This is a genomic window from Weizmannia sp. FSL K6-3076, from assembly GCF_038007245.1.
Classification (GTDB): Bacteria; Bacillota; Bacilli; order Bacillales; family Bacillaceae_C; genus Weizmannia; species Weizmannia faecalis.
Window position 1 is genome coordinate 230,686 of the sequence record NZ_JBBOWU010000001.1, and the last position, 57,671, is coordinate 288,356.

Sequence of the window (57,671 nt, forward strand, 5' to 3'; positions counted from 1 at the left end):
CGGATGGAGTTTGATGATGGTTACGCCTTTTCCGCTGCCGCAAAGGCATGTCCATGAAGGCAGCTTAAGCCCCTTTACAAGATAAACGCCTTCCGGTACGATCACTTTCACGCGGCCGTTTCCCAGTGCTTTTTGGAATGCCGCTGTGCAGTCGGTTTTTCCATCGCCGGCAGCCCCGAAATCTGCCACATTGACTGTACGGGATGCCACAGACAGCAGCCGGCTGTATTCTTGATCCAATATCGTTTTCCATTCCGGGTAGACAAGGCCGTTCTGATCTGCAAGGGTTTTATACGGTTCAACCGGATATCTCCGGTTCAGCAGCAGCCGTGAAAGGGAAAACGGTTTGTGAAATTCCGGCTGGCAGTATTTTTGAAAAAGCGCTTCATTTTCCTGGATTAGGGTACCCGGCTGGACTGCCCTGCGTGAAAGCTGGCGCAGCAGCATGCCGTTTGTCCGGGGGTCATGATGCTTATCCAAATGAATCATTTTTTCACCCCGCTTTGCCTTCATTCAGTCTCTGTCATTGGATATATGTAGTTTACCCCCGCAGGTTGGAAAACGCACTGAAAAAGGAAGACTCTTTTCTAAATCATTGTTGTTGGCATAAAAAAAGATTGGATTTTATGTTAAAATCGAAGAAAAGGAAGGTGGAAGTCAATGAGCCTGCCAAAATGTTCTGATTGTAACCATCCATTTAAGTGGATTTATATCTTTAAGAGGTTATGGAAGTTTGACCAAACCATAGAATGTCCAAATTGTAAAGCCAAGTTATATCCAAGTTTGAAGTTTCGAAATAAAGTTGGATATTTTTCCCTGCTTTGCTTTTTCATCTCATTTGGACTAATGATATTGGGCATTCCAAAAATTGCATTCATAACACTAATCATCATTATTTGGGCTTGTTTGATTCTTATGATGCCTTATGTTTATTCGTTTGATCATAAAGAAAGGCCTCTATGGTAAAAGGGAACGAATAGTTGTCGCCCTTTTAAATGGCTTCAAAAATCCAGGTGATGATGAAACGCGGAGCTGAGCCGGTACGCCGCAAGTTTAAAGGTGAATTGATGAACCGATTTGGTACAGAGCAAGATTTGAAAAAAACACATGCAAGTAAAGATTGGAAACCATTTCATCAAATGAGAAAGAAAAAGGTGGCCCAAAACTACATGTAACACTTTTCGTGAAAATGGGCCTTATTTTCTTTATCAGAATTTTTCGTTGACGAATAGCATAAGAAGGTATACAATAAACTTCAAGCTTATATGTTGTTATTTTCTTATCAAGAGAGGTGGAGGGAAGGGCCCTGTGAAGCCTCGGCAGCAGGTCCGAAAACGGGTACTGTGCCAATTCCTGCAGGTGGTGGCCTGAAAGATAAGAAGATTTCCCGGGAATGGATATCTTCTTACTTCAGGGTAAGAAGATTTTTGTCGTTTAATCCTTAGTAATCGAATAAGAAAGAAGGGAATAGAGTGGAGCAAACGCGGCTCACATATGAACAGTTTACGTCGGATCCGTTTGCAGCGTTCGTGCCGGAAGATAAAACAAAGGGTGCATTGGAAATTTTGCAGTGGGCATATGGCACGTACGGTAAATCAGTGGTATATGCGTGCAGCTTCGGCGCAGAAGGAATGGTGCTGATTGATCTCATTTCGAAAGTCAGAGAAGATGCGGATATCGTATTTTTGGATACGGACCTGCACTTTCCGCAGACTTACGAATTGATTGAAAAAGTAAAAAAGAAATATCCGGCTTTAAATATCCAAATGAAAAAACCGTCGCTTACGCTTGATGAACAGGCGGCGCAATACGGATCTGCCCTTTGGAAAAGGGATCCGGACCAATGCTGCTATATCCGGAAAATCAAGCCGCTTGAAGAAACGCTGCAGGGAGCTGTGGCCTGGATATCCGGCTTACGGCGGGAGCAATCGCCGACAAGGGCAAAAACGAATTTTGTCAATAAAGATGAAAGGTTCCATTCGATTAAAATTTGCCCGCTGATTCATTGGACATGGGATGATGTTTGGAACTATATCCGGTCTAACAATCTTCCATATAACGAATTGCACGACCAGGGATATCCGAGCATCGGCTGCTTCCCGTGCACACGTGCTGTCGGAAACAGCGACTCAAGAGCAGGAAGATGGGCGGGCTTTAATAAAACCGAATGCGGGCTGCATACGGTTCAGAAAAAATAAGGCTGCTATATAAAATGACATAGGTAATAAGAGTAAGCATCAGTCTGCATGACAAGATTTCGTTCATTTTACAAAATTCCTAGATTTGGTAAGAATGCGGCAAAAATTTATATACAAATCGGTTTTATGAAAAAACCAGGGAAAAAATTGCACTTGGAAGCTGATTCAGCGTATAGAGAAGATAAAATCGCATTTTCGAAGATGGATTCTTTTATATTTTGAGATGGAGCTTGCTGATAAATTGGGTACAAACGCAGAATTGGACCCGTTCAGCAAGCTCTAGCGGCAAAAGCAGCCAGCTTTTTCAGGTGCCCGCTTGTAGCCAATCCAGACTAGGATTGTTCAAGTGCTCGCATCAACCAAAACAACGAGTCCGATTAAGTTTAAAGCAGGTGAAGAAATGAGAAAAGTATATTTAGTCGGGGCAGGACCCGGCGATCCGGAGCTGATTACAGTGAAAGGATTGCGCCTGATCCGGGAAGCGGATGTCATTTTATATGACCGGCTGGTGAATCCGGACCTGTTAAAAGAGGCAAGGCCGGATGCAGAACTTGTCTACTGCGGGAAAAAACCGGATGCCCATACGATGACGCAGGATATGATCAACCACCTGCTTGTGAAATTTGCTAACCAAGGAAAAACGGTTGTCCGTTTAAAGGGCGGTGATCCGTTTATATTCGGTAGAGGCGGGGAGGAAGCGGAAGTCCTGGTGCAAAAACATATTCCGTTTGAAATCGTGCCGGGAATTACAGCCGGTTCCGCTGTGCCCGCCTATGCCGGCATTCCGCTCACCCACCGCGGGCTCAGTACATCCGTTGCTTTTATCGCGGGCGTCACGAAAAAAGGCGAAGATCTTGATGCGTATTGGTCCAAATATGCGGGAATTGATACACTTTGCATTTATATGGGCGTGAAAAATCTGCCACTCATCTGTGCGCAACTGATAAAGCACGGCAAATCACCGGACATGCCGGCTGCACTAATCCGCTGGGGCACGACTGAAAAACAGGAAACCGCGGTCAGCACGCTTGGAAATTTAAGTGAAAAGGCGGCTGGGCTGCGCAACCCATCGCTTTTGATCATCGGAGAAGTGGTAAAACTGCGCGAAGAGTTAAAATGGTTTGAACAGCTTTCTGCTGCTCCGGCCTGTACCGGGTGAACGGGTATGAAACAAGGCGTTTTATATGTCAGCCATGGCAGCCGTGTGCCTGAAACCGCCCGGGAAGCAACAGCGACGATCCGGCAAGCAATGGCGCAGGTGGATGCGGATCTCCAGGAAATTTGCTATCTGGAAATTGCGGAACCGGATATTGCGGCAGGGATTGATGCGCTTGTCCGGGGCGGCGCAGGGCGCATTGCTGTTGTGCCGGTATTGCTGCTGAGTGCCGGGCATTATTATGAGGATATCCCGCGCGCGATCCGGGAAGCGAAACAGCGTTATCCGCATATTGTGTTTACGTACGGCCGCCCGCTCGGTGTCGGGGACCGGATCATCGAAATTTTGGCAGAAAATATTTTGGAAACCGGCATGCCTCCGGGTGCCTGGATTCTGCTTGTTGGACGCGGCAGCCGCAACCCGGAAACACTGTGCGATTTTGCAAAAATTGCTGCCGGGTTGCGTGCGCAATTGGGGACAGAACAGATCAAAACGGCTTATTTGGCAGTGCTTGAGCCTCGTTTTGATGATGCGCTGAAGGAGCTGACCGCAACCGGGCACCCGGTAGTTGTGGCCCCTTATCTTTGGTTTACCGGCGTGCTCGTCCGGTCGCTGGAAAAGAAAGTGGGCATGCTGCAGCGGGAAGGATATGATATCCGGCTGGCACGGTATCTCGGCTGCCATCCGGATATGGCGGACGCATTGGCCGTTCGGGCAAAAGAAGCGTTGGGCGCAGAGGATTTTATTTGAGATCACGGGATTTTTACCCAGTCAAGCCTGCGGTGTTTTCTATTGTGCACCCCGGACTTTTTGGGGCGATGCAGTTTAAAAGGTGCCGGGGTGCAGCGTTCATTGCGCGTACCGGCACTTTTTTGGGTCCGATGCAGTTTGAAAAATGCCCGCGGCCCGGCGTTTTCCATTGCGCGTGCCGGCACTTACCCGATTCCGGCTTTCCAGGAAACGCTGGAATGGGAGCATGCCAAGCAGGGAGAACGGCGGGCTTTTTGCAATGGATAAACTGGAAAGGAGATCAGGAATGGTTTGGGTACCGGTTATGGTCGATTTAGACGGGAAGCAGGCTGTTGTTATCGGCGGTGGAAAAGTTGCGGCACGCAGATTCCGGCTTTTGCAGGAAGCGGGGGCATACGTTACCGTCGTGAGCCCGCACCTGAACGATGAATTGCAGGCTATGGCTCAACAACGCGCATTCATTTGGAAACAGAAAACATTCGAACCAGAAGACATCCGGCAGGCCGATGTGGTTATTGCAGCGACAAATGATCCGGAGACAAACAGCCGGATTGTTGCCCATGCCCCGGCCAAAGCCCTCGTGAACGATGCCGGCCATGCGGGAAATGGCAACCTTGCTTTTCCGGCGTTTTTCCAAAAGGGCAGGCTTTCCATCAGTGTTTCTACAGCCGGGGCAAGCCCGAAACTGGCTTCCAAAATTGCAAATGAATTATCCGAACATTATGATACGAACTACGCCCAATATGTGGATTTTTTATATGAGTGCCGCCAGCTTCTGAAGCGGCCGCAGTTTTCTCCATCGGAAAGAAGCGAATGGCTGGAGAAGCTGCTTGGAGAAGCATACCGCAAGCCTGAAAAGCAGCAGGAAACCTTATCTTTCTTTCACAGCCGCATACAAGGGACTGCCCGTTGAAAAACGAATGAAGCTGCAGCTTTGGGAAGTCAGCCGGTGTGCCCGGCGAAAAACTTGGCAAGCCTGTTTGCAACCCGGAATGGCTTCCGTTACAATGGGGTTAAAAATTTTCACAAAAAGGAGTGTCGCCATATGTCATTGGAAGATGTCAAAGCCTATTTTAAGCAGTGGGATCGGGAAGAAGATGTTCTCGTCCTGTCGTCATCAAGCGCGACGGTTGAACTTGCAGCTGAGGCGCTGAACACGGAACCGGAACGGATTGCAAAAACGCTTGCGTTCAGGGGTACCGGTGAGGAAGAAGCCCTTCTTGTTGTCACCGCGGGAGATGCGAAAATCGACAATAAAAAATTCCGGCAAACATTCGGCGGGAAAGCGCGGATGCTGTCACCGGAAGAAACGCTTGAGCATACCGGCCATGCTGTCGGCGGCGTCTGCCCGTTCGGTTTGAAAAAAGATTTGCCGGTCTATATGGACGTCTCACTCAAACGGTTCACGACCGTATTTCCGGCATGCGGGAGCGGCAACTCGGCAATTGAATTGACCTGCGAAGAATTGTATACATACGGGAAGGCCGAAAAATGGGTGGACGTCTGCAAGGGCTGGAAAACGGTGGAAGATTACCAGCAAGTAGCTGGGACTGGTGTCTTATCGGATCCGCAATAATCTACGTGTCGCTTCAGACTTGCCTTTGAGATGGAAAGAGGCCCCGGGTACGCGCCGGAAAATGCTTGATATATAATTAGGGCTTCCTGAATAAGCAAAATTCCTAGATTTGGCAAGGATGCTGACAGCTTTGGCATAAATTTAATGCGAGGCCTTCGTTTTTGCTTGCTTTCTTAATGTAGACGCGCCTTATGTGAAGGAAGGCCATCTTTTTTTCGTGCTTTCTTAACGTAGACGGGCTCTATGTTAAGAAAGGCCGTCAATTTTTCGTACTTCCTTAACGTAGACGCCCTCTATGTGAAGAAAGACCTTCAATTTTCCGTGCTTCCTTAACATAGACGGGCTCTATGTGAAGAAAGGTCATCTTTTTTTCGTGCTTCCTTAACGTAGACGGGCTCTATGTTAAGAAAGGCCGTCAATTTTTCATGCTATCTTAACGTAGACGCGCCCTATGTGAAGGAAGGCCGTCTTTTTTCGTGCTATCTTAACGTAGACGCGTTCTATGTGAAGAAAGACCTTCAATTTTCCGTGCTTCCTTAACGTAGACGTACTCTATGTGAATAAAGCTTGATAGCGGATTCAATATATAGAGAAGACAGAATCGCATTTTCAAAGATGAATTTTTCTAGAGATTACTAACAAATTGGGCACAAACGCAGAATTGGATTTGTTCGGCAAGTCCTAACTTAAGTTCATATGATATAGACAAAAACGGCGGGACACACGATCGTGTTTTCCCGCCGTTTTTATGGGTTCATATAAGCTGCTTTGATTTAGTCATGGTATTTTTCAGCAATGGCGTTAGCGGCAACAATGGCATTGTACACATCATCAGGCGTAACCGGGAATGGTTCGTTGCCCATTGTGTCATCCTCGGCACAGGCATCTTCCGCCACTTTCCGCCATTCGGCTTCCACAAATTCTTCAACGCCGAGGTCCTTCAGTGTCAGCGGCAGGCCAACTGCTTTGATAAAGCGGATTACCGTTTCAAGCTCTTCTTTTGGCGCGTTTTCAAGAACGAGCTGTGCGAGCAGGCCGAATGTCACTTTTTCGCCGTGCTGTGCACGATGGAGGGCAGGGACAGCGGTCATGCCGTTATGGATGGCGTGTGCTGCGGCAAGGCCGCCGGATTCCGCCCCGACACCGCTCAAATAGATGGTCGCTTCAATGGTATCCTGCACTGCACGGGTTGGCACTTTGTTTTTCACGGCTTCCACTGCTTTTACGCCGTTTTCGAGAATCGTTTCGTAGCAAGTGCGGGCAATGGCCAGGCCGGTGAGGGATGGCTTCATTAAAACAAGGTTGTCGCCGTTTGCCGCGTAGCAGGCGCGCGCTTCAAAATAAGTGGCAAGCGCGTCCCCGATCCCGGCGGCGAAAAAGCGGACCGGTGCTGCAGCTAAAATTTCCGTGTCTGCGAGCACGACATCCGGATTGCTCGGCAGGAACAAGTAACGGTCAAAAGCGCCGTCTTCTTTGTAAAGAACGGCAAGGGCCGTGCACGGTGCGTCAGTGGAGGCAATCGTCGGAAAAATGACAACCGGAAGTTTTTCATAATAAGCGGTTGCTTTTGCGGTATCAAGCGTTTTTCCGCCGCCGATGCCGACAATGACATTGGCGCCTGCTTCACGTGCAAGCCGGCGGTTACGGTCTACTTCTTCCTGGGTGGTTTGATAATTGAACTGTTCGAAAGTTGCTTTCCCGCCGCCTTCCCGGACAGATTTTCCGGCTTCTTCTTTTGCGCGGCCGAGGATGAATTCGTCGCAAATCACATAGGCATTGTCGCCCAAATCTTTTATGTACGCATATAAATTGGCAAGCAGGCCGTTCCCTACGATAAACTTTTTCGGCGATGTAACGGATTTTACAGGAATTTTCATAACATGTACTGCCTCCTAAACATTTTTTTCTTTCTACACTCTCATTATATTAAAAATGTAAGCGGAAACCAAGGTAAAAGATGTGAAAAATAAGATCATCCCATGTTATAAAAAAACAAATAAATATGATGATTGAAAACGCGTTCAAAAACTTTTATAATATTGTTATACAACAGTGCTGGTTTTTAAACAGCAAGGGGAAACAGGGAGAAAATGAAAATGGGAGGGGAGTCCATGAACGTGCCGTTGGTGTTGACGGAATTTCTGGATCGCGCGGTGCTTTTGTACGGCGGGAAAACAGCGGTGTATTGCGGGGACCGGGCGTTTACATACCGGGAGCTGAACGGCAGGGTGAACCGGCTGTCGTACGGGTTAAAAAATCTTGGCATTGAAAAAGGGGATCGGGTGGCCTATCTCGCGCCGAATACAGTGGAAATGCTGGAAGGCTTTTACGGGGTTTTCCAGCTGGGGGCGGTGATGGTGCCGCTGAATATCCGGCTGACCCCGGAAGACTACCGGTTTATTTTAAATCACAGCGGATCGAAAGTATTGTTTGTGGACCAGGAGATGTACCATTTGATCGAGCCGGTAAAGGATGAGCTTGAAACGGTGGAGCAAATTATTATCCACTATAAAGAGGATGACTGTGCTGAAATTGATTATGACCGTTGGCTGGACAGATTTCCGCCTGAGCCGTTTCCGCGTGCCGGCCTCGATGAAAACGATGTGTGCAGCCTGCTTTATACGAGCGGGACAACCGGAAATCCTAAAGGCGTGATGCTTACCCACCGCAATAATTATTTGCATGCATTAAGCGCCATGTACCATTTGCGCGTTACGGACCGCGATGTCTATCTGCATGTGCTCCCGATGTTCCATGTAAACGGATGGGGCTCGCCGTTTTACTATACAGCAAACGGGGCGACCCATGTCTGCCTCCGCAAACCGTCGGCGGAAGCCATTTTCACGGAAATCATCAGGCATAATGTGACGGTGGTGCATATGGCGCCAACTGTGCTGAACAGCCTGTTGCAGTACAACGCGGAACACCATCCCGCTATTGAACAGGACGTGCGTGTTGTCATCGCCGGAGCTGCACCGCCGCCCGCATTTGTGGAACGCGTGGAAAAAGAACTCGGCTGGGAATTCATCCAGGTGTACGGCATGACGGAGTCAACACCGCTCACCCTTGTATCTGTCATTCGTTCGCAGCTTGGCGGGCTGGACCGTGATACACAATTGCGGTTGCGGGCGAAAGCCGGGTTTCCGATGATCGGAAGCGATGTCCGGGTTTTACGGGAAAATGACGAAGAAGTGGCCCATGACGGGAAAGAAATCGGCGAGGTCACGGTAAGAGGCCATGGTGTTATGCTCGGATACTGGAAAAACCCGGAAGAAACGATGAAAACGATCCGGAACGGGCGGCTCTATACAGGGGATATGGCGACCGTTGATGAATACGGCTATATCGATATCGTCGACCGTAAAAAAGACATTATTATCAGTGGCGGAGAGAATATATCCTCTATAGAAGTGGAAGGAGTGCTGTATGAGCATCCGGCTGTCCTTGAAGCAGCGGTGATTGCTGTTCCACATGAAAAATGGGGGGAGACCCCGCATGCGTTTGTCGTCCGGAAAGCAGATGCGGCCGCAACAGAAGAAGACATCATCCGTTTTTCAAGGGAAAGGCTTGCCCATTTCAAAGCCGTGACGGGTGTGACATTTGTGGATGAGTTGCCGAAAACGGCATCTGGCAAAATCCAGAAAGTCCGCCTGCGCAATGAATACTGGGAAAAGCTCGGGAAAACAGAGCGGTTTGTAAATTAGGGCTTGCTGAACGAATCCGATTCTGCGTTTGTCCCAATTGATCAGCAAGCTCAGAAGAATCTATCTACGACAATGCGTGATTCTGTCTTCTCTAATACGTTGAATCAGCTTTCGAGTGCAAGCTTTTCCCTCGATTTTTTATAAAACGCTTGCATTTAAATTTTGAATAAAGTTGTCAGCCTCCTTTCCAATTTAGAAATTTTGCTTACTCAGCAAGCCCTAATGAACATGTCTGAAACAGATCCGGCAAAACGCAAGGCCGCCGAAAAGCACAGGACAACGCGTTACATTTCGGCGTAAAACAGAGGAAAACATTTCACATCCATGCCCCTTGCTTCAGCGATGAGGCGGGGGGCGTTGGAGGAATCGCCATAAACGATTTCAGCAGCTGCAGACGGCAAATTTTAACCGAATTGCCCTTTCTTATCCTTTGACTGATGGTTTCTTTTGGACAGAAATACAGTATAATAGGATAAAAGACCTATATCAAAGGGGCAAATCCATTGAAAAATGGAGACGCAAAACTACAGGGGCTACCGGTTTTCTAACCATGCCAGCCAGTTGCTAATGCGCAGTGAAAAGCCGAAGTTTGGCCTTTGTTTTCGTTTGCAAGTTCCCCGGAGATTGATCAGAAAGGCGGGGCGGAAATGGGCAGGAAAATCGAGACATTGGAAGATTTTAAAAGAATCCTTTATCTTTGGATCAGCCCGCTTTTGATCGCTGCCCTTGCGATTTACAATTTGGTCCCTCACACAGGCACCCGTACAGCTTTATTTTATCTCGCCACGACGCGGATCCTGATTGCCTGGAACGCTCTGTTTCTCATCTGCATGGTTTTCAAGCGTTATTTCCGCTTGTTTGACTATGTGAATCTCGTGATCCTCACGGTTTATTATCTTGCCATCGTGATGGACTGTGTTTTTCAATACATGGTTCCGGGAAAAGAGGGAGCCATCGGAATTTCGATCATTTGGAGCCCGCTTCTATTTCTCTATATTTTTATCACGTTGAAAAAGCGGAACGGGATCATTTATTCGCTCGCTTTGTTCGTGACTACGCTTCTGATCGGAATGCCGCGGTTCCGCCATTTTTCCTTTGACTATAAAATATCCATGCTGATCTTTTACCTTGCCAATCTCGTCTATATCGCCATCTTTTGCATTTCTCATTATCTCTTAAAAGTATTTAGAGAATTGGAAGAGGAAAAGAAAAAGGCTTATTCGGACATGTTGACCGGGATTGCCAACCGACGCCAGGTGCAGGCATGGCTGGATGCTGCGGTTAAACACGCGGACAAAACCGGCACATCATTTTCCGTGATTTTTTTCGATATCGACTATTTTAAACAGGTGAATGACCAGTTCGGGCACCAGACAGGAGATGAGGTGCTGAAGGAATTTGTCCGTCTTTCCTCCCGGGTGATTTCAGCGAATGATTACATCGGACGCTGGGGCGGTGAAGAATTCATCATCATTACAAAGGATGAATTGCCCCAGGCAGAGGAACTGGCGGAATATTTGAAAGCAAGCATTAGCCGCCATTCATTTGGGCATGCGGGAAAGCTGTCCGCAAGTTTCGGTGTGACTGCATATACACCGGGGGATACAGCAGAAACCATTGTAAGGCGGGTGGACGAAGGGCTGTACAAGTCGAAGGGTCAGGGCAGAAACCGGATTACGGTGCTGTAAGGCAGGGAAAAGGCGGATTTTCTTCATTGCATGTGGCGAACATTTAGCTGGCGGGTTTGCAATCAAAAAACCGTATGACAGCGGTAGTCCATTTAATTAACAGACTTGCTGCTCATAAACTGGGGTATGCGATTTGGCATGGAGAGTGCCTATAACCGCGGACGAACCTCAAAATTTGCAAAATCACTACGCGAGGCAGGGCATACGTTTGCGGCGGCACACTTCCGCTTGCGGAGCCTAAGCGGGGACTGCCATTTAGAAGTTCGCCGGTTTGCCCTGCCAGATGCTTTTTATACGGCGTATATATAATTTTCCATAAATGCATAAACCTGCTCGGCATCCGGTGGCTGTATGTTCAGCCGTTTTTCACAGGCTTCCAAATACGGCTTGAGCGTGCTGTCGCTTTTTGCCTCCTCGAGCGTAAGGCTGCCCTGTACGAGGCGGATTGCCGCTTCTTTTACCGTGTTATCATCCGTTTGAAACAAAAGATATGCCAAGCAACTGTACCGATCCATTGTTCTGCCTCCCGGAACCTTTTTATTCCCTTTTCGATAAAAGCGGCAAAAATTCCTGCAAATTTGCAAAAAAAGAAACAAAAAAGCAAGACCGGTGCGACAGGCCTTGCCTTATGATGCTATTTTAATCCGATATATTTTTTGGCGTTTCCATCCGGGGTGCGAGGCGCATCCTTTCTGGGAGCAACGAAATGGCAATTGCAGCCAGAATCAGGGCGCCGCCGAGAAAGAAGCGGCCGTTCAGGTTTTCATGGAGCAAAAGCCAGCCGAGAAAAGAGCCGGTGACAGGCTGCAAAAACATAAACAGTGACCCGCTGCCGGCCTCTACCATTTCAAGCCCTTTGTTCCACAAGAAGAAAGCGCCGGCTGTAGAGATGACGCCGAGATACAAAATACCTGCCATCCCCCAAAAACCGCCCGATGATACAGGCCAGGCCATCATGGCTTCGCGGGCGGCAAAAGGCGTTGTAAACAGCAGCCCGAACAAAATGGCATATGTTGTAATGGTTAACGAATCCATTTTCCAGGAAGCCACTTTTACATAAACGGACAGAAGTGCCCATGTAATCATCGCTCCAGCCAGAATCAGGCTGCCCCAAAAATAGGTTTGCACGTGAATGTCCCAGCCGATCACGATGACAACGCCCGCGGATGCGGTAATCAGCGCCAGTATTTTGCGCGCGGTCAATTTTTCTTTTAAAATGAAGCGCGCGAATATCACGATAAAAACCGGAGAAGCGGATGTAATGATCGCGCCGGTATGGGCGTCCGCTTTTTGCGTCCCGATAAACTGCATGGCAACGGATGCAAAATAGCCGATAAACCCGATCCAGGCGAGCAGCAGCCAGTCTTTTTTTGTAAGGCTTACCTTTTCCTTTTTCTTTCTGCCGGCATGCAATATCGCGTACAGTGCGGCAAAACCGATCATATACCGCAGCCATAAAAGCGTAAGCGGCGGTACGAAGTTTAAGACATATTTACTGACCACATACATCCCGCCCCAGATGCCGGATGCAAGTGCGAGGCAAAGTGCACCTGCCCATTTGTTTTTCACAGTCATCAACCTCCGTCTTTATTTTTTATCTAACAGCCAGACGGGGGTTTTGAAGCGGCTGTTCGTCCCCCGCATCAGGAACGAACAGGCTGGTCATTTTCAAACAGATCAAGATACAGACGCACAAACAGCACCTCCCACTATAATATTCTTAATTTTAACATATTTCCTCCCACGCAGCGAATAAAATAAATAAAATCATGAAAAAGGGGAAGTTGGACGTGATTGTAAAACAGCGGGAATATCCCGCACAAATCCGGGCGGGAGAGGCGTTGCTGGGGAGGCTGCCCAAAAGGCATCCGCTGTATGGGCAGATTGCGGAGGATGTAAAAAAGTGGAGGGCGAAATATAAAAGGGAGAAGCGGGCAGACCGTTTTTTGGAGATTCTTCCGTCCGACCAATTCCATGTTTACCATGCACTGCCCATTGCAAATACATGCCTGGACGGGTTAATTCTCACACGGAATCTTGTTTTGATTATAGGCTACACCCATTTATCCGGCGCGATTTTTCCGGATCCGGCTTTTGCCCAGCTTATCCAGCAAAAAGGCGGGAAGGAAAAAGGCTGGCCGGAACCGTTTGCGTGCCTGCAAAAACAAAGAGAAATCTTGTGTACATGGGCCCGTATGCGGCATTTACCCGAATTGCCGCTGGAGTATTTGCTTGTCCTTTGCCATGAGGGGGCCGAGTTGAAAATGCCTGTTGCCAATTCAGCAGACGAATTGAGGATCTGCCCAGCAAGCCAGGCTGTTTATAAAGTGACAAAGATGCTGGAAACATACAGCCAGCTGGTCCTGGACGGCAAGCATTTTAAAAAATGGCACAAGCATTTGCTGGAATGCCGCGAAAATCCGGGGATCTGTCCGTGGCCGGTTGACCAAAGCGAAATGTATACGGGGGTCGGGTGCCCGCTGTGCCGCCGTTTTGAAATGGATTTTAACAATGGCGCATGGCACTGCCAGGTTTGCGGGCATGCCAGTAAAGATGCGCACCGTAAAGCGATAGAAGAGTTCTATTTGCTTTTTGGCCGGGATGCGCCAGATGAAGCGCTTTGTTCCTTTTTGCGCGTGGATGCACTAACAGCGGCACAAATCGTGCGCGAGGCAGCGCATTAGTCCGTAAACTGTGATGCCAGCCGGAGGACCGGCACTTTGCTTGAAGCCCGCCGGAAAAAGATCTTCATCCGGTTACGGGGGAACAGAATAATTATTGGCTGCCCCGATAAAATACTATCTAGGAATTTTGGTTTCTGAATCATAAACTAAGAAGCATTGGCCTGGCGTACAAGTAGCCCAAATCTATACGTTTCCCCACTGCCCATTTGGCGGCTGTATAGAAAACCGGCGGGTGCATAAGCTATTGAAAAAACGGTAACGCTGATTTCGAGGATCAAACATGATTGGGTATGTTGTTTCCCTCATTGTTTTTAATCTGGCTGTTTTTTGTGCCAATAAGCGGCTTTCCCCCGGGCAGATCGTACAGATTTGGACGTTTACCATAGCTTCCCACCTGGTTTTTGATGTATATATCGATTACAAGTAGCATGGCTACTGGTATTTTACAAAAGGGGTGGACTGGGAGAATCTCCCGGGTATGATTTGTTTGCTTCCGCCTGTGAATATTTTGTATCTTAACTGGTTTCCGTTTGGAAAAAGATGGCCAAAAAAGATACTTTATATTGCTGTTTGGGAAGTGCTGATGCTGGGGTATGAGTGGATCACCCTGCTGCCGGCACCATGGGGCTATTTTCATTACGGATGGTGGGATTTCACCATTTCGGCGCTTGTAAATCCGTTCCTCCTGCTCATTGTGGCCGGGTTTTACAAATGGGTTGTCTGGCTGGAAAACAAAAAAACTGTACCTGCTGAGCAGCAGCTACAGTGAAACAGTCCGGTTTTTCTGCCGGAGATAATCGGTATGGTCATGGATGGCGGGGTCTTCTGTCTGGATGGTCGTATGGCGGATGCCGTATTTTTGTTCGAGCATCTGATTTACAGCTAAAATGACGCGCATCGGTTCAGATGAATGCTTGACAAAGACATGGGCGGTCAGCGAACAATGGTCGGAAGTAATGTTCCAAAGATGCATGTCATGGACGTCTTCAATGCCCTCAATTTGATACATATCTGTGCGGATCTGCTCTAAATCAAACCCTTCCGGCACGGTGTCCATCAGGATCAAATAGGAAGCCCGGACGATTTTGGCGCCGCCGTAAAAAATGACGCCGCCGATTGCGATGCTGATGAGCGGATCAAAGAAATTCATTCCCGTAAAATAAATGAGCAGGGCGGAAACAATCACGCCGGCCGAATTCAATAAGTCCCCGATAAAATGCCATAACGCGCTTTTGACATTTAAGTTTTCTTCTTCTTTTGTGCTCCGGTGCAACACAATGGTGAGGATAATATTCACAACAAGCCCGGTCACGGCAATGAGAAACATCCACTTAAAATCAATGGGTTGCGGATGGACGAGGCGCTTGATCCCTTCAATGAAAATGCCGATTGAAATGCCCGCAAGCGCAAGCCCGTTCAGGAACGATGCGATGATTTCAAAGCGCAAATAGCCAAATGTATATTTGCGGTTTGGCGGGCGTGTCGCCATGAACAAAGCAAGCATGCTGAAGAGGAGCGCAATGACATCTGAAGCCATATGTGCCGAGTCGGAAAGCAAAGCAAGCGAATGCGAAATCAGACCACCAGCAATTTCAACAAACATGAAAAACAAGGTTAGGACGAGCGTTGCCCATAATGCTTTTTTTGATGCGGACTGGACTTTGACATGGGGAAGGTGGTGATAATCATATTCCGGCATCATCGCACACCTCTTCCTAAATAAACTTATTTTCACCTGTATTGTAGCACGAAGAAACGAAAAAGAATAGCGTTTATTCTCAATTAATATAAATTTTTTTGAATAATTGAGAATGGGAATCAATATGGATTAGGGGTTATTGCTGTAAACAAAAAGAAATAGAATCATTTATAATGCTTATTATATGATAAAAAATCAAATAGGAGCCTGCCCTAAAAGAGAAAAACCGCCAGAATCCTTTTCCCCGGCGGTTTTTGTGTGAAAGGCACGGCCTGAAAAAGTTTAACACGATTTCCCTTTACTCGACGGTTAAGCTCTTCGCCAGGTTGCGTGGGCGGTCAACGTCATAGCCGCGCACGATGCCGGCATAATAAGCAAGCAGCTGCAGCGGGATGGCGGCCAGGACCGGCATGAGAAAGGGGTGTGCTTCCGGAATGTAGAGCACTTCGTCCACGACGGCGCTCACTTCGTCATCTCCCGTGGTCGTAATCCCGACGACATATGCATCACGTGCCTTTACTTCTTTAATATTGTTTATGGCCTTGTCGCGCAAATGTTCCTGGGTGGCAAGGGCAATGACCGGAACACCCGGCGTGATCAAAGCCATTGTGCCGTGTTTCATTTCTCCTGCCGCGTAGGCATCCGCATGGAGATAGGCGACTTCCTGGAGTTTGAGCGCCCCTTCAAGCGCCAGGACATAATCGAGCCCGCGGCCAATCAGGAATAGATGCTCCTGGTCGTTTGTGACCTGTGCAAACTGGTCGATGGCATCCTGCGTCATCACCAGGCATTTTTCCACGTCATCAGCGAGTGAATGAAGGGCATCGAGCAAGGCAGGGATTTGGCCTTCGCCGGAACCGTGCAGTTTTTTTGCCAGAACAATCGAAAGCAGGACGAGCGCCGTAATCTGGGTTGTATAGGCTTTTGTTGCAGCAACCGCCAGTTCCGGGCCTGCATGCGTATAAATCACGCAATCCGATTTCCGCGCCAGCGTGCTCTTCCGGTAATTGCTGATCGCGATCACCGCCGCTCCTGACTTTTTCGCTTCTTTCAAGGCGGAAATGGTATCAGCCGTTTCTCCTGATTGGCTGATGGCAATGACGAGCGTTTTTTCGTCCAACCGCCCGTGCTCACATCTGAATTCAGATGCAATCGCGGCTTCAACCGGTATATCAAGCATGGTTTCGAGAATCTTTTTGCCGATCATGCCGGCGTGATGGGAGGTGCCGCTTGCGACAATGATGATCCTCTCCGGATCTGTAAGCTTGCGCTTTGCGAAAAAATCGTCCACTTCCGGAATGACGACACCGCTTTCTGTCAGCCGGTCTTTTAACGTGCGCTTGATTGCTTCCGGCTGCTCCATGATTTCTTTTAACATGTAGTGACCGTAATCCTGCAGGTTGAGTTCGTCTTGGTTCCAGCGCACGGATGTTTTTTCCGGCAAAATTTTTTCCCCGGAAAGTGTCTTAATTTCCACATTGGTCTGAGTCAAAATGGCCATTTCGCCGTTTTTAATTGGATAAATTTCTTTTGTATACGAAAGCAGCGCCGGGATATCCGAGGAGAGATACGCTTCCCCGCTGCCAAAGCCGATAATGAGCGGATTATCATAAGAAATGGCGATAATCTGGTTCGGGTGATCTTTTGCCATGATCGCAAGCGCAAACGCACCTTTTAATTGCGGAATGACGATCCGCACGGTTTCTTCAAAATTGCCGGTATCATAATGCGCGAGAAGATATGGAATGACTTCTGTGTCGGTGTCCGTTTGTAAACGATGCCCCTGTGCGATAAGGAATTTTTTTAATTGCTGGTAGTTTTCAATAATTCCGTTATGAACAACGTAGAAACGTGCTTCTTCATCACATAACGGATGGGAATTTTCAACGGTCGGCATTCCGTGTGATGCCCACCTTGTGTGGCCGATCCCAAGGCATCCGGCGGGAATCGGTTCGAGCTGGAGGGAAGCTTCCAGATCTTCGACGCGCCCTTTTTCTTTGCGGACGCCGATGGTTTTCATATCGGAGACGGCAATGCCTGCTGAATCATAGCCCCGGTAATCCAGTTTTTTCAGGCAATCGAGCAGAACCGGCTGTGCCGAATGTCTGCCAATGTACCCAACGATTCCACTCATCTTCTTCACCTCAACGTATCGCTTTCCTTCTATCACGTGTATTCCTATCTTCATGCTAACATGAACCGAGCGGGGAATAAAGCGATTGTGCTGCAGGCAGCAATGCCAGAATTTCCAAAGTATACCAGGAGGGATATTCGAGCACACGGACAAAAAGCGCAACCCGATCGGATTGCGCCTTTTGCCTCATCCAAATCTGATATTCAGATGACGTCCAGTACGGACTTATCCAAACCTGGCCTCAGATAAGTCCGGGGCTTCAAATAGTAGGCGGACACGAACCTTCACCGAAAGTATATCGGTTCCGGACGGTTGTCCCACTTGCCCGCTGGACAAATGCAGTGCCAAATACGGAAGATGAAGTTGCTGTCAAGTCTTTCATCAAAAACTTTACCAGTCCCTTCTTTTAAGATGTATTGGCCTTGCACTGCTCCTATTCCCGGCAGGCACGAAATAAAACAAACCAAAATATGGAAATCATGCTCTTTTCCGCTGCTCCGCCGCAGCCGGGATGATCGAAATATTCCCATATTTCGTAACCGACAGCTCCCCGCATCTGCCATAGTTTCCGAGTTTCGCATGCGGATCGGCATGAAGGCGGAGTTTTTTCAGCAAAGTGCCGGCTTTGACCTCAAGAAAAAGATCCACCGTCTGCTGTAATGCAAGCCAGTCCGCTAAAAGCGCAATATCAACGGCAGCAACAAAGCGCATCCTTCTTTGCGGCAACAGCCGGATCACAGCCGGAATCCGCCGCTCCTCCTTTGTGGTGCGGTTTTGCAAAATCACCGTGATGCCCGCTTCCTGCTTTGAGCGCGGCGGCAAATAGCCGATCTGGCCGAACCCTTTTAAAGAAAGGGCGCGGTTGCATAAGTCGCCGGCAAGCAGTTCCGCTTTTTCCGGTTGTAACCCAGGCGGCACGCGGACAGCGTCAGGAAGCAGATGGTCGAAATCATGCTTTCCTTTAAAGGCGCGGAAATCAAAGCAGCCGTCCGGCATTACCGGCAAATACCCGCGCGAAACGCTTGCTGTTGCCGCAAATTCAAATGGCATTCCGTTGCGCAGGAAGAAATAGCGCGCCCGCACCAGCTCCGGTTCCGGCACATAGTAAACGGGAAGTATGACGCTGACTTTCACAAAACATCCTCCTTATCATTTCCAGTATATGCAAATCGTTGCGCTTTTATTGCAAATAAGATCAATTTTCGATAGAATGGACGGGGAATCACGATACGGTGAAAGTAATCCTGTGATCGCTCTGTTTGTGGATAGCCTCACAACCAGGAGCGGTTATTTTTTGGCACGGATTTAAAAATGGGATTCTCTCGTTTCATCACCTGTAGAAACGGGAATGGGCACAACTACCTTTCCACATCCGGCTCGCAAAAGACGGATGCTGCCCATAAGAGGTGAAGGCACGAACCCAATTTTATCAGTACCGGTATAAGCTAAATTTCCAACGGCCGGTTTTCTTTGGAACTTTCGTGAATCCGGCCCATATTTTTATGTATATGCTCAAGGCCCAAACCATTGTCATCCCGCGGCCTGTTGCGATAAAATAGGCATTGTCGAAAAGTGGCGATGCTCGATGGAATACGATTTGCCAGCGATCCATTCACCGCTGGATAACATAGATTTTTTTCTGTATGGCACCGTTTAAGGAGCCGGCACAATGAAGGACTTTTTTGAAAAAATTTTCCCGAAAACCGCGCATCGGTCTGGCAAGGGAAAGCGAGGGGTAAACATGATGAAAATTCCCGGCAATACAGCAACCGGGACGGCACACGGAAAATTAATTTTAGCGGGGGAACATGCTGTTGTTTACGGACAACCGGCGATCGCGCTTCCATTCGATCATGTGAAAATTGAAACGGCAGTTATCCAAAAACAAGGCCCGCTCTCCATTGACTGCCGGTTTTACAAAGGGGCACTGGATAAAGCGCCGGAAAGGCTTCACGGAATCAGAGCATGTGTCAAAGAAATCCTCCGTACGTTAAAAAAGCCGGCCGAAAATTTGGCGATTAAACTGGAGTCGACCATTCCGATCGGGCGCGGGCTTGGCTCGAGTGCCGCTGTTGCCGTTGCCATTGTCCGCGGGCTGTATGCTTTTTTTGAAAAACAATTAACGAAAATGGAACTCGAACGGTTTGTCCAAATTGCTGAGAATTTTGCCCACGGGAATCCGAGTGGCATCGATATGATGGCGGTCATCAGCAATGATCCGATCTGGTTTGAAAAAGGGAAGGCGGCCCGGCCGCTTCCGTTTTCGCTTCCGTTTTATCTGGTGGTCGCCGATTCCGGGCGCGTGCATAATACGGCAATGGCGGTCGGGAGCATCCGTGAAAAAAGCGGTTCTGACCCGAAAACGGTGGAGTCCGCCATCAACCGTTTAGGCGAAATCGTGCACGAAGCGGGAAGGGCATTGATTGAAAAAGACGGACTGCATCTCGGCCGATTATTTAATGAAGCACATGCACAACTTTCCGTTTTGGGTGTCAGCGACGAAGGGCTTAACGCATTATGCGCTGCAGCACGCTCAGCCGGCGCACTCGGTGCCAAACTGACCGGTGCGGGCCGGGGTGGTTGCATTATTTCGCTCGCCGAAAGCAGGAAAAAGGCTTTAGCAGTTGCGCAAGCCCTGCAAAATGCAGGCGCCGCCCAAGTATGGCAATTTTCGCTGGAAGGATGACCGTTATTCCGCAATCATGCAGCACAGCCCCGAAAACAGGAGATGCTTCATGTAAAAGAGGCTCCCTGTTTTTGCTTGTAGCGGGCAGCTCTTTTGGTCCTGGCTTCAAAGCCGAGCGGATCATGAGAAGAGATTTTCCGTTGAAGCGGCTGGATAAGGAGACCCGAAGCTGCTAAGGATGGGGAATCGCAGGCAGTTGCCCCTTGCAAGAAAATGGTTTGCGGCATTTTCCTTTGGAGATAGTTGGTCAGGGCAGCCTTTTTGTCCGGCAGCGAGAATAGCATTGACAGGGAAGTACCTTTTCAAAGCAAGAAGGCATTTTTACTGGAAGGACGATGAAAGATGGAGGCAACAGCGAGGGCCCATACGAATATTGCCCTGATCAAATACTGGGGGAAACGGGACGAAAAGCTTTTTCTCCCGATGAACAGCAGCCTGTCCATTACGCTGGACAGGTTTTATACGACAACAAAGGTGGCTTTTGATTCCGCTTTAAAGGCGGACGTGTTTTTTCTGAACGGAAAACCGGCCATTGATGCGGAAACGACGAAAATTTCCCGCTTTATGGATAAGATCAGGGCCTTTGCGGGAGAAAAAAGATATGCCTATATAGAATCACAAAACGAAGTGCCGATCGCTGCCGGGCTAGCCTCTTCCGCATCCGGTATGGCGGCGCTTGCAGCTGCGGCTGTTAAAGCGCTCGGCATTGAGGTGGATGGGCGTACGCTGTCAATCTTGGCGCGCCAAGGTTCCGGGTCCGCCTGCCGCAGTATCTACGGCGGTTTCGTCGAGTGGCAAAAAGGTGAAAAAGCGGATGGCTCCGATTCACACGCGGTTCCGCTTCTCAGCGAAGACGATTGGGATCTCAGTATTTTATCCTGCCTGGTGGAATCAAAGCAGAAAAAAGTTTCGAGCAGGGAAGGGATGAAACGGACTGTCAGCACGTCGCCGTTTTATAAAGCCTGGCTCGAAACTGTGGAAACAGATTTGGCCGCCGCAAAATCCGCGATTGCAGCGCGCGATTTTACGATGCTTGGGCGCGTGCTTGAAGCAAATGCGTTAAAAATGCATGCGACAACGATCAGCGCCAACCCGCCTTTTTTATACTGGCAAAGTGCAACGCTCGATGTCATGCAGGAAGTGGCGCTTTTGCGCGAACGCGGGATTGAAGCTTATTTTACAATTGACGCCGGCCCGAATGTGAAAGTGCTGTGCGAACGAAAAGATGAAGAGACGGTATATCATGCGCTTTCTGCCATCCCGTCCGTCCGCGAAGTGCTGGTTTGCCATCCAGGTCCGGGCATTCAATACGGCCCGTTTTAATGCTTTTCGAAACGCTGGAACCCCGGCAGGAAGGCGCCAAAACATCCAGATGATGCACTTTTTAAAAAATGCCGTTTTTCCTTCTGCAGCCGTTGCTGAAAAAACCATTTAGGCGTCACTGGCTGTTTCGCGCTATTTAACGGCACCATGCCCGTAACGGGTTCTGGGCTGATTCCTTTTAATATGAGCATGGAAGTGCCATGGAACTTGTTTTGACGCGGGAAATGCAACCCCCGTCCGCTAGTTGGTCAGGGGGACATGGTCGAAAAAAGCGGCGTGCAGCAGGCATTGGATGTGATGCTTGCAGATTTGACGGGTACACCGACCTAAAAAGGATTGAAAGAGATGAACGGGATGCAATTTCAAGTAAAGGCGCCGGGTAAACTGATGATTGCCGGCGAATATGCGGTCATTGAACCCGGTTGCCCTGCTATGGTTGCCGCGGTAGACCGATACATCACAATAGAGGTAAAAGAAAGCACAGAAAACCTTTTTTCTTTGCCGCAGATTGGCATTCCGCATGCCGCGTGGCGTGTGGAGAACGGGGAAGTCCGCTTTGACCGCGATGACCCGAAACTCCGGTTTATCCAAAATGCGCTCGCCGTTTTTAACCAGCTGCTTATGGAAAAATCGATTCCGCTCCGCCCGCTTCACATTACGGTAACGAGTGAACTGGATGATCCCACAACAAGGCAAAAATACGGGCTCGGTTCCAGTGCTGCGATTCTTTCTGCCGTTCTTACCGCCCTTTTGCACGCCCATGAAGGGTTGCCGGAAACGAAGGAAGCCATTTTTAAACTGGCCGCTGTGGCCCATTTGAAAACACAGGGCAACGGGTCCGGCGCGGATCTTGCCGCTTCCGTGTACGGCGGCATGTTGAAATATGCCGCATTCAGGCCAGATTGGATTTTTTCCCGGTTGGAAGCGGGCTGCACAGTTTCGGAATTACTGGCAGAAAAATGGCCGTATTTGTCCATTTCTAAATTGGTACTGCCGCCGGACCTCATTTTTTGCGTGGGTTGGACCGGAAAAGCGGTGGCAACCGGGCCAATGGTGGAGCGCATTGGCAAATTGCGAGAGGCGGCAACGGAAACATACACGGCATTTTTACGAGAAAGTACCGCCGCAGTGGATAAATTGGCGGAAAGTTTCATGCAGCAAGATACGGCTGGCGTATTTGAGCACATCCGGCAAAACCGGCGTGCTTTGCAGAAACTTGAAGCAGCAGCCCATACCACCATTGAAACGGCGCCATTGAAGCAACTGGCAGACATTGCCGGCCGTTTCGGCGCCGGCAAATCATCGGGCTCGGGTGGCGGAGACTGCGGCATTGCCTTTGTAGCAGGGAAGGAAAAAGCTGCCGCCTTGAAAGCAGCATGGGAAGCTTCAGGCATTATCCCGCTTGCGCTTCATATTTCAGAACAAGGTGTGTCCATTATGGAGTAAAAATCCGCAAAAAAATGCGGATTTTTTGCTTTTCTGTGGAAACAACGGAAGTTCTACCCCAAGTACGCTGCATCCCACTTTTCTCAATCATTTGCTTCTCCATACTCCTTTTGAAATAATAGAAAAAAACGAAAGGAGATGGATTGGATGAAAGTTCTTGTTGCAGGCGCAAACGGAAAGATCGGAAAAATGCTTGTGGATCTTTTACAAAAAAGTGACCGCCATATCCCACGTGCCATGGTGCGGAAAGAAGAACAGGCTCAATTTTTCAGGCAAAAAGGGGTAGATGCGGTCATATCCGATTTGGAAGGCACTGTCGATGAGCTGGCGGAAGCGGCGAATGGATGCGATTGCATTGTGTTTACCGCTGGTTCCGGCGGGCACACGGGCGCAGACAAAACGCTGCTTGTCGATTTGGACGGCGCAGTGAAAACGATGGAGGCGGCAGAAAAAGCAGGTATCAGCCGTTTTGTTATCGTGAGTGCGCTCCAGGCCCACCACCGCGAAAACTGGAGCGAGGCCATCAAGCCGTATTATGTTGCCAAGCATTATGCAGACCGCGTGCTCCAGTCGACCAAGCTGAACTACACGATCATTCGGCCGGGCGGCTTGCTGAACGAACCCGGCACCGGAAAAGTCGAAGCGTCGGAAAACTTAAAACGCGGCACCATTCCGCGTGAAGACGTCGCACGCACCATTCTCGCAAGCCTCGACGAACCGAAAACATACCGGAAAGCATTCGACCTCATTTCGGGAGATACACCGATTGAGGAAGAGTTGAAACGCTTATAGAAATGGGCAAATCAAAAAAATGCAATTTGCTAAAACCCCCTCCCTCCTGCTTCATAGAAGAAGGGGGTTTCATAAAGGTTCGGCTTGCTGGATGCATGCATTCAGCAAGTCCTGCTTCAATATTTGCCATGCAGGATGAAGCGCAGTAGCATCCATTTGTTATCAATGATTTATATGAAGGTGGTGTTTCTAGTTGGGAGAGCAAAATCATATTCCAAAAAGAAAATTTGCTTGGGCAGACAAATGGATCAAGATGACTGGCGAGCGAGCAAGAATTGATGCAAAAGTAAATAACACTTATATTGTGTACGAGAAAAACGGCAAGTTGGTAAAGGAATATCCTAATGGAGATATAGTCCCATTAAAGCATAATGGTGAGTCATAATGCATAAGCATAGCCCCATGTTTTATGTATTTGCGGGGAATAATGGAAGCGGAAAAAGTACAATAAGAAACTTAATTATTGACAAAATTGGTATTGATATTAACATTGATCCGGATGCTACAGCAAGAAAAATTGATCCGGATAACCCTGAATCAAAAAGGGTAACAGCGGGAAAAGAAGTTATAAAATCAATAAATGAATACATTCAAGAAGGTAAGGATTTTTCTATCGAGACAACGCTTGCTGGTGGAAATGTCATTAGACAAATGGAGAAAGCAAAAGCGATGGGTTATAAAATTACCATGTTTTACGTAGCTCTAAATAATGTGAATCAGAATATTGAACGGGTTGCAATGAGAGTTAAAAATGGTGGGCATGACATCCCAACTGAGGATATCCTCAGACGAAATAAAACGTCTTTTGAACATCTACATAACTATGCCACTATGGCTGATAATCTTGTGTTAATCGACAATAGTCTATATAACGGGGAAATTGTTTTGGAAGTAAATGATGGTCAGATTACTTTTGAAAAGAGTAATTTGCCAAAATGGGCTCTTCCTGTCTGGGAACGATTTAAATGACATTAACTATAACCTGAATCCGTGACGAAAATCTAACAAACATCGGTAATAGGTAGTTTTCCCAAGTGTGGATTTCTAGATGTAACTGATTATTCATAAAATATATCTTTGTAACTTTGGTAGGTAAATTTTTTCCTATTTCATTTATTTTAGGCACGAAACATAAACCTGCAAATTTCCATTTTTTTGCAAGTTTTCTGGTTTGTTTCGGCTTTTCTTCTTATCGCTTATTACCCTGGTTGTCTAGTAAAAGGCATCGTATAAGCGAGCAAAAGTCGGCAACCATTTGTTGGTCGCCGTCACTTTTAATTTCCATTGCCGACCTTGGTAAACAAGCTTTGAAGCCAGTGTAATCATATTCTGGATGACAGTTCGGATTCTTCTTCGTGTTGCTTTCTTTTTCAATGGTGCATCTTGTTTTTTCAAGCTTTCTTGTCCGATCAAACGAAGTAAATTATACGCAAATACACCAAAATGGAGCACAAGGCCATTCGTTTCATATTTGCCCGATGGCAACCGTTCCAGATCCAGTTCTGATTTAATTTCACTGTGAAACTGTTCGCATGTGCCATGGTCATGATAGAGAGAGATCACCACATGAGGCGGCACTTCAAGATCTGTCCAGTAGGTTTCAAATTCATATTCGGGAATCAAAAAAATCTGGCCGTCTCTTGAGATGGTTCTTTCGATCACTTTAAAGACTTTTCGGATGGTTCGTATCTGGTCTTTTAATTGAATGGTTTCGGGGATGGATCCAAGGTAAACCTTCTTTCCTTCCCGTTCTTCACAGCAGATCCCATATTTTTGGGCAATATGAAGCCAGTCTTCTGCTTTTTCCTTACGAGGATTGCGTTTGATAACAAAGCTTGCATGTTCTTCCAAGAAAATGATGAGATTATCCCGGCTGTCATTTCCGGAATCAAGCCTGAAAAGCAATGGCTGATCCGTTAATCTCCTGGCAGATTGGATGGTTTCCTTGATAAAATTCGGCGTACCTTTTTGGCAGTGGTCATTTCCCTTTCGCATCTCAACATGCAGGCAGTAGCCTTCCTGCCCAATGTAACCGAACATAGGTGCATAACCGTCGCAGCCTTTATAGGTTCTTTCCACTCCTTCTTTTTTTGTTTTGGAGTTATCAAAAGGGGAGACATCCAGATCAACCGGGATATACGGCTTGTCTTTGGCGTAAACTGGGCTAATTTCCGCATTTGTATTGCGGATCAGATTCAGCGATTCTTCATGCAAGATCGCTTTCCATTTTTCCGTCAAGGCAGCTTGGTCCAGTCGCTGCCTTAAAGTCGGGCTGGAAGGAACCCTTTGGATATCCAAAGCCAGTGCAAAAAAGGCATCTTCGCGGAAGGTTTCAATATTGTCATAATCACTTTTTCCTTGGCAAAGCAGGCCAATATAGGATTTGGCTACATCAGCATTGGAACAGACGGGATTTCTGGAAATATCAGGGAGTCGATAGGCATTTAACCTGGAAGCTAAATTCGTTAGATTTAGTAAATTTCCTACTATCGCTAAACCGCTTTGGGCAACAATTCGTTCTTTCGTGGCTTCTATCACTAACTTTTTCATTAGATCACCTGAATGTGGAATGAGTTAAATTTAATGGATATGCTTATTATACTAGATTTCATGCGAATGGGTTAACGTTAAGTGAAAATTTCGTCACGGATTCAGGTAAAATAGAAAGCACACCCTAAAAAGGCGCACGAATCCAATTACCCACAAGCGCTTTTTAAAATACTTTCCTGAATGTTGAAAGGCTAAGAAACAAAGCTCCTCACTTTTCAGCCTGGTTTTCTTTGATCATGCCTAAGGACAGGGCTAACATGACACGGAGTGCCAGCCCACAACCAGCTTCATTTTCATTAGTGGATTTCGACGGTATAACGGTTGATTTCCTAAAAGCCCAGCTCAAGTACGGGATGAACGAAGTGGAAAGTACTTATACTTACTTTGATGCCATGTTATAAACAGTTCAATCCCTCCAGTTGATAAAGGCTCCCGCCTCTTATATTCAAACGCCCAATTCGGATTGGTTCAAGCAGTCTATCTATACTACCGGATCAAGGTCTTCGTATAAATAAACATTTGTCAAAGGTAGTTTCGACAAAATCATATTTATGGATCATTGAATGCGTTGTCACCCCAACCTATAATAAAGATAAAGGAACTCCTTTTAAAATGAATTTGTGTAAACGTAAACAAACGGCGCGCTGAATGTTGAATTTCTAACCTTTAAATAGGATTTATAACGAAAGTTTTTGATAAATATGCAATTGTGGGAGGTATTATAATGAGCGAAGGCAAAAGTATTAAAGTAGCCGTCCAAAAGCTGGGAAACTCTCTTAGCACGATGGTATTGCCAAATATCGGGGCATTCATTGCCTGGGGTCTTATTACAGCTATATTTCTTTATCCTAGTGGGTGGATTCCTAATAAAACCCTAAATGAGTTGATCAGCCCGACCGTTACTTATCTTCTTCCGATTTTAATCGGCTATTCAGGTGGTAAATTGATTTATGAACACCGTGGCGGTGTTGTAGGTGCGATTGCAACAATGGGTGTTATTATTGGGACAGACATTCCAATGTTCTTGGGCGCGATGATTATGGGGCCGCTTGGAGGCTGGATCATCAAAAAATTTGATAAGATGATCGAAGGCAAAGTTAAAGCCGGTTTTGAAATGTTAATTGATAACTTTTCAGCTGGTATACTTGGAGGAGCTCTAGCTGTTCTTGCTTTCTTAGGAGTCGGTCCTCTCGTTGATGAAATTTCGAAAGCGTTGGCAGCAGGCGTTGAGTGGTTGATCCATACCGGTATTCTGCCACTTGTCAGCATTTTTATCGAACCTGCTAAAATTCTTTTCCTAAACAATGCAATAAACCATGGGGTATTGACTCCACTTGGAATTGAACAAGTAAAAGAGACTGGAAAATCGATCCTGTTCTTACTGGAAGCAAATCCTGGTCCAGGGATGGGCGTACTACTGGCTTATTGCTTATTTGGTAAAGGCACGGCAAAACGTTCTGCGCCTGGTGCAGCTATTATCCACTTCTTTGGCGGGATTCATGAAATATACTTTCCTTATATCTTAATGAAACCGTTGCTATTTTTCTCTGTTATTTTGGGTGGTGCAAGTGGTGTCCTGACTTTGGTAACTTTACACGGCGGTTTGGTTGCGCCTGCATCTCCTGGATCCATTATTTCGATTCTGGCGGTTACACCGCATGCATTAGGGAATTATATCGCTAATATTGCAGATGTACTTGTTGCGATGGTTGTTTCCTTTGTAGTATCTTTCTTCATTTTGAAAACGGATAAGAGCACAGATGAAGATTTGGAAAAAGCAACTGAAAAAATGGAAAGCATGAAAGGTAAAAAAAGCCGAGCTGCTTCCTTATTATCAAATAATCAAGGTGAATTGAATCCAAGTGAAGTAAAGAAGATTGTATTTGCTTGTGATGCAGGTATGGGTTCAAGCGCAATGGGGGCTTCTCTCTTAAGAAAAATGGTTAAAAAAGAAGGGCTTCCGATTACAGTTACCAATACTGCAATCCGCAATCTACCGAAAGATATGCAAATTGTAATCACTCAAAGAGAATTAACAAGCCGTGCGAAACAACAAGCGCCAAATGCTTACCATGTTTCTGTGGACAATTTCCTCGACAATTCACAATATGAGCGTCTGATTGAACAACTGAAAGGTAATGGTGGCAATGTCACGCAGCAGGATCAAACCCAAGTGCCGGAAGTTGAGGAAAATTCAAATAATGAAATTTTGCCTCCAAAAAATGTATTTTTAAATCAATCGTTTAAAAACAAAGAAGAAGCAATACGTTTTGCCGGACGTGTCTTGGTAGATAATGGATATGTAACGGAATCATATATTGATGCGATGATTCAACGTGAACAACTTACATCTACTTATATCGGTAATGAGATTGCTATTCCGCATGGGACAGATGAAGCAAAAGAGGCAATTTTGAAATCTGGGATTACAGTTATCCAAGTTCCGGAGGGAATTGATTTTGATGGGAATACGGTCCGCATGGTCATAGGCATTGCCGGAAAGAATGGTGAGCATTTAGGTATTCTGTCGAAAATAGCAGAGACATGCTCCGATTTAGAAACAGTTAAAAAAATGACTGAAGCAAAAACGGTCGATGAATTGTTAAGCTATTTTGGCAGCATTACTGAACAACCTGTTAATTCATAATCATATAAAAAGGGCTGTTCCACGAAAAAAGAAATGGGCTGATCAGATGTTTATTCGAAACAGGGAAAAAAACATACTGGAACTGCTCCTAAAAATGAGTGGGACCCACACAGTTTCTTCGCTTGCAAGTACACTTCATGTAAGCGAACGAACTGTGAACAGGGACATGAGAAACATAGAAAAGATTTTATCAGAATATAACTTGAAAATTTCAAGGAATAAAGATAACTTCTTATACATTAAAGGAAAAAATGAGGATATCTTCAAACTTTCCCAAAGTCTGTCAAGAATGCGTCCATTAGATTTTTCGGTTGATCAACGAAAATTAATAGTCCTAATAAAACTGTTGCAAGCGAAAGAACCGATAAAACAGCATGCATTGATTTCAGACCTTGATATTTCCGCAGCGACAATTGCCTCTTATCTGGATGATTTGCAGGCATTTGTGAAAGGATTCGGCCTTATGCTGATTCGGAAACGTAATTTTGGTATACAGCTTTCAGGCAATGAAGCTTCGAAAAGAAAGGCTTTGGGAAAGTTTTTTATCCAGCATTTTCACGAAGAGCTGATAGAAGCCCTATTTCAGCTAGATCACCACAGATTTAGGTATACGGACAGCTTATTTCTTCATTATTTTGAACCAGCGTATTTAAATGTAGTTCAAAATGCTGTCAATACAGAGCTGGAAGAAAAGAAAATTGATCTGGCAGATAGTGATTATATGGCTTTTATTTTACAAGTTTATATCACTTATCAAAGATACAGTAAGGGTTACAGATTGCAGGACGTAGACCATCATAGCGATCTTGAGGAAAGTGATATTGCGTTTGTTCAGTCAGTTTGCCACAGAATTGAAAATGAAATAAAAAACGAGATTTCAGAACTTGAAAAGCAGTATTTAGCGGAGTATTTTAAGGGTTCAAAAGTGCAAAGCGCCGAGTCAGTGTATGACGACAATGTGATCACAAGTAGGAATATTAAACATTTGATCGAATTGGTTTCACAAAAAATTAACGTTGATTTGACTTCTGATTTTTCGCTTTTTCAAGGCCTGCTAGCCCATTTAAAGCCTTCAATTTTCAGAATCAGAAAAAATCTTGGGTCGTATAATCCTTTGACAGAACAAATTAAACAGCAATATCCGAAATTATTCAAAGTCATTACAGACGTTACACAGAGGGTATTTAAGGATTTGTCTTTTCCAGACGATGAAATCGCCTATATTGTTCTGCATTTCGGTGCATCCTTGGAACAAAGACAGTCAAATATTAATCTGCATGCGTTAGTCGTCTGTCCGACTGGAATCGGTGCATCTAAAATGCTTGAAACTCGGCTGCGCAAAGAGATACCATGCATCACGAACATTGAAATTTCATCCATAAAAGAAATGAAGACAAAGGATCTTGATCAATATGATTTGGTATTTTCAACTGTAAGGCTTCCGTGGGCAAAACATACGTACATTTATGTCAATCCCTTATTGAGTAAAGAAGATGTGAAAAATATTGAGGGGTACATTAATAGCTATATTCACTCAGACCAGAAAGATTTTAGAGAAAAAAACGTAAAACCCATTGAAACTGACTTTTTGTCTGGACCCAAAACATTGGATAATCTAATGGATGACATGAAATATATGTATTCGAGCATATCAACCTTATTGAGGAATCTTAAAGTCTATACCGGTTTAAACGGAGAAGATTATCGGGGTATTATTCGTTTGATGGTTGAATCCTGCTTTCAGCAAGATATCATAAAAAATGTTGATTCGATATATAGGCGGCTGCTGGAACGCGAAAAAATTGCTGGCCTCGGAATTCCGGGAACAAATATGGCTCTCTTTCATTGCCAGGATCAAGGTGTGAAGAAACTGGCTTTTCAGTTGGGGCATTTAGATACGCCCTTCATTTTAAGGGGAATGGATGAAAAACCAATGAGTGTACGCAATATCCTTCTCCTTTTAGCGCCAGAAGAATTAACACCGATCCAAAGAGAGATCATGAGCCTTGTGAGCTCAACGATCATTGAGGACAATAAAAGCATCTTGATTTTTTCATCTGCCAATGAACATTTAATTCGCGAAAAACTGGAAAAATCTTTTTACCAGTTTATAAAAAATAAAATTCTAGAGGAATGATGATCATGAAACAAGCAGTCCATTTTGGAGCAGGAAACATTGGGAGAGGTTTTATCGGTGCACTATTTTCACAATCAGGATATCATGTTACGTTTGTAGATGTGGCTGACCAGATTATCCAGGAATTGAACAGTAAGAAGTCATATGATGTTTATATGGCTGCAGAGCATCAAGAAGTTCAACATATTACAAACGTATCCGGTATTAATAGTAAAACTGATCCTGAGGCTGTTGTAGAAGCAATTGAAAAAGCAACTTATGTGACCACTGCAGTCGGCGTCAGCATTCTACCAGGAATTGCTCCTTTAATTGCAAAAGGGATTACCAGCAGATTAGAGAAAACAGATGAAAAACTGTATGTCATTGCCTGTGAAAACCAAATCTCGGCAACTGATATATTGAAAGAGCATGTTGTAAAACTGTTAGATCCAGATACACGTACTAAAATGGAAAATCAGGTCATTTTTATGAATTGTGCGGTCGATCGTATTGTTCCTGCCCAGCATAATGAAAAATTACTGGATGTTTTGGTTGAACCTTACTTTGAATGGGTGGTTGAAACGAAAGACAGCATTCCTGAAGTAACAGGTATGAAGATTGTGTCTGATATTCAGCCTTATATTGAACGGAAATTATTTACGGTCAATACTGGGCATGCTGTCACTGCTTATATCGGCTATGCAGAAGGAAAAGAAACAATCGATCAAGCATTGGAAGATACGGAAATCTATCAGAAAGTGAAAGCAACAGTTGAAGAAACCGGCAATTATTTGATTAAACGGTATGGTTTAAATCCATCGGAACACCAGCAATATATTGAAAAGATTCTGGGACGTTTCCAAAATAAGTATTTTAAAGATGATGTGAGAAGGGTCGGGCGCTCCCCAATCCGCAAACTGGGTCCTGAAGACCGTTTGGTAAGGCCGGCAAGAGAAGCACAAAAATTAGGACTGCCGTTTACGCATCTTGCCCAGGCCATCGCCTACTGCTTAAAATTTGACGTCGATACTGATCCAGAAGCGGTCGAACTGCAAAAGCAGCTGAAAGAAAAAGGATTGCAGGCAGTCCTTCAGGATATTTGTAAATTGGATCATGAAAATCCAATTGCAGAAGAAGTTACCCGCTTTTATAAAAAATGAGCCGGCACCTGCTGTTTCGTGTTGGTATCTGGACAATAAGGCATCAAGGCTATCTGCTGGAAAGTAGGGATGCATCCAGTTCATTTTCAGTTTCAATTCAATTGTCAACTTAAACTTAGGCTGGATCCAATTCGGGTCCAGTTTTTCTTGGTTCATTAATATAGGTAATACCAAATCCGTGACGAAAATCTAACAATCGTGGTAATAGGTAGTTTTCCCAAGAGAAGGTATCTAGAGGTGTCTGAGTATTCGATAAATTTACTTTTGCTGCTTTGATGGGTAAATATTCCCTAATTCATGTATTTGTGGGTATACTAAGTAAACGTTATGATTTAATTTTTAAAGTTTTCTGCTTTGTTTTGGCTTTTCTATTACCATGATTGTCTAGAAAAGGCATTGTATAAGCGAGCAAAAGCCAGCAGCCATTTGTTGGTCCCAGTAACTTTCAATTTCCATTGCCGGCCCTGGTAAACTAGCTTAGAAGCCATCGTGATTATATTCTGGATGATGTTTAGATATATGGCCAATATTATAGAAGATGACTCAATCAAATCCATTTTTGAAGATCTATTAAAACCTTTTCAAATCAAAAACAGCGAATCAACATATTCTTAGAAAATGAAGGGCTTCCTGTTTCCATTGGATTTTACTGAGTCCATCCTGTTGAAAAACAGAGGTTGTTCAAAGATATATTTTGATTGAATCATTTATATATTACGACTTTGTGTTGTTGTGTTGCAGCACCGCATTACCTGTATCAGTTAGAAAAGACTTAAATACTCAACTTGAAAATGAAAAACATACCTCCGATATTGTGCCAGACCTAAGCCAAGTGATTAGAATCCTTGAAAAAGAAAGGTTTGTGGATATTGGTTAAACTTCCAAGGGGACTGCGAACATGCTCAAGGACGCGAAAAACATAAAGACTCCATCATCCCGCATTGCAAGCACCCAAAAACACCTAGGCCGGCCCAAACCTTTTGGGCCGGCCTTTTCCTTACGCAAAGGCCTTTTCGAGCCTGTTTAAGCCTTCCATCAAAATTTTGCGTGGGCAGGCGATGTTCATGCGGATAAAGCCTTCTCCGCCAGGGCCGAATTTGCTGCCAATTTCGACGCCGAGCTTTGCCTTTTTCCATAAACGGTCTTTCAATGCTTCTTCTTCCAGGCCATATGTGCGGCAGTCGAGCCACATTAAATACGTACCTTCTGTTTCCATCACCCGGATTTCCGGCAGGCGTTCCGCGATGAACCGTGCCGCTGTATCAATATTTTCCTTCAAGTAAACAAGGAGCGCATCCAGCCATTCGCTGCCGTGTCGGTATGCTGCTTCCATGCCGACAATGCCAAATGTATTCAAGGCAGATGTCCCGTTTACCGCCTGCACATCTTTGAACTTTTTGCGCAGTTCCGGGTTCGGAATGATGACGGCAGAAGCTTTGATCCCGGCTAGATTAAACGTTTTTGTCGGCGCAATGCAGGTGATGGTCATATCGCGGTACTTGTCCCCGAGCGAAGCAACCGGCACATGGGTATGCGGCGGGTATACAAGGTCGGAGTGGATTTCATCGGACAAAAACAAACAGTTATACTGCGCGCAAAGATCCGCCATTTTCATAAGCTCGTCTTTCGTCCAGACGCGCCCGCCCGGATTATGCGGATTGCAGCCTAAAAACAGCTTTGCCCCTTCTTTTAGCCGCGCTTCAACCTGCTCCCAGTCGATTTCAAACCGGTTTTCCACAAGCTTCAGCTGCGCGTTTACGACAACGCGGCCGTTTTTTTCAACCATATGGAAAAACGGATGGTACACCGGAGACATCAGCAGTACTTTATCGCCCGGTTCAGTAAATGCCTGAATGGCTGTGCTGATTGCCGGCACAATGCCGGTGCAGTACGCGATCCACGCCGGGTGGATGTCCCAGTTATGGCGCTTTTTCAGCCATGCCTGAATCGCTTCTGCAGTGGAATCCGGCACAAACGCATATCCGAGGATTTCGTGTTCAACCCGCTTTTTAATCGCTTCCGCCACTTCATACGGCGGGTTGAAATCCATATCGGCCACCCACATCGGGAGCACATCTTCTTCCCCGAAGACCTGTTTGACCTGCTCCCATTTAACAGAAGCGGTATTTTTTCTCTCAATGACTGTATCAAAATCAAACAAAACCATCACCATCCTGATATTGATCTTCTTCCCATTTTACCACACAAAAGCAGATGAATATTCATTTTCAGATGGAAGGGCTATAATGAAAAACAAGTATTCCAATTGGGAGGAGTGTCCTTTATGTCGTATTATGAAAAAGATATGCTGCAACATCTATCGAAATTAAAAGACCTTGCGCCGGAACAGGCGGCTGCTTTTGACCGCCTCAATGCCGAAGTGTTTAAAGACGGTGCCGTTTCTGCCCGGGACAAAGAAATCATCGCCGTCGCCGTGGCCCATGCGACAAAATGCCCGTATTGCCTCGACATTCATACGAAAAAAGCAAAAGCAGCGGGTGTCAGTCTCGAAGAACTTACAGAAGCGGCGTTTGTGGCAGCGGCACTGGAAGCAGGCGGCGCGGTGGCCCACAGTGTCCATATGCAGCTTGCCCTGATTGAAGATGCCAGTGATACGATTTACAAAAAATCCAATATGAAAAAACTTGCCAACATGAACCATCTTGCCAAAGACGGTTTCGCGGCCTACAATGCGTTCGGTGCTGCTGCTATGAAAGCCGGCAAACTGCCTGCACTTGTCAAAGAACTGGCTGCTGTTGCGGTCGCCCATATTACCGAGTGCCCGTATTGCATTGATTTTCATTCCAAACAGGCGCAAAAAGCGGGCGCAACGGAAGAACAACTTGCGGAAGCCATCCTTGTTGCGGGCGCGCTTGCAGCAGGCGGCGCCTACACGCATATCGCGAATATGATTGACAGCTACGAAAGCTAAGCCTGGGCAGTGCAAAGAAAAAACAGTTTGAGCGCAGGATCGTTGTTGACATGCTTACGGCAAGCGGCGCCTACACGCATATCGCGAATATGATTGACAGCTACGAAAGCTGACCCGGGTGGTGGAAGAACAGCTTTTAACACATGATTTTTAGCAGGCGGCGTCTCCATTGCCGATAAAAACAGATTAGAATTGTGCACGAAAAACCGGCTTGCGGGGGCTGGCCTCGTTGCCGGTGCGCTTGTTCTCTATATGATACTGAAAGTTTGCGACAATCTGTTTACGGCGAAAAGGGCAGCAGGGGAGTTTCAATCTTGCTGCCCTATTTTTTAATGAAAAATTCCAAAAATATACATAGACAAGACCGGAAAAATTTGTGATAGTAAGGATATGAATTTTTTTACAAAACAGGAGTGGACAAAATGAGAGCAATTTTGACAGTAATCGGCAAAGATCAGGTTGGCATCATTGCCGGTGTCAGCACACAGCTGGCAGAATTAAAGATTAATATTCTCGATGTCAGCCAGACCATCATGAGCGGTTATTTCACGATGATGATGATGCTCGATTTGTCGAATGCTGAAGCGAATTTTGATGAAATCAAACAAGCCCTTGCGAAAAAAGGCGAAGCACTGCAAGTCCAAATCAAAATTCAGCGCGAAGAAATTTTCCAATCGATGCACAGCTTGTAAAAACGGGGGACAACCATGGAGACGAAACAAATACTTGAAACCATCCGGATGATTGAAGAAGAAAAACTCGATATCCGCACCATCACAATGGGCATTTCGCTCCTCGACTGCATTGACGCGGACGGGGAAAAGGCGCGCCGGAAGATTTATGATAAAATTACGCGATTGGCAGAAAATCTTGTCCAAACCGGGGAAGAGATTGAATCGGAATACGGTATCCCGATCATTAACAAACGCATCTCGGTCACGCCGATTTCCCTCATCGCCGGGGCAACGGATGAAAAAGATTACATTGCTTTTGCCAAAACACTTGATGCGGCTGCGAAAAAAGTCGGCGTTCACTTTATTGGCGGCTTTTCGGCGCTGGTGCAAAAAGGCTGCCACAAAGGCGATAAAATATTGATAGATTCGATTCCAAGGGCACTGGCTGAAACCGAACGGGTCTGTGCCTCGGTCAATGTCGGCTCAACACGTTCCGGCATTAACATGAATGCGGTCCGTGATATGGGTGTCATCATCAAAAAGACGGCCGAGCTGACTGCCGATACGCAAGGTCTCGGCTGTGCAAAACTCGTTGTGTTCGCGAATGCGGTGGAAGACAATCCGTTTATGGCCGGCGCGTTCCACGGGGTTGGTGAAGCGGATGTCGTCATCAATGTCGGCGTCAGCGGCCCGGGTGTGGTGAAACGCGCCCTTGAAAAAGTGAAAGGCGAACCGTTTGATGTCGTTGCGGAAACGGTCAAGAAAACCGCATTTAAAATTACGCGGATGGGCCAGCTTGTCGGCATGGAAGCATCCAAACGGCTCGGTGTTCCGTTCGGGATTGTCGACTTGTCGCTTGCCCCGACACCGGCTGTTGGCGACTCTGTAGCCCATATTTTGGAAGAAATGGGCCTTGCGTCTGTCGGTACGCACGGAACAACGGCGGCGCTCGCTTTGCTGAATGATGCCGTGAAAAAAGGCGGTGTTATGGCATGCGGCCATGTTGGCGGCTTAAGCGGCGCATTCATCCCGGTTTCTGAAGACGCCGGCATGATTGATGCGGTCAACCGCGGGTCCTTGAATCTCGAAAAACTGGAGGCGATGACCGCGATCTGCTCCGTCGGCCTTGACATGATTGCAATTCCGGGCGATGTTCCGGCAGAAACGATTTCAGCAATGATCGCGGACGAAGCTGCAATTGGCGTCATTAACAATAAAACGACAGCGGTCCGCATCATTCCGGCACCGGGCACAAAGGTTGGCGATACGATCGAATTTGGCGGCCTGCTCGGACATGCGCCGGTGATGGGCGTCCATTCCTTTTCATCAGCGGACTTCATTGCCCGCGGCGGCAGAATCCCGGCCCCGATTCACTCATTTAAAAACTGAGCGCTTGAAAAAGCACCACCAAAATAGAAAAGGCGTTGAGACACTCCGCTATTTGTGTTTCAACGCTTTTTTTGCAAGCTATATGTTGTATGCACGGAAAATACAAAATTACTTTTTCAGTAGCCCCTTTCTTTTTCATATACGGCGGCCTAAAACCGGGATGAAATGGCGATCACTAGATCGAGTGGAAACAAAATTGTGCAATGGACAAGAAAAACTAAGTACACAACAGGTTATATGGAATGTTATGTTGTTAATAACCGCCATATAGATTCATTTGTCAAATTTTAACTGAAAATTTTAATAATAGATTTTATTTTTTAAGAGGATTTTTTCAATTCGACGCAGTATTTATAAAGTGTAAGAAAAATTGATATTGGAGGGATAATATGAAAAAAATTGCTAGTTTAGTATTGGCCATAGCCATAGGAGGAGGTGGTCTGTTTTCAGCTATACCAGCAAAAGCTGACGAAACAGATAGTAATTTAATTCAAGACAATCCAGGCATTGTCGTGCAGGATGGTAGTGCTTTAGTTAATGATGCAAATATTAGTGATGATGTTGTAACAGATAATGCAACTCTAGACGATTTAAGTACGGAATATAACCTAAAAGATGTCAACATAAGTGAATGACCAGAAGGAACACCTGTACTCAAATTTGACAGTGTAGAAGACTTAAATAAATTCTTGGCCACTGAAGACGCCGCACCAAAGACAATTGAAACCACGATCAACAATACAGAACCTTTACCTGTTTCCAAATTAGGCCTGTCTCAACCTCTAGCTTCAAGATCTTCAAACTATACTACAGTCAGAAAAACAAAAACAGTGAATACAGGATTTGCAAATGTTAATTTAAAAGCGGATATTAGAGTTTACAGCAGTGGATCTTTCCGGGAGATAAAGAGTTGTCACGAATGGACAGACCATACGGGTTTTACCTTTTCTCTTGATTGGGACGAAAAGTATCATTGGCATAAAATTTCCAAAGATCATTCAAGTGTGACTGTTGCCGGTGGTGGTGTTTTAAATTATGTCATCTTTGTCTCAGGAATAGGTAAAATGTATTCACGGCCAATCGATATTAAATTCACGTATAAATTATAATATAATCAAAAGGATGTTAGAAAATGGATCATATATGGCAAATCGTAAATGTTTTGGCTTTGTTAATTATTATCGTTCTCATTGTGAGAGTGCTAATAAAGTTAAACAAAAAGAATTAATTCAAGAGCCTATTTTTAGGCTCTTTTTCATGTCATAAATGTTGAGAGAGATTCTCGACGAATTTTTCTTGGTTTTTAAGTTATATAAATTGAACACAACATTGTCGTTCTGCTGCCTGTTGCAACATAAAGTCATCATGCAATTTGGTGCTTAAGCTTGATATAAAGCTTAAGTTCATTTTATATAGTACCTTTCTTACATCAAACAGCAACGCAGACCCCAGGATGAACATTCAAACAAGAACGCCGGCTAATTACCGAGTTTCATTAGGCCGACGGGAAAGAAAGTCCGAGAAGCGGGAGAGGAAACGCCCAAACATGACTCAAGCCTTCCAAAAAAAACAGACCGGAATGCCAATGGAATTTTTACAAACAGGATAGAAATAACAGGAGGCTATTTTTTATTTGACAGCTCTCCATACTCTGTTATAATGAAATCAAATGGTACCGGTTTCATTTTAAAGATGGATGGTAAACAACATGAGGGGAAAAGAAGCGAAAGTCACGATTTACGATGTGGCAAAAAAAGCTGGCGTGTCGAAATCGACCGTTTCGAGATATTTAGGCGGCCGGTTTCATGAATTGTCACCGAAAACCCAGCAAAAAATCAAACAGGTGATCGATGAACTCCAATACCGCCCGAATAATTTGGCGAGAGGGCTGAAAAGCAGCCGCAGCTACTTGATTGGCGCGCTGGTTGCGGATATTACCAACCCGTATACAACGGCGATTTTAAGGGGAGCTGAGGATGTCTGCAAGCAGCATGGCTACAGTTTGCTGATTTGCAACTCTGATAACCAGCCGGCAAAAGAACGCGAGTATATTTCTATGCTGCAGTCCCACAAGATTGACGGGCTGCTGATTCAAACAACAGGAGGAAACAGCGACTTTTTGGAAACCTTGTCGGAAAACGGCAAAACTCCGATTGTCCTGGTTGACCGTAAAATTCCTGAGCTGCCGTTTGATACCGTTGAAATTGATAACCGCGGGGCCGTGATGCAGGCCGTGTCCTATCTGATAAAGAAAAATTATAAAAGAATCGGCTATTTTACAGAGCCGGTTGCACATTTCAGCCCGCGGCACGAACGGTATACAGGATTTCAGGAGGCTTTACGGCTTGTTAATCCCAGTCACCCGAGCCTGGAAGATTTGTTTGAAGTGGATCTCAATGACGAAAGCCAATTGGAGAAAAAGCTCAATACGTTTTTGTCCCGCACCAGCAAAGAACCAAGGGCCATCATTGCCGGAAACAGTGTCATCGCGTTAAAAATCATTATCAAACTGAAAGAACAGGGCTATAAAATTCCTGACGATACCGGTTTTCTGAGCTTTGACAATCCGGAGTGGGCAGCTGCCGTATTTTCAGGCATTACCACCATTGAACAGCCGACTTATCAAATTGGTAAAACAGTAATGGAACTCATTTTAAAACGGCTGGCGGACAACGAATCGCCGGTCCAGACGATCTCTTACCAGACGCGTTTGATTGAAAGGGAATCTGCCCCGGGGAGATAACTTCCCCCCTAAGGAAAAATGAGATCGGTTTCACCGAAAGAGGCGACGATACAGGCTGAAATCCTGCATCAAAGGATCAGCTCGCAGGATTGAAAAGCTGTCAACATGGGATTGGCCAAGACAAAAGTGGCAGCTTTCCCCTTTAATGGTACCGGTCCCATCTAAAAAGAAAAAGAGCTTCCGGAAACATCAAAAACAGGAAAAACGATAGATAGAGTAAACGGGAAAGTCCAAAAAATATCCCAACATCGCACTGCTCATGGAAATTTTGCAAACTATATAAGTTGTACTTAAGTTCCCAAGCACCAATTTGCACGATGACTATTTTTTACAGCAGGCAACAGAGCTGCGATATTTTGTTTATTTTATAAAATACAGGTCCGGCATCGAAAAATGGTACCGGTCCCAAGAAATCCGGTTCCAACACACAAGAAAAGAGGAAACACCAATGGCCCATTTATTTGTCACCATGAATGCATTTCAGGATACTGCCATTTTATCTTACCCGGTGTTATTCGCCGCCATCCGCAAGGCCGGATGTGACGGGGTGGAAATCCGGCGGGAGCTGCTTGAAGACCCGGCTTCTCTTTTACCCGCGGTGAAAGGCATGCTCGATAAGGCGGGGCTGATCCCTTACTATTCCTGCCCGGTTTCTTTATTTGGAGAGGATCACCAAGTTATCGATGTGGCGCCTTATAGGCAGGAGGCTGTGGAGCTCGGGGCAAAACTCATCAAATTTTCATTGGGCAACTACCGGGAGGGTCTATCTGATATGGATACGCTTGCCAAAGCTGCCGCCTGCTTTTCGGATGCCGGCATCCTGGTGACCATCGAGAATGATCAAACCGCCCTCGGGGGAAAAACAGAGCGGCTCGCGCCATTTTTTGCAGCATGCCGCAGCAAGGCTATTCCGATCCGTTTTACCTGTGATATCGGCAACTGGGCTTATACAGGGGAAGATGCTGAAGAGGCCGCTACCGCTTTAAAAAACGAGGTGGTATACATTCACGTGAAAGAAGTGGTGGAAACGGCATCCGGTTATGCAACGATCCCAATTGGCCAAAACGGCAGGCAAAAATGGAAACGGTTGCTGCGTCTGTTGCCTAAAGATGCCGCGATTGCGTTGGAATTTCCGATTATAAGTGATTTGAAAGATTATATCGAACTGCTGAAAGAAGAGGTGTTCGCAAATGAAAGTGTATGATGTGCTGACATTCGGAGAAGCGATGGGTATGTTTATTGCGGAAGAACCCGGACAGCTCGCATCGGTCCGGCATTTTACAAAAGAACTGGCAGGGGCGGAAACAAATGTGGCAATCGGGCTTTCGCGCCTCGGGTACCGGGTGTTGTGGCTAAGCAAAGTCGGAACAGACCCGCTTGGCGATTATATCATCCAGGAACTGCAACGTGAAAAAGTGGATACTTCCTTGATTAAAAGAGACGAAGAAAACTTGACGGGATTTCAATTGAAAGAAAAAGTATCGGAAGGCGATCCGGGTGTTTATTACTACCGTAAAAACTCCGCTGCAAGCCTGATGGGGATCAAAGATTTCCCTGAACTCGGGGAAATGCTTGCCAAACATTATCACTTAACGGGCATCCCGCTCGCCCTTTCCCCGTCTGTACGGGAACTGAGCGAAGCTTTCATACAAAAAGCCAAAAAAGAAGGCAGTACCGTTTCATTTGATCCGAATTTGCGCCCTTCCATGTGGAAAGACGAAAAAACGATGGCGGATACGATTCAAAGATACGCCTGCCAGGCCGATATTGTTTTTCCCGGCATCAAAGAAGGAAAAATTTTGACCGGCTATCAAGCACCTGAAGATATCGCGAACGATTATCTCGAACGCGGTGCCAAAATGGTGTTTGTCAAACTCGGGGCAAAAGGCGCCTATGTGGCAACGAAAAAGAAAGCGCATACCGTTCCAGGCTTCCCGGTTACCAAAGTGGTGGATACGGTTGGTGCTGGAGACGGATTTGCAGCCGGTGTATTAAGCGGCCTGTTCGACGGTTTAACTCCATTTGAAGCAGCGGAAAGAGGGAATGCAATCGGCGCTTTACAAACCATGTCTTCCGGGGATAAAAACGGGCTTCCGACCCGGGAAGAACTGTTGGCATTTATGAACGGGCATTCAGTGAAAAACGGTTAAACCCACAACAAAGGAGTGTTTTGGAATGGAAAAGTCGTTGAGAAATGTCGCAAGCAAGAAGAGATTTTTGCATCTGGTTCCAATCGCTTTCATTACCTACAGCCTTGCCTATTTCGACCGGGCGAATTACAGCTTTGGTGCAGCGGGCGGAATGGCGCACGATTTAAATATAACAACAGGTGTTGCCTCCTTTTTATCGGCATTATTTTTTCTTGGTTATTTCTTCTTTCAAATTCCGGGCGCGGCGTATGCAGAAAAAAGAAGTGCCAAGAAGCTCGTATTTGTCAGCCTGATTCTCTGGGGCCTGCTTGCTTCTGCAACCGGTCTGGTCCATAATGTCGCATGGCTGTATCCGATCCGTTTTTTCCTCGGTGTCGTAGAATCTGCCGTTATGCCGGCAATGCTCGTCTTTTTGAGCAACTGGTTTTTAAAAGAAGAGCGTTCCCGTGCCAACACCTTCTTAATTTTGGGCAATCCTGTCACCGTTTTATGGATGTCCATTGTTTCCGGTTATTTGTTAAAGGTGCTTGACTGGAGGGGAATGTTTATTGTGGAAGGAATTCCGGCCATCGTTTGGGCATTTTTCTGGTGGAAGCTGGTTGAAAATAAGCCGGAAGAAGCAAAGTGGCTGACGGATGAGGAAAAGGAAAACATCGCATCTGAAATGAAAGAAGAACAAAAAGGAATGATCAAAGTAGCGGGGTATAAAGAAATGTTCCGCAATAAAACGGTGCTCATTCTCGCGGTTCAGTATTTTGCATGGAGCATCGGCGTCTACGGATTTGTCATGTGGCTGCCGTCCATGATAAAAGCGGCCTCCCATATGGATATTGTGGCAACGGGCTGGCTGTCTGCCGCTCCATACTTACTGGCGACAATCGGGATGATCGCTGTTTCCTATTTTTCCGATAAAACGCTAAATCGCAAAACATTTGTCTGGGTATCGCTATTGATCGGCACCATTGCCTTCTACGGTTCTTATTTGATCGGTTCATCAAATTTCTGTTTCTCTTACGCGCTGCTTGTCATTGCGGGAGGCGCCATGTATGCACCATACGGGCCGTTTTTCGCAATCATGCCGGAAATTTTGCCGAAAAATGTATCAGGAAGTGCCAATGCGTTTATCAACAGCATGGGTGCTTTAGGCTCTTTTGTTGGCGCATACATTGTCGGATTTTTAAACGGGGCAACAGGCAGCACGCAGGCATCTTTTATCTTTATGGCGATCTCGCTCCTTGTCTCGGTTCTGTTAACCTTGATGGTCCGGGCAAAAAAACAGGCGTCTCCCCTGGCGCCGGAAAATCTTGAAGCAAAGGCGGTTTTAAAATGAAGATTCAACTGGCATTAGATCGATTCACGATTCAGGAAGCAATCGAAATTGCAGCGAAAGCGGAAAAAGCGATAGAATGGATTGAAGTCGGCACATCGTTAATTAAAGAATTCGGCGTCAAAAGCATTTATGACATAAAAAACCGGTTTCCGGACAAAACGGTGGTAGCCGATATCAAGACGTTCGACAATGCGAAGTACGAATTTGAACTTTGTTTTCGGGCGGGAGCCGACATTGCGACTGTGATGGGGGCGGCCCCTCCTGTCACGCTCCGTACGTGTTTGGATACGGCTGGGCAGTTTGATAGACAAGTGATGGTTGACCTTTTGAATACAGCGGCGCATCAACAGAAGGAGATTGCCCGTTTGGAAAACATCATCGTCTGCCAGCATATCAGCAAGGACCAGCAGGAAGAAGGCGGAGGCGGAACGTGGGGGCGCCGCGCAGCATCACGCAACCAGCAGCTTGCAGTAGCCGGGGGCATTTCACTGGAAAATTTGGCTGCCGTCCGCGCCCTTCAGCCGGATGTGCTCATTATTGGTTCAGCAATCAGCAAGGCAAGTGATCCTTTGCTTGCGGCACAAAAGATAAAAGAAGCTTGGGAGGCATTGAAATGAATCGGGAAATAGAAGTCATTTTAAATGAAATTCAAACGGTGTTTTCAAAAATAGACGGGGAACAAGTGGAAAAGCTGGCGGATATGCTTGCTTCTCCGAAAAGCATTTTTGTATTGGGCGAGGGGCGTTCGGGGCTGATGGCCAAGTCTTTTGCGATGCGGCTCATGCATCTTGGTTTCCATGTGTTTGTCGTCGGCGAGACGATCACTCCTTCGATTCAGCCGGGAGATTTATTGATTGCAGTTTCTGGTTCCGGCACGACTTCCAATGTGGTGCAAGCGGCGGAAAAATCGAAAAAGAATGGTGTATCTGTTGTGGGTGTGACTTCTGATCCGTCTTCGAGACTTGCGCAAACTTCGGATAGCGTGGTTCATATTCCGTCTGCTACGAAATACCGGAGGCCGGGAGAAATTGAAAGCAGACAGCCGCTCAGCTCATTGTTCGACCAGTCTGTTCATCTGTTTTTTGACGCGGTTTGCCTGAAAATTGCCGAACAGCAGAAATCGGGGAATGAAGCAGCGTTGAACCGGCACAGCAATCTCGAATAGGGCGTTAAAAACAATAGGCCGGAGCAAGCCGGTAGATTTGGCCATTCGGCTTCTGAATAAGTGGAACACAGAAAAAAACAGCGGGTATGGCTTGTCTCATCCCATTGGATATGGGGCCGGATCTGGTTCATTCCGGTTGCGGACTGCTCGCTGTACCTTTTAAAGGATATACCGCGGATGAACAATCGATCCGCGGTTTTCCATTCTTTTATCCGGAACATTACACCGGCTGATTTTCATCCTCCTGCCGGCGCTATTTATCTTGTCGCCGGGCGATTACCCTGGAAATAGGGTCGTTCCTGCGCCAGTACGCATTCATTGCAGCATGGGCGCCTATCTCGGTGGGTGACTTGCTGGCACTGCATTCAATGGGTATGGCTTTCTCCCTGAAAATAGGCACTGGCTGATTTCTGTTCCTGCGCTGGTGCTGCATTCATTGCGGCATGGAGCCTATCTCGCTGGATGACTTTCATTCTACGGCTGGAGTCATATTCAAGCATGGCTGTCTATCCTGAAAATTTGCGACGGGATTTTCATTCTTCCGCTGGTGCTAAATTTTTTGCGGCACTGGCGTCTGCCCTGAAAATAGGCACCGGCTGATTTCTGTTCCTGCGCTGGTGCTGCATTCATTGCGGCATGGAGCCTATCTCGCTGGATGACTTTCATTTTGCGGCTGGAGTCATATTCAAGCATGGCTGTCTATCCTGAAAATTTGCGACGGGATTTTCATTCTTCCGCTGGTGCTAAATTTTTTGCGGCACTGGCGTCTGCCCTGAAAATAGGCACCGGCTGATTTCCGTCTTCCGCTGGTGCTGCATTCATTGCGGCATGGAGCCTATCTCGCTGATGACTTTCATTCTGCGGCTGGAGTCATATTCAAGCATGGCTGTCTATCCTGAAAATTTGCGACGGGATTTTCATTCTTTCGCTGGTACCAGATTCTTTGCGGCGTTGGCATCTACCCTGAAAATAGGTACCGGCTGATTTCTGTTCCTGCACTGGTGCTGCATTTATTGCAGCATGTGTGCCGGTTCACTCGCTAGTGCCGCATTTAATGCAGCACGGGCGCCGGATTCTTCACTCTTCTTCCCGCATTTGCAGCGCCCGGTTGGCGTTCCGGACATCGTTGTTCAGCAATTGGCTTAAGTTGTAGGCCTGGTACATACCATGTTCATGCATATAGTTGAATACGCGCGCATGCCAGTCGATCGCGCTGTTCAAATGGCGGACAAGCACGGTGCGCAATGCCGGCGTGGCTGTTTCTGTAATGGCAGTCGCATAATTTCGTACAGCCGTTTTGGAAGCGGTCAGCAGTTCACCGGCCTGAAAACCGGGATTGGTTTGCCGCTCCTCGTTTTCTTCTATTTCCTCTTCCCGCGGCGCCTGCGGATAAAACTGCAGAAGGTCGCGAATATTTTTTTCAAGTGCCCGGATCGAAAACGTATACAGTTCCCGAAGCCCCGCATCGGACACATTTCTCACGACGGATTTAAACCGGATCAAACAAATTGTCTGGGATGCAACCAGCTCATGAATTTCCAATGTTTCATGCCAACCTAATGTTCTTGCCACAATAACCCCTCCTTTTTCTTTCACACGTTCCCATTTGTATGCAAACAGCCCGCACATGTGCCTGTTTGGCCGGAAACCGAAATATTTTTACATTTCTTTTCGATTTGCTATGATAAAAATTGAAATCTGAAGAGAAAGGCGGAGGTAAGATGGAAAAACAAAGAAGACTCGGCAAATCGGATTTGTATGTCAACCCGGTCGGCCTCGGCACAAACGCGGTCGGCGGACATAATATTCACCCGAATCTCAACGATGAAACCGGAAAAGAAGTTGTGCGCACGGCAATTGATCACGGCATCAATTTTCTTGATACTGCGTTTATTTACGGGCCGGAACGTTCGGAAGAGCTGATCGGCGAGGTGCTGAAGGAACGTGGCGGCCGTGACAAGGTCGTGCTCGCCACAAAAGGTGCACATAAATTTGTCGATGGAAAAGTGGTGTTTGACAACTCTCCTGCATTTTTAAAAGAAGCGGTCGAAAGCAGCCTGAAACGCCTGCAAACCGATTATATTGATTTGTTTTATATCCATTTCCCGGATGACCATACCCCGAAAGACGAAGCGGTCGGCGCCTTGAAAGAACTGAAAGATGAAGGGAAAATCCGTGCAATTGGTGTTTCCAATTTTTCCATTGAACAATTGAAAGAGGCAAACAAAGACGGGTATGTCGATGTGCTGCAGTCGGAGTACAATTTATTCAAACGCGAGGCTGAAAAAGACTTGCTTCCGTACACAGCGGAAAACGGTATTTCGTTTATCCCGTATTTTCCGCTCGCATCCGGGCTGCTCGCCGGCAAATATACAAAAGATACCAAATTTGAAGGCGGCCGTGCGAAAAATCCGCTTTACCAAGGGGAAACCTATCTCCGCAATTTGGAAAAGGTTGAAAAACTCCGCCCGATTGCGAAAGAAAAAGGCGTGGATGTCGCGCATGTTGTCCTTGCTTGGTATCTCGCCCAGCCTTCCATTGATGCTGTTATTCCGGGTGCCAAACGGCCGGAGCAGGTGATTGACAATCTGAAAACATTGGAAGTCAGCTTGACGGAAGCGGATGTGCAAAAGATCAGCGCCATTTTTCAATAATGTATTTCCACGGTGGAAAAATGTTTTGTGTTGATTGACGCATTTTCCTGTCTTATACTTAAACTAGTATGGTTAAAGGAGTTGGGAAAATGGGTGTCATGGATCTGATCAAATCGCGCCGTTCCATCGGCGTGACAGACGATAAAGAGGTACCGGATGATGTGATTGGAACATTGCTCGAAGCTGCCACATGGGCGCCAAACCATAAGAAAACAGAACCGTGGAAATTCCGCGTGTTTAAAGGGGAAGGACGCGCCAAACTCGGAGAGGAAATGGCCCGGATTGCAGCCCAGAAAGCGGAAGGCCTGAGTGAAGAAGAAGCGGCGAAAAAGATTGAAAAAGCGCGCAAAGGGCCGCTGCGAGCGCCGGTGGTTATTGCGGTTGCCGTCAGCCCTTCCGGCATTGTTCCGGAAATTGAGGAAATCGTTGCGACTGGTTGTGCGATCCAAAACCTGCTGCTTACGGCAACCGAGCTCGGTTTGGCTACAATCGTGAGGACCGGTGACATTGCGCATGAACCAGAATTGAAAAACTATCTGAACCTCGAACCAGCAGATAAAATTGCCGGGCTCATCTATGTCGGCTATCCGAAAAGAGAATTGGACATCAAAGCGCAACGGACACCAGCAGAAGAAAAAACGCAATGGTTTGCTTAAACCCAGGCTTACCGGCTCTTTTCATGGGCCGGTTCGCTTCTGCATGTTAAATTTTCTCAAAAATGGGAAGTTTTAGCCCGGCATTTTTGTAAGCGTAAACAAAAATGCCGCCTCACAATACCCGGACACGACCGGGGAGAGCCGTGCACATACGGTTTGCTTTTTACCCGCAACAAATAAGAAGATTGTGATATAATCAAATTTATACATAGATAAGGAGTTGATCGGTATGGATCAAAGCCCGAATGGACAAGAACTGAGTCGCGGGCTGAAAAACCGCCATATTCAATTGATTGCGATCGGGGGCGCAATTGGAACGGGGCTTTTCCTTGGTTCCGGAAAATCGATACACTTTGCCGGCCCGTCTATTATGCTCGTATACTTCGTAATCGGCTTGGCCCTTTTCTTTATGATGCGGGCACTCGGCGAACTGCTGATGTACAAGCCGATTACCGGATCGTTTACCCATTTTGCTGAAACATTTATCGGACCGTGGGCAGGCTTTATTACCGGCTGGACCTATTGGTTTTGCTGGATTGTAACCGGTATTGCCGAAATTACCGCAGTCGGTATGTATGTTCAATTTTGGGTACCCGATCTGCCACAGTGGATTCCTGCTTTGATTTGCGTCGCTGTTTTGTTTCTCATCAATATTGCGACAGTCAAAGCATTCGGGGAAATGGAATTTTGGTTTGCTATTATTAAAGTTGTCACCATTATTGCCCTGATTGTTATCGGCATTCTCCTCGTGTTCGCTGGTTTTCAAAGCAATGGGGGGCACGCCTCTTTTACAAACCTGTGGCAGCACGGCGGCTTTTTCCCGAATGGCTCAAAAGGGTTTTTGCTAGCGTTTGAAATGGCCGTCTTTTCATTTGTCGGGATTGAACTGGTCGGCGTAACAGCCGGGGAAGCAGAGGATCCATCAAAGACGCTGCCAAAAGCGATCAACCAGATTCCGCTGCGGATTTTACTGTTTTATGTCGGCGCTTTGTTTGTCATCATGTCGATTTATCCTTGGAACCGGCTGAATCCGGATGCGAGCCCGTTTGTCCGGGTATTTGCTGATATCGGTCTGCCGGCTGCAGCAGGTATCATCAATTTTGTGGTGCTCACTTCGGCGGCTTCCTCGTGCAACAGCGGCATTTTCAGTACAAGCCGTATGCTGTATTCTCTTGCAGAAGATGGAAAAGCACCGAAAATATTTAAAAAGTTAAACAAGCGGAATGTCCCGGCACCTGCTTTGCTTGGTTCAACGATCATGCTGTTAATCGGCGTTATGCTGAATTATTTTATGAAGAGCACGCAAGTCTTTACGCTTGTCACAAGCATTTCATCCATCTGTTTTGTCTGGGTGTGGGGCGTCATTATGGTTGCCCACTTGCGTTTCCGGAAAAATATGCCGGAAGAAGCGGCCAAAATCTCTTTTAAATTGCCGTTTGCCCCGGTCATCAACTGGATTGTACTCTTGTTCTTTGTTTTTGTCCTCGTGGTTCTGGGGATAGCAAAAGATACGCGTGTTGCCTTATTTGTGACACCGGTATGGTTCATCCTGCTTGTCATCGCTTACGGCCTGACACGAAAGAAGAAAAGCATTTAACAAAAACCCGTTTGGAAAGAGGATTTCCAAACGGGTTTTTCTCTTTTATATAGGGTCAACAACCTGTGTCTTAAAATATAAAAGACTTCATCTTTGAAAATACGATTTTGTCTTCTCTATACCTTGAATCAGCTTTCAAGTGCAAGCTTTTCTCTGGACTTTCTAAAAAAACCATTTAAATTTTTGCCAAAACTGTCAGCATCCTTGCCAAATCTAGGAATTTTGCGTGTTCAGCAAGCCCTACGTTAAGGAGTCGTGGAAAAATGAAGGCCTTTCTTTACATAGAGGGCGTCTACGTTAAGGAAGCGTGAAAAAACGAGGCTCTTCCTTAACCTAGAGGGCGTTTATGTTAAGAAAGCGTGCAAAAATGAAGGCTTTTCTTTACATAGGGCCCATCTACGTTAAGGGAAGATGACTATGATGCAGCCGAGGAACTTGTATCCCAGCAAGATGATCTTAAAACGCAACTCGATACTTTGAACAAACAGGTCGATGTTGCACAAGCTGACTTGAAAAATGCAAAATCAGAATTAAAATCCACTCAAAGCAAAGTGGATGCCAAGAAAAAGGACCTTGCTTCATTGACAGGACAGGTGCAGAAAGCGAAAAGTGCACCAAAGACGCTGGCAGCCGGCAGATATGAAGTTGGCAAAGACATCCCGGAAGGAAGGTATAAAGCCACGCCGGTTGGTGAAGGATCGAACTTCGTCACTTTTGACGGAGAAGGTGTACCAGATGTGAATACGATTCTTGGCGTAGATGGCGAAGCTTCCTATACATTTATGGTCTATGACGGCTACACGATCCAGACAGAAGCAACGGTTAAGCTTACCCCAATCGATTAGCATCCACTCCAATTGTTACACGGCACATACCAGCAAATCCATTAAAAAAACCGGGGACCAATGCCCCGGTTTTTCATCACTTCATCTATTATTTTATCCCTCTCATCAGCCGTTTGATGACCGGTGCGTAGAGGAGCAGGAATATGCCCAAAATGACCGAAACAAGGCCGACGCCGCCGAAGTAGATCACTTCATGGTTGGCGCTGTACAGTTTGACAAGCTGGGCGTTCAACGTTTGGGCCGCAGCATCAGACAAGTTCCAGAGGCTGAGCATTTGCGCCGAGAATGCGGCTGGCGCCAGCTTTGTCGATACACTCAAACCAACCGGTGACAAGCAAAGTTCCCCGATCACGACAAGGAAGTAGCTCAATACAAGCCAGAGCGGGCTCACGAGCGACGAAGAGCCGTTAAAGTAAGCCGGGGCCATCATGACCATATAGGACAAACCAGCAAGGATAAGCCCAAACGAAAATTTAACCGGTGTAGACGGCTGCCTGTCTCCCAGCTTCACCCAAAGCGAAGCCAAAACCGGCGCAAAGACGACGATAAACAGCGGATTCAATGTCTGAAACCAGGACGGTAAAATATGAATGCCGGCAAAATTCAGCTGTGTCCGCTTGTCCGCATAGACGGCGAGCAAACTCGCGCCTTGTTCTTCAATCGCCCAGAAGACGATGGAAGCAATAAATAAAGGAATATAAGCCAAAATGCGTGAGCGTTCGTCTTTCGATGTTTTTTTGCTAAAGTACATCATAAAGAAGTACCAGGCAGGAATCAAAAATCCTAAAATGCTGACGATGGTAATAAAGCTGTTCAGATTTAAAATCCGTGTCGGAATGGTAATCGCCAGCAAAATAATCAGGACGACAGCTCCTACGCCGATTTTGGTGAAAGTCGATCTTCTTTCTTCCGGCTTCAACGGGTTGTGCACAACAGAGCCGGCAAGCCCAAGATTTTTCTTCCTGGACATGGTGAATGCGATCAAACCGAAAAACATTCCGATCGCTGCAATACTGAAGCCGAGATGGTAATTGTACCCCTGACCGATTGTTCCGACAATGAGCGGCGCAATGAAGGCCCCGAGGTTAACCGCCATGTAGTAAATGCTGAAACCGGAATCGCGCCGCAAGTCTTTTTCATCATACAATTCCCCGACGGTTGAAGCGGCATTTGGTTTTAACAAGCCTGTCCCAAGCACAATCAGCACCATGGAAACGATCAGCGCCGGGAACCCTCCCGGAAAGGACAACGCAATATGCCCGAGCATAATCAGCACTCCGCCGTAAAAAACGGTTTTGGCGGAACCGAGCAGACGGTCTGAAATCCAGCCGCCGATAATCCCCGACATATAAACAAGCGCGCCGTAAATCGAAGCAATCGATGCGGCTGTTGTCGGGTCCAATCCCAACCCGCCGTTTGACAGGCGGTCATACATGTAGTAAATCAGAATCCCTTTCATCCCGTAGTAAGAGAATCTCTCCCAAAACTCTAGGAAAAATAAAGTCGACAACCCTTTTGGATGACCAAAAAATCCGGTCTGTGGAACAGTTGCCAGAACTTTTTTCTTGTCGATTGTTGACATGCCATTGCCTCCTTGTAAAAATCACATATTGGCATAATTTGTGAAATTAACTGAAAAATAAGTGCTGGTTTTTTCGGGGAATGAATGCGATAGATAAAATATTAACGTAAAATGAGAAAAAAATAAAGATTAATTTTTTGGCAAATTTGTGTGCGCCATTGTTAAAAAAGGCTGGAACCCGCATGAAATAAAGGATTCTGAGCTAGGAAAATATTTAAAATGAATTTTTTTCCTAGATAAAGGAAACGTTTTCATAAATTAAAATAAAGGTAAATTTCATATAATTTATGTTAAAAGTAAGTTTCTGATGAAAGGAAAAAACCTGCGGCAGCCACCGCAGGTTTTTCCGTTAGGATTCTCGGTTAAAATCGCATTCCTGTAAAGAAACGACTTTTGTCTTTTTCACAAATTTATAAATGAGCCATACGGCAATAAAGATGGGCAGGCCAATATACGAGACAAACACGCTTCCCCACTTAATATGGTCTCCCAAAAATGCCTGGTAGTTTTGCCCGAGAATGACGACCGTACAAACGGCAAACGCAAATAGCGGGCCGAATGGGAACCATTTTGAACGGTAAGGCAGGTCGCTCAAAGCTTTGCCTTGTGCTACATATGCACGGCGGAATCGGTAATGGCTGATGGCAATGCCGAGCCAGGCGATAAAGCCGGATAAGCCGGATGCGTTCAGGAGCCAGTTGTACACTGCCCCGTCGCCGAAGAAAGATGCAAGGAAAGCAACCGTTCCGACAAGCGCAGTGACAATCAGTGCATTCACCGGCACCCCGCGTTTATCCAGTTTCCCGAGGAATTTCGGCGCTTTGCCGTCGCGCGCAAGTTCCCAGAGCATCCGCGTTGACGCGTACATGCCCGAGTTGCCGGCAGAAAGAACAGCCGTTAAAATAATCGCATTCATGACAGAAGCCGCAAAAGCAATGCCGGCACGCTGAAATACAATTGTGAACGGGCTCATCGTAATGTCATCGGCGGTTAATCTCGAATCCGTGAACGGAATCAACAGGCCGATGACAAAAATCGCCAGAATATAGAAAAGCAAGATTCTCCAAAATACAGATTTCACAGCACGCGGAATGGTCTTTTCCGGATCTTCGCTTTCACCGGCCGCAACCCCGAGCAGTTCTGTTCCCTGGAATGAAAACCCGGCTGCCATAAAAACCCCGAGCACGGCCAGGAATCCGCCGTGGACTGGGCCGTCTGCAATCGTAAAGTTAGAAAAGCCGATTGTTTTTCCGCCCATAATCCCGAAAATCATCAGTGCGCCGACAATGATAAAGGCAATGACGGTTACGACTTTAATGATTGCAAACCAGTATTCAGCTTCCCCGAACCCTTTTACAGATAAATAATTTAATAAGAACATGATGAGAAGGCAAGCCGCACTCCACACGATCGAAGGCATGTGCGGGAACCAGAATTTCATGATAATGGTTGCTGCTGATAATTCGGCTGCGATCGTGATCGCCCAGTTGTACCAATAGTTCCAGCCAAGCGCAAATCCAAGTGCCGGATCAACAAATTTTGTTGCGTACGTGCTGAAGGTGCCTGCAACCGGCATGTAGGCGGCCATTTCTGCAAGGCTTGTCATTAAAAAGTACACCATGACGCCGATTAATGCATAAGCGAGAAGCGCACCGCCAGGCCCCGCGCTGTGGATTGCCCCGCCGCTTGCCAGAAAAAGCCCGGTTCCGATTGATCCACCGAGGGAAATCATGGTCAGGTGGCGGGATTTTAATTTCCGCTTCAGCTTCGTCAATTCACCCTTTTTTGCAACGGGAACCGCTCCGGCTGCAGTGCTTTGCCCATGATAGAAGTCATCCATCCTTGATTCACTCCTTTTTATATAGGAAGGAGCAGGGAATAAACAAAAATGCCGCAGTCGTGGAGACGCGGCATCAAAGCGTATACCCTCCATCAACCTTCCGAAGATAGCTCAACACATATGCGAGGGGGAATCGCATATGTGACAGTTCTGTTCCTGTTCGGAAACAGCCCCAACATGGCACCGCGGGATCCGGCACCACGTTTCGGCAGCTTTTCCTTTCAACCGGAGTCTTAAACTTTACCCGTGTCTCGTCCGATTTACTCATAAAAGCTGCGACCTCTACCTCACCGGATTTGATGAGGATTTTTTATTCCATTTGATTTACATATTATTATAGTTATTTTTTTAGGGAAAATCAATAGAAAAGGAAGCAGAACGGAGTGGCAAAAATATATGGGATATAAAATGGGCTTAAGTTTTTACATCAAGCCCGGCACTAATTTGCATGATTGACTTTTTGCAGCGGGCAACAGCACGGCAATATTTTGTCCATTTTATATACAGGCTTATTGGCAAACATCTGCCTCTCCGTGCGAAAACTGCAAACGCCTGATTGGGATGGTTCGTTGGCTGAAAAGGAGGGGCTACCGCTTTTCCGCGGGTCACAAACAGGCAGGATGACAGCCTGATTCGTGTTTTTTTCAAAAAGGCCTTTACATCTGCCTGCTTTTTTATATAATACAAATGAAAGTAAACTTAAAGTTTAATAAAACAGAACTTCCTTGCCTTTGAGTTTACAAATGCTAAACAAATGGGAAGGGCTTATGATGGAAATTGGGAAAAAGATTAAAAACTTAAGGTTGAAAAAAGGACTCACCCAGGAGGAACTTGGAGAGCGCACGGATTTAAGCAAAGGCTACATTTCCCAGCTTGAGCGGGATTTAAGCTCCCCCTCGATTGACACGTTTTTTAATATATTGGAAGTGCTCGGCTGCACGCCAAAAGAATTTTTTGATGAAGAAGAGCGTGAACAAAAAGTGGTATACGGGGAAGAAGACCAGACCGATTATCTCGATGAAGAGCGCGGGTATAAAATCCAGTGGCTCGTCCCGGAGTCGAATGAAAAGGAAATGGAACCGATCCTGCTCACGCTTGAGGAAAAAGGGGAGTTTAAAACCTTTGAACCTTCTTTATCGGAAACCTTTGCCTATGTATTAGAAGGCCGGATTTCGGTGCGGCTTGGCAAACGCCTGTACCGTGCGAAAGCCGGAGAAGCCATTTATTATCATGCATCCGATGAGCATCAGATACTGAATGACGCGGAAGGCCGGTCCAGGCTTGTGCTCGTTGCCACGGAATCGTATCTGTAGGCTGCATGCGGAAAGAAGAGGAGGACAGCAATGAACAGCGATATCATCATTCGTTTTGACCATGTCACGAAACAATACGACGATGATCCTGCTATTTTGGATGACGTCAGTTTTGAAATTGAACGTGGAAAATTCTACACCCTGCTCGGGCCGTCGGGTTGCGGGAAAACAACCATTTTGCGCCTGATTGCAGGATTTATTGCGCCGACAAAAGGAAATATTTACATCAACGGAAAAATCGTGAATGACGTTCCGGCCAACCGGCGCCAGGTCAATACCGTTTTCCAGGATTATGCGTTGTTTCCGCATTTAAATGTGTATGAAAACGTCGCGTTCGGGCTGCGCATTAAAAAAATGAAGGCGGCTGTGATTGACCAAAAAGTAAAAGAAGCCTTGAAGTTTGTGAACCTGGAAGGCTATGAAAACCGGGAAATCAGCGAAATGTCAGGCGGGCAGCGGCAACGGGTCGCGATTGCGCGCGCGATTGTCAATGAACCGGAAGTGATTTTGCTGGACGAACCGCTTTCCGCTTTGGATTTGAAGCTGAGGACAGAGATGCAGTATGAACTGCGCGAACTGCAGCGCCGCCTTGGCATTACGTTTATTTTTGTCACGCACGACCAGGAAGAAGCGCTTGCGATGAGCGATGAAATTTTTGTCATCAATAACGGGAAAATTCAGCAGAGCGGGACGCCGACCGATATTTATGATGAACCGATCAACCGCTTTGTGGCGGACTTTATCGGCGAGTCCAATATCCTTCCGGGAAAAATGATCAAGGATTTTGTTGTGGAATTTAACGGCCGTGCGTTTGAATGCGTAGACCGCGGCCTTAACCCGAACGAGCCGGTTGAAATTGTCATCCGCCCGGAAGACCTGGAGATCACGACGCCGGAAAAAGGAAATTTGAAAGTGCGGGTGGATACCCAGCTGTTCCGCGGCGTCCATTATGAAATTTGCTGCTACGATGAAGAGGGAAATGAATGGCTTGTCCACTCGACAAAAAAAGCAAAAGTCGGGGATACGATCGGCCTTTATTTTGAACCGGAAGCGATCCACGTGATGAGATTCGGCGAAACGGAAGAGGAATTCGACCGGCGCTTGGAAGCGTACGATGAGGTCCGGCCATGAAAGTGAATGCACGCGCTTTTTATCTCGTTCCGTATTTGCTGTGGATCCTTCTTTTTGTAGTCGCACCGATTTTGCTCATTCTCTATTATTCTTTTTTTGATATTGAAGGGCATTTGTCGCTTGTCAACTATGAAAAATTTTTTACGCCCGTTTATTTGAAAATGGCGCTGAGCTCTTTTTGGTATGCATTTTTGATTACGGCGTTTACGCTTTTAATTTCGTATCCGACCGCCTATCTTTTGACAAAATCGCGGCATAAGCAGCTCTGGCTCTTATTAATCATTTTGCCGACATGGATCAATTTGTTGTTAAAAGCGTATGCGTTTCTCGGGATTTTCGGCACATTCGGCCCGGCCAACTCGTTTCTTGAATGGATTGGCATTGGGCAAAAGCAGATTTTATTTACAGACTTCAGCTTTTTGTTTGTGTCCACTTATATTTTTATCCCGTTTATGATTTTGCCGATTTATAACGCGCTTGAAGAACTGAACCCGGTCTTTATGGATGCGGCACGCGATCTTGGCGCCTCGAAATGGACCACGTTCCGCCGCGTTGTGTTTCCGCTCACGCTGGACGGCGTCAAATCGGGGTGCCAGGCGGTCTTTATTCCGTCTCTGTCACTCTTTATGATTACGCGCCTGATTGCGGGAAACCGTGTCATTACGCTCGGTACGGCAATTGAAGAGCATTTCCTTGTCACACAGGATTGGGGGATGGGGTCCACGATCGCCGTCTTTTTAATCATTGCCATGGTCGTCATTATGATTGTGACCGGCAACCGGAAGTGAGGGATGAAGTTGAGAAAAAGATGGAAATGGTCAAACTTGTATCTGATATTTGTATTTATCGTCCTTTACGCGCCGATCTTTTATTTAATGTATTATTCGTTCAACAAAGCAGGGAACATGCATGAATTTACCGGTTTTACATGGGAATGGTACAAGGAAGTGTTCCAGGACACGCGCCTTGTGATCATTGTCATCAACACGCTTGTGATTGCGCTTCTCGCATCCGCGATTTCAACGGTGATCGGTGTGATGGGGGCGCTCGCGATCCGGTTTGTGAAAAGAAGAAGAACGAAAAATGCGCTGCTTTCGCTCAATAATGTGCTGATCGTAAGCCCGGACGTCATTATCGGTGCTTCGTTTCTGATTTTATTTACGATTGCAGGAATCAAGCTCGGCTTTACGTCTGTTCTCGTTTCGCACATCGCTTTTTGCATTCCGATTGTTGTGTTGATGGTGCTGCCGAAACTGCAGGAAATGAGCCCGACTTTGATGGATGCGGCGCGCGACCTCGGGGCGAGCCAGTGGGATGTGTTGTCAAAAGTGATTCTCCCGTATATTACGCCCGGTATTTTT

At 46.4% G+C, this 57,671-nt stretch carries 52 protein-coding genes and 3 riboswitches (2 of these 55 only partly in view); of the genes, 39 read left to right on the forward strand and 13 right to left on the reverse strand.

Annotated features, from left to right (window positions below):
- Window positions 1-489, reverse strand: the start of a protein-coding gene (locus NSS95_RS01160; RefSeq protein ID WP_061565040.1) for a glycosyl hydrolase family 28-related protein. The gene continues 915 nt to the left of window position 1, outside the view; only the first 489 of its 1,404 coding nucleotides appear in the window; its start codon is at window positions 487-489; its stop codon lies off the left edge, out of view.
- Window positions 490-660: 171 nt separating this feature from the next.
- On the opposite strand from NSS95_RS01160, the gene NSS95_RS01165 reads away from it, so the two are divergent.
- The 7 genes from NSS95_RS01165 to NSS95_RS01195 all read left to right on the forward strand — a co-directional run bounded on the left by NSS95_RS01165 (window position 661) and on the right by NSS95_RS01195 (window position 5,680).
- Window positions 661-966 (forward strand): TIGR04104 family putative zinc finger protein, encoded by a 306-nt coding sequence (locus tag NSS95_RS01165; protein ID WP_061565026.1) that lies wholly within the window; start codon window positions 661-663, stop codon window positions 964-966.
- A 29-nt stretch (window positions 967-995) separates the two neighbouring features.
- Window positions 996-1,175 (forward strand): hypothetical protein, encoded by a 180-nt coding sequence (locus tag NSS95_RS01170; RefSeq protein ID WP_019720423.1) that lies wholly within the window; start codon window positions 996-998, stop codon window positions 1,173-1,175.
- A 101-nt stretch (window positions 1,176-1,276) separates the two neighbouring features.
- A riboswitch (SAM riboswitch) is annotated at window positions 1,277-1,381 on the forward strand.
- Between the two features lie 91 nt (window positions 1,382-1,472).
- Window positions 1,473-2,198 carry a phosphoadenylyl-sulfate reductase gene (locus NSS95_RS01175; RefSeq protein ID WP_061565027.1) on the forward strand — a complete coding sequence of 242 codons (726 nt, stop codon included), beginning with the start codon at window positions 1,473-1,475 and terminating at the stop codon, window positions 2,196-2,198.
- A gap of 400 nt (window positions 2,199-2,598) precedes the next feature.
- A complete protein-coding gene (gene cobA, locus NSS95_RS01180; protein WP_017550710.1) occupies window positions 2,599-3,357 on the forward strand; it encodes a uroporphyrinogen-III C-methyltransferase in 759 nt (252 codons plus the stop codon).
- Between the two features lie 6 nt (window positions 3,358-3,363).
- A complete protein-coding gene (locus tag NSS95_RS01185; RefSeq protein ID WP_035182689.1) occupies window positions 3,364-4,104 on the forward strand; it encodes a sirohydrochlorin chelatase in 741 nt (246 codons plus the stop codon).
- Window positions 4,105-4,390: 286 nt separating this feature from the next.
- Window positions 4,391-5,017, forward strand: a complete 627-nt coding sequence (locus NSS95_RS01190; protein ID WP_035182685.1) for an NAD(P)-binding protein — start codon at window positions 4,391-4,393, stop codon at window positions 5,015-5,017.
- 132 nt (window positions 5,018-5,149) lie between these two features.
- Window positions 5,150-5,680 (forward strand): YbaK/EbsC family protein, encoded by a 531-nt coding sequence (locus tag NSS95_RS01195; protein ID WP_035182683.1) that lies wholly within the window; start codon window positions 5,150-5,152, stop codon window positions 5,678-5,680.
- 773 nt (window positions 5,681-6,453) lie between these two features.
- Here the strand turns inward: NSS95_RS01195 and NSS95_RS01200 are convergent.
- Window positions 6,454-7,557: a glycerol dehydrogenase gene (locus NSS95_RS01200; protein ID WP_061086634.1), complete on the reverse strand. Its 1,104-nt coding sequence runs from the start codon at window positions 7,555-7,557 to the stop codon at window positions 6,454-6,456.
- A 234-nt stretch (window positions 7,558-7,791) separates the two neighbouring features.
- On the opposite strand from NSS95_RS01200, the gene NSS95_RS01205 reads away from it, so the two are divergent.
- Together NSS95_RS01205 and NSS95_RS01210 are read left to right on the forward strand one after the other, a co-directional pair.
- Entirely contained in the window at window positions 7,792-9,384 is a 1,593-nt protein-coding gene (locus NSS95_RS01205) for a long-chain-fatty-acid--CoA ligase (protein ID WP_340713730.1), read from the forward strand.
- 483 nt (window positions 9,385-9,867) lie between these two features.
- A riboswitch (cyclic di-GMP riboswitch) is annotated at window positions 9,868-9,953 on the forward strand.
- A 78-nt stretch (window positions 9,954-10,031) separates the two neighbouring features.
- Window positions 10,032-11,072: a GGDEF domain-containing protein gene (locus tag NSS95_RS01210; protein ID WP_026685145.1), complete on the forward strand. Its 1,041-nt coding sequence runs from the start codon at window positions 10,032-10,034 to the stop codon at window positions 11,070-11,072.
- Between the two features lie 290 nt (window positions 11,073-11,362).
- Here NSS95_RS01210 and NSS95_RS01215 read toward each other — a convergent pair whose 3' ends face one another.
- Together NSS95_RS01215 and NSS95_RS01220 are read right to left on the reverse strand one after the other, a co-directional pair.
- Window positions 11,363-11,587, reverse strand: coding sequence for a hypothetical protein (locus NSS95_RS01215; protein WP_026685146.1), 225 nt, complete (start codon window positions 11,585-11,587; stop codon window positions 11,363-11,365).
- 124 nt (window positions 11,588-11,711) lie between these two features.
- Window positions 11,712-12,641 carry a DMT family transporter gene (locus NSS95_RS01220; protein WP_026685147.1) on the reverse strand — a complete coding sequence of 310 codons (930 nt, stop codon included), beginning with the start codon at window positions 12,639-12,641 and terminating at the stop codon, window positions 11,712-11,714.
- A gap of 221 nt (window positions 12,642-12,862) precedes the next feature.
- Between NSS95_RS01220 and NSS95_RS01225 the strand changes: the two genes are divergently transcribed.
- Window positions 12,863-13,756, forward strand: a complete 894-nt coding sequence (locus NSS95_RS01225) for an NERD domain-containing protein (protein WP_026685148.1) — start codon at window positions 12,863-12,865, stop codon at window positions 13,754-13,756.
- Window positions 13,757-14,234: 478 nt separating this feature from the next.
- Window positions 14,235-14,525: a hypothetical protein gene (locus NSS95_RS01230; RefSeq protein ID WP_326241710.1), complete on the forward strand. Its 291-nt coding sequence runs from the start codon at window positions 14,235-14,237 to the stop codon at window positions 14,523-14,525.
- Here NSS95_RS01230 and NSS95_RS01235 read toward each other — a convergent pair.
- The 3 genes from NSS95_RS01235 to NSS95_RS01245 form a co-directional block, all read right to left on the reverse strand.
- Window positions 14,517-15,458, reverse strand: a complete 942-nt coding sequence (locus NSS95_RS01235; protein ID WP_071452302.1) for a cation diffusion facilitator family transporter — start codon at window positions 15,456-15,458, stop codon at window positions 14,517-14,519. The genes NSS95_RS01230 and NSS95_RS01235 overlap by 9 nt on opposite strands.
- A 295-nt stretch (window positions 15,459-15,753) precedes the next feature.
- Window positions 15,754-17,589 (reverse strand): glutamine--fructose-6-phosphate transaminase (isomerizing), encoded by a 1,836-nt coding sequence (glmS, locus tag NSS95_RS01240; RefSeq protein ID WP_326244104.1) that lies wholly within the window; start codon window positions 17,587-17,589, stop codon window positions 15,754-15,756.
- A 477-nt stretch (window positions 17,590-18,066) separates the two neighbouring features.
- Window positions 18,067-18,723, reverse strand: coding sequence for a hypothetical protein (locus tag NSS95_RS01245; RefSeq protein WP_035182677.1), 657 nt, complete (start codon window positions 18,721-18,723; stop codon window positions 18,067-18,069).
- A 610-nt stretch (window positions 18,724-19,333) separates the two neighbouring features.
- Here NSS95_RS01245 and mvk point away from each other — a divergent pair.
- The 6 genes from mvk to NSS95_RS01275 all read left to right on the forward strand — a co-directional run bounded on the left by mvk (window position 19,334) and on the right by NSS95_RS01275 (window position 24,805).
- Window positions 19,334-20,275, forward strand: coding sequence for a mevalonate kinase (gene mvk / locus NSS95_RS01250; protein ID WP_026684855.1), 942 nt, complete (start codon window positions 19,334-19,336; stop codon window positions 20,273-20,275).
- 342 nt (window positions 20,276-20,617) lie between these two features.
- Window positions 20,618-21,598, forward strand: coding sequence for a diphosphomevalonate decarboxylase (gene mvaD, locus NSS95_RS01255; protein WP_035182673.1), 981 nt, complete (start codon window positions 20,618-20,620; stop codon window positions 21,596-21,598).
- 345 nt (window positions 21,599-21,943) lie between these two features.
- The gene (locus NSS95_RS01260) at window positions 21,944-23,044 is read left to right on the forward strand and encodes a phosphomevalonate kinase (protein WP_110133753.1); all 1,101 of its coding nucleotides are present in this window, start codon (window positions 21,944-21,946) and stop codon (window positions 23,042-23,044) included.
- A 147-nt stretch (window positions 23,045-23,191) separates the two neighbouring features.
- Window positions 23,192-23,836 (forward strand): SDR family oxidoreductase, encoded by a 645-nt coding sequence (locus tag NSS95_RS01265; protein WP_017550692.1) that lies wholly within the window; start codon window positions 23,192-23,194, stop codon window positions 23,834-23,836.
- A 193-nt stretch (window positions 23,837-24,029) separates the two neighbouring features.
- Window positions 24,030-24,221: a hypothetical protein gene (locus NSS95_RS01270; RefSeq protein WP_017550691.1), complete on the forward strand. Its 192-nt coding sequence runs from the start codon at window positions 24,030-24,032 to the stop codon at window positions 24,219-24,221.
- Window positions 24,221-24,805, forward strand: coding sequence for a zeta toxin family protein (locus NSS95_RS01275; protein WP_035182667.1), 585 nt, complete (start codon window positions 24,221-24,223; stop codon window positions 24,803-24,805). The genes NSS95_RS01270 and NSS95_RS01275 overlap by 1 nt, the downstream gene beginning before the upstream one ends.
- A gap of 243 nt (window positions 24,806-25,048) precedes the next feature.
- Here the strand turns inward: NSS95_RS01275 and NSS95_RS01280 are convergent, their stop codons facing one another.
- A complete protein-coding gene (locus NSS95_RS01280) occupies window positions 25,049-26,386 on the reverse strand; it encodes an IS1380 family transposase (protein WP_082188821.1) in 1,338 nt (445 codons plus the stop codon).
- Window positions 26,387-27,110: 724 nt separating this feature from the next.
- Between NSS95_RS01280 and NSS95_RS01285 the strand changes: the two genes are divergently transcribed.
- The 3 genes from NSS95_RS01285 to NSS95_RS01295 are packed head-to-tail and all read left to right on the forward strand — an operon-like array spanning window position 27,111 to window position 32,309.
- Window positions 27,111-29,033 carry a PTS mannitol transporter subunit IICBA gene (locus tag NSS95_RS01285; RefSeq protein WP_035182661.1) on the forward strand — a complete coding sequence of 641 codons (1,923 nt, stop codon included), beginning with the start codon at window positions 27,111-27,113 and terminating at the stop codon, window positions 29,031-29,033.
- Complete coding sequence (locus NSS95_RS01290; protein WP_128890988.1) at window positions 28,999-31,170, forward strand: BglG family transcription antiterminator; 2,172 nt, start codon at window positions 28,999-29,001, stop codon at window positions 31,168-31,170. Before NSS95_RS01285 ends, NSS95_RS01290 begins: the two co-directional genes overlap by 35 nt.
- Window positions 31,171-31,175: 5 nt before the next feature.
- On the forward strand, window positions 31,176-32,309 hold the full coding sequence (locus tag NSS95_RS01295) for a mannitol-1-phosphate 5-dehydrogenase (RefSeq protein ID WP_035182663.1): 1,134 nt from the start codon (window positions 31,176-31,178) through the stop codon (window positions 32,307-32,309).
- Window positions 32,310-33,306: 997 nt separating this feature from the next.
- On the opposite strand, the gene NSS95_RS01300 is transcribed toward NSS95_RS01295, so the two are convergent.
- A complete protein-coding gene (locus NSS95_RS01300) occupies window positions 33,307-34,476 on the reverse strand; it encodes a MalY/PatB family protein (RefSeq protein ID WP_014096333.1) in 1,170 nt (389 codons plus the stop codon).
- 117 nt (window positions 34,477-34,593) lie between these two features.
- On the opposite strand from NSS95_RS01300, the gene NSS95_RS01305 reads away from it, so the two are divergent.
- From NSS95_RS01305 to hxlB, 11 genes are all read left to right on the forward strand, one after another.
- Window positions 34,594-35,241: a carboxymuconolactone decarboxylase family protein gene (locus NSS95_RS01305; protein WP_017550905.1), complete on the forward strand. Its 648-nt coding sequence runs from the start codon at window positions 34,594-34,596 to the stop codon at window positions 35,239-35,241.
- Window positions 35,242-35,663: 422 nt separating this feature from the next.
- Complete coding sequence (locus NSS95_RS01310) at window positions 35,664-35,933, forward strand: ACT domain-containing protein (protein WP_013858224.1); 270 nt, start codon at window positions 35,664-35,666, stop codon at window positions 35,931-35,933.
- Between the two features lie 15 nt (window positions 35,934-35,948).
- Complete coding sequence (locus NSS95_RS01315; protein WP_017550904.1) at window positions 35,949-37,304, forward strand: PFL family protein; 1,356 nt, start codon at window positions 35,949-35,951, stop codon at window positions 37,302-37,304.
- A 389-nt stretch (window positions 37,305-37,693) separates the two neighbouring features.
- The gene (locus tag NSS95_RS01320) at window positions 37,694-37,939 is read left to right on the forward strand and encodes a hypothetical protein (RefSeq protein ID WP_260832332.1); all 246 of its coding nucleotides are present in this window, start codon (window positions 37,694-37,696) and stop codon (window positions 37,937-37,939) included.
- Between the two features lie 54 nt (window positions 37,940-37,993).
- Entirely contained in the window at window positions 37,994-38,413 is a 420-nt protein-coding gene (locus NSS95_RS01325) for a hypothetical protein (protein WP_260832334.1), read from the forward strand.
- A 599-nt stretch (window positions 38,414-39,012) separates the two neighbouring features.
- A complete protein-coding gene (locus tag NSS95_RS01330) occupies window positions 39,013-40,047 on the forward strand; it encodes a LacI family DNA-binding transcriptional regulator (RefSeq protein WP_017550903.1) in 1,035 nt (344 codons plus the stop codon).
- Between the two features lie 448 nt (window positions 40,048-40,495).
- Complete coding sequence (locus NSS95_RS01335) at window positions 40,496-41,251, forward strand: sugar phosphate isomerase/epimerase family protein (protein ID WP_061577155.1); 756 nt, start codon at window positions 40,496-40,498, stop codon at window positions 41,249-41,251.
- A complete protein-coding gene (locus tag NSS95_RS01340) occupies window positions 41,238-42,197 on the forward strand; it encodes a sugar kinase (protein WP_071452311.1) in 960 nt (319 codons plus the stop codon). Before NSS95_RS01335 ends, NSS95_RS01340 begins: the two co-directional genes overlap by 14 nt.
- A gap of 25 nt (window positions 42,198-42,222) precedes the next feature.
- Complete coding sequence (locus NSS95_RS01345) at window positions 42,223-43,527, forward strand: MFS transporter (protein ID WP_017550901.1); 1,305 nt, start codon at window positions 42,223-42,225, stop codon at window positions 43,525-43,527.
- Entirely contained in the window at window positions 43,524-44,144 is a 621-nt protein-coding gene (hxlA, locus tag NSS95_RS01350; RefSeq protein ID WP_014096326.1) for a 3-hexulose-6-phosphate synthase, read from the forward strand. Before NSS95_RS01345 ends, hxlA begins: the two co-directional genes overlap by 4 nt.
- Window positions 44,141-44,692, forward strand: coding sequence for a 6-phospho-3-hexuloisomerase (gene hxlB, locus NSS95_RS01355; protein ID WP_014096325.1), 552 nt, complete (start codon window positions 44,141-44,143; stop codon window positions 44,690-44,692). Before hxlA ends, hxlB begins: the two co-directional genes overlap by 4 nt.
- Window positions 44,693-45,184: 492 nt before the next feature.
- Here the strand turns inward: hxlB and NSS95_RS01360 are convergent, their stop codons facing one another.
- On the reverse strand, window positions 45,185-45,385 hold the full coding sequence (locus tag NSS95_RS01360; RefSeq protein WP_017550899.1) for a hypothetical protein: 201 nt from the start codon (window positions 45,383-45,385) through the stop codon (window positions 45,185-45,187).
- A gap of 384 nt (window positions 45,386-45,769) precedes the next feature.
- On the reverse strand, window positions 45,770-46,264 hold the full coding sequence (locus NSS95_RS01365) for a spore coat protein (RefSeq protein WP_326242383.1): 495 nt from the start codon (window positions 46,262-46,264) through the stop codon (window positions 45,770-45,772).
- Between the two features lie 149 nt (window positions 46,265-46,413).
- On the opposite strand from NSS95_RS01365, the gene NSS95_RS01370 reads away from it, so the two are divergent.
- From NSS95_RS01370 to NSS95_RS01385, 4 genes are all read left to right on the forward strand, one after another.
- Complete coding sequence (locus NSS95_RS01370) at window positions 46,414-47,346, forward strand: aldo/keto reductase (RefSeq protein ID WP_035189134.1); 933 nt, start codon at window positions 46,414-46,416, stop codon at window positions 47,344-47,346.
- Window positions 47,347-47,435: 89 nt separating this feature from the next.
- Window positions 47,436-48,002, forward strand: a complete 567-nt coding sequence (locus NSS95_RS01375) for a nitroreductase family protein (RefSeq protein WP_046721353.1) — start codon at window positions 47,436-47,438, stop codon at window positions 48,000-48,002.
- Between the two features lie 229 nt (window positions 48,003-48,231).
- A complete protein-coding gene (locus NSS95_RS01380; protein ID WP_014096321.1) occupies window positions 48,232-49,599 on the forward strand; it encodes an amino acid permease in 1,368 nt (455 codons plus the stop codon).
- A 476-nt stretch (window positions 49,600-50,075) separates the two neighbouring features.
- On the forward strand, window positions 50,076-50,444 hold the full coding sequence (locus tag NSS95_RS01385; RefSeq protein ID WP_017550895.1) for a hypothetical protein: 369 nt from the start codon (window positions 50,076-50,078) through the stop codon (window positions 50,442-50,444).
- A gap of 88 nt (window positions 50,445-50,532) precedes the next feature.
- Here the strand turns inward: NSS95_RS01385 and NSS95_RS01390 are convergent, their stop codons facing one another.
- Complete coding sequence (locus NSS95_RS01390; RefSeq protein WP_061087285.1) at window positions 50,533-52,026, reverse strand: peptide MFS transporter; 1,494 nt, start codon at window positions 52,024-52,026, stop codon at window positions 50,533-50,535.
- Between the two features lie 349 nt (window positions 52,027-52,375).
- The gene (locus tag NSS95_RS01395; RefSeq protein ID WP_061087284.1) at window positions 52,376-53,866 is read right to left on the reverse strand and encodes an amino acid permease; all 1,491 of its coding nucleotides are present in this window, start codon (window positions 53,864-53,866) and stop codon (window positions 52,376-52,378) included.
- Between the two features lie 99 nt (window positions 53,867-53,965).
- Window positions 53,966-54,159: riboswitch (Lysine riboswitch) on the reverse strand.
- 477 nt (window positions 54,160-54,636) lie between these two features.
- On the opposite strand from NSS95_RS01395, the gene NSS95_RS01400 reads away from it, so the two are divergent.
- The 4 genes in view from NSS95_RS01400 to NSS95_RS01415 are tightly spaced (at most 30 nt apart) and all read left to right on the forward strand, a layout consistent with a single transcriptional unit that may run on beyond the window.
- Window positions 54,637-55,179, forward strand: a complete 543-nt coding sequence (locus NSS95_RS01400) for a helix-turn-helix domain-containing protein (RefSeq protein ID WP_061087283.1) — start codon at window positions 54,637-54,639, stop codon at window positions 55,177-55,179.
- A 30-nt stretch (window positions 55,180-55,209) separates the two neighbouring features.
- Complete coding sequence (locus NSS95_RS01405) at window positions 55,210-56,310, forward strand: ABC transporter ATP-binding protein (protein WP_118498396.1); 1,101 nt, start codon at window positions 55,210-55,212, stop codon at window positions 56,308-56,310.
- Window positions 56,307-57,098: an ABC transporter permease gene (locus NSS95_RS01410; protein WP_017553710.1), complete on the forward strand. Its 792-nt coding sequence runs from the start codon at window positions 56,307-56,309 to the stop codon at window positions 57,096-57,098. Before NSS95_RS01405 ends, NSS95_RS01410 begins: the two co-directional genes overlap by 4 nt.
- Window positions 57,099-57,101: 3 nt before the next feature.
- Window positions 57,102-57,671: the 5' portion of an ABC transporter permease gene (locus NSS95_RS01415; protein ID WP_017553711.1), read on the forward strand. The gene runs 240 nt beyond the window's last position; only the first 570 of its 810 coding nucleotides appear in the window; its start codon is at window positions 57,102-57,104; its stop codon lies off the right edge, out of view.

Excerpts from the sequence above, each read along its gene's own strand:
- NSS95_RS01165 (WP_061565026.1), top strand. The coding sequence starts at position 661 with ATGAGCCTGCCAAAATGTTCTGATTGTAACCATCCATTTAAGTGGATT.
- NSS95_RS01265 (WP_017550692.1), top strand. The coding sequence starts at position 23,192 with ATGAAAGTTCTTGTTGCAGGCGCAAACGGAAAGATCGGAAAAATGCTT.
- NSS95_RS01400 (WP_061087283.1), top strand. The coding sequence starts at position 54,637 with ATGGAAATTGGGAAAAAGATTAAAAACTTAAGGTTGAAAAAAGGACTC.
- NSS95_RS01370 (WP_035189134.1), top strand. The coding sequence starts at position 46,414 with ATGGAAAAACAAAGAAGACTCGGCAAATCGGATTTGTATGTCAACCCG.
- NSS95_RS01345 (WP_017550901.1), top strand. The coding sequence starts at position 42,223 with ATGGAAAAGTCGTTGAGAAATGTCGCAAGCAAGAAGAGATTTTTGCAT.
- NSS95_RS01330 (WP_017550903.1), top strand. The coding sequence starts at position 39,013 with ATGAGGGGAAAAGAAGCGAAAGTCACGATTTACGATGTGGCAAAAAAA.
- NSS95_RS01405 (WP_118498396.1), top strand. The coding sequence starts at position 55,210 with ATGAACAGCGATATCATCATTCGTTTTGACCATGTCACGAAACAATAC.
- NSS95_RS01205 (WP_340713730.1), top strand. The coding sequence starts at position 7,792 with ATGAACGTGCCGTTGGTGTTGACGGAATTTCTGGATCGCGCGGTGCTT.
- NSS95_RS01295 (WP_035182663.1), top strand. The coding sequence starts at position 31,176 with ATGAAACAAGCAGTCCATTTTGGAGCAGGAAACATTGGGAGAGGTTTT.
- hxlB (WP_014096325.1), top strand. The coding sequence starts at position 44,141 with ATGAATCGGGAAATAGAAGTCATTTTAAATGAAATTCAAACGGTGTTT.
- NSS95_RS01275 (WP_035182667.1), top strand. The coding sequence starts at position 24,221 with ATGCATAAGCATAGCCCCATGTTTTATGTATTTGCGGGGAATAATGGA.
- NSS95_RS01215 (WP_026685146.1), bottom strand. The coding sequence starts at position 11,587 with ATGGATCGGTACAGTTGCTTGGCATATCTTTTGTTTCAAACGGATGAT.
- NSS95_RS01210 (WP_026685145.1), top strand. The coding sequence starts at position 10,032 with ATGGGCAGGAAAATCGAGACATTGGAAGATTTTAAAAGAATCCTTTAT.
- NSS95_RS01260 (WP_110133753.1), top strand. The coding sequence starts at position 21,944 with ATGAACGGGATGCAATTTCAAGTAAAGGCGCCGGGTAAACTGATGATT.
- NSS95_RS01305 (WP_017550905.1), top strand. The coding sequence starts at position 34,594 with ATGTCGTATTATGAAAAAGATATGCTGCAACATCTATCGAAATTAAAA.
- cobA (WP_017550710.1), top strand. The coding sequence starts at position 2,599 with ATGAGAAAAGTATATTTAGTCGGGGCAGGACCCGGCGATCCGGAGCTG.
- hxlA (WP_014096326.1), top strand. The coding sequence starts at position 43,524 with ATGAAGATTCAACTGGCATTAGATCGATTCACGATTCAGGAAGCAATC.
- NSS95_RS01360 (WP_017550899.1), bottom strand. The coding sequence starts at position 45,385 with ATGCTTGAATATGACTCCAGCCGCAAAATGAAAGTCATCCAGCGAGAT.
- NSS95_RS01340 (WP_071452311.1), top strand. The coding sequence starts at position 41,238 with ATGAAAGTGTATGATGTGCTGACATTCGGAGAAGCGATGGGTATGTTT.
- mvk (WP_026684855.1), top strand. The coding sequence starts at position 19,334 with ATGAAAATTCCCGGCAATACAGCAACCGGGACGGCACACGGAAAATTA.
- NSS95_RS01285 (WP_035182661.1), top strand. The coding sequence starts at position 27,111 with ATGAGCGAAGGCAAAAGTATTAAAGTAGCCGTCCAAAAGCTGGGAAAC.
- NSS95_RS01335 (WP_061577155.1), top strand. The coding sequence starts at position 40,496 with ATGGCCCATTTATTTGTCACCATGAATGCATTTCAGGATACTGCCATT.
- NSS95_RS01190 (WP_035182685.1), top strand. The coding sequence starts at position 4,391 with ATGGTTTGGGTACCGGTTATGGTCGATTTAGACGGGAAGCAGGCTGTT.
- NSS95_RS01300 (WP_014096333.1), bottom strand. The coding sequence starts at position 34,476 with ATGGTTTTGTTTGATTTTGATACAGTCATTGAGAGAAAAAATACCGCT.
- NSS95_RS01170 (WP_019720423.1), top strand. The coding sequence starts at position 996 with ATGGCTTCAAAAATCCAGGTGATGATGAAACGCGGAGCTGAGCCGGTA.
- NSS95_RS01390 (WP_061087285.1), bottom strand. The coding sequence starts at position 52,026 with ATGTCAACAATCGACAAGAAAAAAGTTCTGGCAACTGTTCCACAGACC.
- NSS95_RS01315 (WP_017550904.1), top strand. The coding sequence starts at position 35,949 with ATGGAGACGAAACAAATACTTGAAACCATCCGGATGATTGAAGAAGAA.
- NSS95_RS01235 (WP_071452302.1), bottom strand. The coding sequence starts at position 15,458 with ATGATGCCGGAATATGATTATCACCACCTTCCCCATGTCAAAGTCCAG.
- NSS95_RS01310 (WP_013858224.1), top strand. The coding sequence starts at position 35,664 with ATGAGAGCAATTTTGACAGTAATCGGCAAAGATCAGGTTGGCATCATT.
- NSS95_RS01375 (WP_046721353.1), top strand. The coding sequence starts at position 47,436 with ATGGGTGTCATGGATCTGATCAAATCGCGCCGTTCCATCGGCGTGACA.
- NSS95_RS01380 (WP_014096321.1), top strand. The coding sequence starts at position 48,232 with ATGGATCAAAGCCCGAATGGACAAGAACTGAGTCGCGGGCTGAAAAAC.
- NSS95_RS01280 (WP_082188821.1), bottom strand. The coding sequence starts at position 26,386 with ATGAAAAAGTTAGTGATAGAAGCCACGAAAGAACGAATTGTTGCCCAA.
- NSS95_RS01185 (WP_035182689.1), top strand. The coding sequence starts at position 3,364 with ATGAAACAAGGCGTTTTATATGTCAGCCATGGCAGCCGTGTGCCTGAA.
- NSS95_RS01395 (WP_061087284.1), bottom strand. The coding sequence starts at position 53,866 with ATGGATGACTTCTATCATGGGCAAAGCACTGCAGCCGGAGCGGTTCCC.
- glmS (WP_326244104.1), bottom strand. The coding sequence starts at position 17,589 with ATGAGTGGAATCGTTGGGTACATTGGCAGACATTCGGCACAGCCGGTT.
- NSS95_RS01410 (WP_017553710.1), top strand. The coding sequence starts at position 56,307 with ATGAAAGTGAATGCACGCGCTTTTTATCTCGTTCCGTATTTGCTGTGG.
- mvaD (WP_035182673.1), top strand. The coding sequence starts at position 20,618 with ATGGAGGCAACAGCGAGGGCCCATACGAATATTGCCCTGATCAAATAC.
- NSS95_RS01320 (WP_260832332.1), top strand. The coding sequence starts at position 37,694 with ATGAAAAAAATTGCTAGTTTAGTATTGGCCATAGCCATAGGAGGAGGT.
- NSS95_RS01230 (WP_326241710.1), top strand. The coding sequence starts at position 14,235 with ATGATTTGTTTGCTTCCGCCTGTGAATATTTTGTATCTTAACTGGTTT.
- NSS95_RS01195 (WP_035182683.1), top strand. The coding sequence starts at position 5,150 with ATGTCATTGGAAGATGTCAAAGCCTATTTTAAGCAGTGGGATCGGGAA.
- NSS95_RS01200 (WP_061086634.1), bottom strand. The coding sequence starts at position 7,557 with ATGAAAATTCCTGTAAAATCCGTTACATCGCCGAAAAAGTTTATCGTA.